The sequence below is a fragment of the Evansella tamaricis genome (genome assembly GCF_019042215.1).
In the GTDB taxonomy this organism is placed as follows: domain Bacteria; phylum Bacillota; class Bacilli; order Bacillales; family Salisediminibacteriaceae; genus Evansella; species Evansella tamaricis.
Genome location: NZ_JAHQCS010000092.1, coordinates 1 through 57671 on the forward strand (window position 1 = coordinate 1; position 57671 = coordinate 57671).

Annotated in this window: 62 protein-coding genes and 1 riboswitch (1 of these 63 running past the window's edge); of the genes, 46 read left to right on the forward strand and 16 right to left on the reverse strand. The window is 38.1% G+C overall.

Annotated elements, in window-relative coordinates:
• Both KS419_RS09895 and deoC read left to right on the forward strand, forming a co-directional pair.
• A partial coding sequence (locus KS419_RS09895) for a hypothetical protein (protein ID WP_217066225.1) occupies positions 1 to 266 on the forward strand: 266 nt, incomplete at its 5' end.
• Between the two features lie 402 nt (positions 267 to 668).
• Positions 669 to 1343, forward strand: coding sequence for a deoxyribose-phosphate aldolase (deoC, locus tag KS419_RS09900; protein ID WP_217066227.1), 675 nt, complete (start codon positions 669 to 671; stop codon positions 1341 to 1343).
• Positions 1344 to 1491: 148 nt separating this feature from the next.
• Here the strand turns inward: deoC and KS419_RS09905 are convergent, their stop codons facing one another.
• A complete protein-coding gene (locus tag KS419_RS09905) occupies positions 1492 to 2412 on the reverse strand; it encodes a Na/Pi symporter (protein ID WP_217066228.1) in 921 nt (306 codons plus the stop codon).
• A 189-nt stretch (positions 2413 to 2601) separates the two neighbouring features.
• On the opposite strand from KS419_RS09905, the gene rpsU reads away from it, so the two are divergent.
• From rpsU to KS419_RS10035, 26 genes are all read left to right on the forward strand, one after another.
• Entirely contained in the window at positions 2602 to 2775 is a 174-nt protein-coding gene (rpsU, locus tag KS419_RS09910) for a 30S ribosomal protein S21 (protein ID WP_078597226.1), read from the forward strand.
• A gap of 17 nt (positions 2776 to 2792) precedes the next feature.
• A complete protein-coding gene (locus tag KS419_RS09915) occupies positions 2793 to 3236 on the forward strand; it encodes a GatB/YqeY domain-containing protein (protein WP_217066230.1) in 444 nt (147 codons plus the stop codon).
• A gap of 345 nt (positions 3237 to 3581) precedes the next feature.
• Positions 3582 to 4907 (forward strand): NfeD family protein, encoded by a 1326-nt coding sequence (locus tag KS419_RS09920; RefSeq protein ID WP_217066232.1) that lies wholly within the window; start codon positions 3582 to 3584, stop codon positions 4905 to 4907.
• A gap of 26 nt (positions 4908 to 4933) precedes the next feature.
• A complete protein-coding gene (gene floA, locus KS419_RS09925) occupies positions 4934 to 5929 on the forward strand; it encodes a flotillin-like protein FloA (protein WP_380085946.1) in 996 nt (331 codons plus the stop codon).
• Between the two features lie 44 nt (positions 5930 to 5973).
• Complete coding sequence (locus KS419_RS09930; protein ID WP_217066235.1) at positions 5974 to 6495, forward strand: hypothetical protein; 522 nt, start codon at positions 5974 to 5976, stop codon at positions 6493 to 6495.
• Between the two features lie 238 nt (positions 6496 to 6733).
• Positions 6734 to 7030: a sporulation protein YqfC gene (yqfC, locus tag KS419_RS09935; RefSeq protein ID WP_217066237.1), complete on the forward strand. Its 297-nt coding sequence runs from the start codon at positions 6734 to 6736 to the stop codon at positions 7028 to 7030.
• Positions 7031 to 7037: 7 nt separating this feature from the next.
• Positions 7038 to 8225: a sporulation protein YqfD gene (gene yqfD / locus KS419_RS09940; RefSeq protein WP_217066239.1), complete on the forward strand. Its 1188-nt coding sequence runs from the start codon at positions 7038 to 7040 to the stop codon at positions 8223 to 8225.
• Positions 8226 to 8239: 14 nt separating this feature from the next.
• Complete coding sequence (locus tag KS419_RS09945; RefSeq protein WP_380086056.1) at positions 8240 to 9202, forward strand: PhoH family protein; 963 nt, start codon at positions 8240 to 8242, stop codon at positions 9200 to 9202.
• Between the two features lie 47 nt (positions 9203 to 9249).
• Positions 9250 to 11541, forward strand: coding sequence for an HD family phosphohydrolase (locus KS419_RS09950; protein ID WP_217066244.1), 2292 nt, complete (start codon positions 9250 to 9252; stop codon positions 11539 to 11541).
• On the forward strand, positions 11538 to 12005 hold the full coding sequence (ybeY, locus tag KS419_RS09955; protein WP_217066245.1) for an rRNA maturation RNase YbeY: 468 nt from the start codon (positions 11538 to 11540) through the stop codon (positions 12003 to 12005). Before KS419_RS09950 ends, ybeY begins: the two co-directional genes overlap by 4 nt.
• Positions 11989 to 12378, forward strand: coding sequence for a diacylglycerol kinase family protein (locus KS419_RS09960; RefSeq protein WP_217066294.1), 390 nt, complete (start codon positions 11989 to 11991; stop codon positions 12376 to 12378). Before ybeY ends, KS419_RS09960 begins: the two co-directional genes overlap by 17 nt.
• Positions 12379 to 12414: 36 nt before the next feature.
• Positions 12415 to 12816 (forward strand): cytidine deaminase, encoded by a 402-nt coding sequence (locus KS419_RS09965; protein ID WP_217066246.1) that lies wholly within the window; start codon positions 12415 to 12417, stop codon positions 12814 to 12816.
• Entirely contained in the window at positions 12806 to 13714 is a 909-nt protein-coding gene (gene era, locus KS419_RS09970) for a GTPase Era (protein WP_217066247.1), read from the forward strand. The genes KS419_RS09965 and era overlap by 11 nt, the downstream gene beginning before the upstream one ends.
• A gap of 319 nt (positions 13715 to 14033) precedes the next feature.
• Positions 14034 to 14180, forward strand: a complete 147-nt coding sequence (locus KS419_RS09975) for a YqzL family protein (RefSeq protein ID WP_217066248.1) — start codon at positions 14034 to 14036, stop codon at positions 14178 to 14180.
• A 42-nt stretch (positions 14181 to 14222) separates the two neighbouring features.
• Positions 14223 to 14972, forward strand: a complete 750-nt coding sequence (recO, locus tag KS419_RS09980) for a DNA repair protein RecO (protein WP_217066249.1) — start codon at positions 14223 to 14225, stop codon at positions 14970 to 14972.
• Between the two features lie 291 nt (positions 14973 to 15263).
• Complete coding sequence (glyQ, locus tag KS419_RS09985; protein ID WP_217066250.1) at positions 15264 to 16154, forward strand: glycine--tRNA ligase subunit alpha; 891 nt, start codon at positions 15264 to 15266, stop codon at positions 16152 to 16154.
• Complete coding sequence (gene glyS / locus KS419_RS09990; RefSeq protein ID WP_217066252.1) at positions 16147 to 18243, forward strand: glycine--tRNA ligase subunit beta; 2097 nt, start codon at positions 16147 to 16149, stop codon at positions 18241 to 18243. Before glyQ ends, glyS begins: the two co-directional genes overlap by 8 nt.
• A gap of 80 nt (positions 18244 to 18323) precedes the next feature.
• Positions 18324 to 18971: a transcriptional regulator CcpN gene (ccpN, locus tag KS419_RS09995; protein ID WP_281419786.1), complete on the forward strand. Its 648-nt coding sequence runs from the start codon at positions 18324 to 18326 to the stop codon at positions 18969 to 18971.
• Positions 18972 to 18993: 22 nt separating this feature from the next.
• Positions 18994 to 19818: a pyruvate, water dikinase regulatory protein gene (locus tag KS419_RS10000; protein WP_217066253.1), complete on the forward strand. Its 825-nt coding sequence runs from the start codon at positions 18994 to 18996 to the stop codon at positions 19816 to 19818.
• Positions 19819 to 20131: 313 nt separating this feature from the next.
• Positions 20132 to 20587 carry a YaiI/YqxD family protein gene (locus KS419_RS10005; protein WP_217066255.1) on the forward strand — a complete coding sequence of 152 codons (456 nt, stop codon included), beginning with the start codon at positions 20132 to 20134 and terminating at the stop codon, positions 20585 to 20587.
• Positions 20588 to 20832: 245 nt separating this feature from the next.
• Positions 20833 to 22641 (forward strand): DNA primase, encoded by a 1809-nt coding sequence (dnaG, locus tag KS419_RS10010; RefSeq protein ID WP_217066257.1) that lies wholly within the window; start codon positions 20833 to 20835, stop codon positions 22639 to 22641.
• Positions 22642 to 22688: 47 nt separating this feature from the next.
• Positions 22689 to 23807, forward strand: coding sequence for an RNA polymerase sigma factor RpoD (rpoD, locus tag KS419_RS10015; RefSeq protein WP_217066259.1), 1119 nt, complete (start codon positions 22689 to 22691; stop codon positions 23805 to 23807).
• 432 nt (positions 23808 to 24239) lie between these two features.
• Positions 24240 to 24974 carry a glycerophosphodiester phosphodiesterase family protein gene (locus KS419_RS10020; RefSeq protein WP_217066261.1) on the forward strand — a complete coding sequence of 245 codons (735 nt, stop codon included), beginning with the start codon at positions 24240 to 24242 and terminating at the stop codon, positions 24972 to 24974.
• 150 nt (positions 24975 to 25124) lie between these two features.
• Entirely contained in the window at positions 25125 to 25490 is a 366-nt protein-coding gene (locus KS419_RS10025; protein WP_217066263.1) for a c-type cytochrome, read from the forward strand.
• A gap of 136 nt (positions 25491 to 25626) precedes the next feature.
• Complete coding sequence (locus KS419_RS10030) at positions 25627 to 26337, forward strand: tRNA (adenine(22)-N(1))-methyltransferase (RefSeq protein ID WP_217066265.1); 711 nt, start codon at positions 25627 to 25629, stop codon at positions 26335 to 26337.
• Positions 26331 to 27452 carry a Nif3-like dinuclear metal center hexameric protein gene (locus KS419_RS10035; RefSeq protein ID WP_380086058.1) on the forward strand — a complete coding sequence of 374 codons (1122 nt, stop codon included), beginning with the start codon at positions 26331 to 26333 and terminating at the stop codon, positions 27450 to 27452. Before KS419_RS10030 ends, KS419_RS10035 begins: the two co-directional genes overlap by 7 nt.
• A 266-nt stretch (positions 27453 to 27718) precedes the next feature.
• Here KS419_RS10035 and KS419_RS10040 read toward each other — a convergent pair whose 3' ends face one another.
• The 3 genes from KS419_RS10040 to KS419_RS10050 all read right to left on the reverse strand — a co-directional run bounded on the left by KS419_RS10040 (position 27719) and on the right by KS419_RS10050 (position 30218).
• Positions 27719 to 28666, reverse strand: coding sequence for a 4-hydroxy-3-methylbut-2-enyl diphosphate reductase (locus KS419_RS10040; protein WP_217066268.1), 948 nt, complete (start codon positions 28664 to 28666; stop codon positions 27719 to 27721).
• Positions 28667 to 28814: 148 nt separating this feature from the next.
• The gene (locus tag KS419_RS10045; protein WP_217066269.1) at positions 28815 to 29312 is read right to left on the reverse strand and encodes a CarD family transcriptional regulator; all 498 of its coding nucleotides are present in this window, start codon (positions 29310 to 29312) and stop codon (positions 28815 to 28817) included.
• Positions 29313 to 29450: 138 nt separating this feature from the next.
• Positions 29451 to 30218, reverse strand: a complete 768-nt coding sequence (locus KS419_RS10050) for a YqfQ family protein (protein ID WP_217066270.1) — start codon at positions 30216 to 30218, stop codon at positions 29451 to 29453.
• 217 nt (positions 30219 to 30435) lie between these two features.
• Between KS419_RS10050 and KS419_RS10055 the strand changes: the two genes are divergently transcribed.
• Together KS419_RS10055 and KS419_RS10060 are read left to right on the forward strand one after the other, a co-directional pair.
• The gene (locus tag KS419_RS10055; RefSeq protein WP_217066271.1) at positions 30436 to 31734 is read left to right on the forward strand and encodes a DEAD/DEAH box helicase; all 1299 of its coding nucleotides are present in this window, start codon (positions 30436 to 30438) and stop codon (positions 31732 to 31734) included.
• A 30-nt stretch (positions 31735 to 31764) separates the two neighbouring features.
• Positions 31765 to 32661 carry a deoxyribonuclease IV gene (locus KS419_RS10060; RefSeq protein WP_217066272.1) on the forward strand — a complete coding sequence of 299 codons (897 nt, stop codon included), beginning with the start codon at positions 31765 to 31767 and terminating at the stop codon, positions 32659 to 32661.
• An 83-nt stretch (positions 32662 to 32744) separates the two neighbouring features.
• Here KS419_RS10060 and KS419_RS10065 read toward each other — a convergent pair whose 3' ends face one another.
• Positions 32745 to 33020, reverse strand: coding sequence for a DUF2624 family protein (locus KS419_RS10065; protein WP_217066273.1), 276 nt, complete (start codon positions 33018 to 33020; stop codon positions 32745 to 32747).
• Positions 33021 to 33140: 120 nt separating this feature from the next.
• On the opposite strand from KS419_RS10065, the gene KS419_RS10070 reads away from it, so the two are divergent.
• The 4 genes from KS419_RS10070 to KS419_RS10085 all read left to right on the forward strand — a co-directional run bounded on the left by KS419_RS10070 (position 33141) and on the right by KS419_RS10085 (position 37413).
• Entirely contained in the window at positions 33141 to 34484 is a 1344-nt protein-coding gene (locus KS419_RS10070) for a two-component system sensor histidine kinase NtrB (RefSeq protein WP_217066274.1), read from the forward strand.
• A 248-nt stretch (positions 34485 to 34732) separates the two neighbouring features.
• Positions 34733 to 35491 carry a metal ABC transporter ATP-binding protein gene (locus KS419_RS10075; protein WP_246593764.1) on the forward strand — a complete coding sequence of 253 codons (759 nt, stop codon included), beginning with the start codon at positions 34733 to 34735 and terminating at the stop codon, positions 35489 to 35491.
• On the forward strand, positions 35488 to 36354 hold the full coding sequence (locus KS419_RS10080; RefSeq protein ID WP_246593765.1) for a metal ABC transporter permease: 867 nt from the start codon (positions 35488 to 35490) through the stop codon (positions 36352 to 36354). The genes KS419_RS10075 and KS419_RS10080 overlap by 4 nt, the downstream gene beginning before the upstream one ends.
• A gap of 336 nt (positions 36355 to 36690) precedes the next feature.
• Positions 36691 to 37413, forward strand: a complete 723-nt coding sequence (locus KS419_RS10085) for a transglycosylase SLT domain-containing protein (protein WP_246593766.1) — start codon at positions 36691 to 36693, stop codon at positions 37411 to 37413.
• 54 nt (positions 37414 to 37467) lie between these two features.
• Here the strand turns inward: KS419_RS10085 and KS419_RS10090 are convergent, their stop codons facing one another.
• Together KS419_RS10090 and ppx are read right to left on the reverse strand one after the other, a co-directional pair.
• Entirely contained in the window at positions 37468 to 39588 is a 2121-nt protein-coding gene (locus KS419_RS10090; protein ID WP_217066275.1) for an RNA degradosome polyphosphate kinase, read from the reverse strand.
• Positions 39589 to 39615: 27 nt separating this feature from the next.
• Positions 39616 to 41157 carry an exopolyphosphatase gene (ppx, locus tag KS419_RS10095; protein ID WP_217066276.1) on the reverse strand — a complete coding sequence of 514 codons (1542 nt, stop codon included), beginning with the start codon at positions 41155 to 41157 and terminating at the stop codon, positions 39616 to 39618.
• A 267-nt stretch (positions 41158 to 41424) separates the two neighbouring features.
• Between ppx and KS419_RS10100 the strand changes: the two genes are divergently transcribed.
• Genes KS419_RS10100 through KS419_RS10115 form a run of 4 tightly spaced genes read left to right on the forward strand, consistent with a single transcriptional unit; the run spans position 41425 to position 44421 of the window.
• Positions 41425 to 42240 carry a metal ABC transporter ATP-binding protein gene (locus KS419_RS10100; RefSeq protein WP_246593767.1) on the forward strand — a complete coding sequence of 272 codons (816 nt, stop codon included), beginning with the start codon at positions 41425 to 41427 and terminating at the stop codon, positions 42238 to 42240.
• Positions 42240 to 43070 carry a metal ABC transporter permease gene (locus KS419_RS10105; RefSeq protein WP_217066277.1) on the forward strand — a complete coding sequence of 277 codons (831 nt, stop codon included), beginning with the start codon at positions 42240 to 42242 and terminating at the stop codon, positions 43068 to 43070. The genes KS419_RS10100 and KS419_RS10105 overlap by 1 nt, the downstream gene beginning before the upstream one ends.
• 17 nt (positions 43071 to 43087) lie before the next feature.
• Positions 43088 to 43945 (forward strand): metal ABC transporter permease, encoded by an 858-nt coding sequence (locus KS419_RS10110; RefSeq protein WP_217066278.1) that lies wholly within the window; start codon positions 43088 to 43090, stop codon positions 43943 to 43945.
• 53 nt (positions 43946 to 43998) lie between these two features.
• Positions 43999 to 44421, forward strand: a complete 423-nt coding sequence (locus tag KS419_RS10115; protein ID WP_217066279.1) for a Fur family transcriptional regulator — start codon at positions 43999 to 44001, stop codon at positions 44419 to 44421.
• Between the two features lie 66 nt (positions 44422 to 44487).
• Here KS419_RS10115 and KS419_RS10120 read toward each other — a convergent pair whose 3' ends face one another.
• The 4 genes from KS419_RS10120 to KS419_RS10135 form a co-directional block, all read right to left on the reverse strand.
• On the reverse strand, positions 44488 to 44742 hold the full coding sequence (locus KS419_RS10120; RefSeq protein ID WP_217066280.1) for a hypothetical protein: 255 nt from the start codon (positions 44740 to 44742) through the stop codon (positions 44488 to 44490).
• A 65-nt stretch (positions 44743 to 44807) separates the two neighbouring features.
• Entirely contained in the window at positions 44808 to 45047 is a 240-nt protein-coding gene (locus KS419_RS10125) for a hypothetical protein (RefSeq protein ID WP_217066281.1), read from the reverse strand.
• Positions 45048 to 45203: 156 nt separating this feature from the next.
• Positions 45204 to 45458 carry a hypothetical protein gene (locus tag KS419_RS10130; protein WP_217066282.1) on the reverse strand — a complete coding sequence of 85 codons (255 nt, stop codon included), beginning with the start codon at positions 45456 to 45458 and terminating at the stop codon, positions 45204 to 45206.
• A gap of 399 nt (positions 45459 to 45857) precedes the next feature.
• On the reverse strand, positions 45858 to 46424 hold the full coding sequence (locus KS419_RS10135) for a hypothetical protein (RefSeq protein ID WP_217066283.1): 567 nt from the start codon (positions 46422 to 46424) through the stop codon (positions 45858 to 45860).
• Between the two features lie 103 nt (positions 46425 to 46527).
• Here KS419_RS10135 and KS419_RS10140 point away from each other — a divergent pair, with 103 nt between their 5' ends.
• Positions 46528 to 46956, forward strand: a complete 429-nt coding sequence (locus tag KS419_RS10140) for a DUF4190 domain-containing protein (RefSeq protein WP_217066284.1) — start codon at positions 46528 to 46530, stop codon at positions 46954 to 46956.
• 305 nt (positions 46957 to 47261) lie between these two features.
• On the opposite strand, the gene ispG is transcribed toward KS419_RS10140, so the two are convergent.
• Both ispG and KS419_RS10150 read right to left on the reverse strand, forming a co-directional pair.
• The gene (ispG, locus tag KS419_RS10145) at positions 47262 to 48371 is read right to left on the reverse strand and encodes a flavodoxin-dependent (E)-4-hydroxy-3-methylbut-2-enyl-diphosphate synthase (protein WP_380085960.1); all 1110 of its coding nucleotides are present in this window, start codon (positions 48369 to 48371) and stop codon (positions 47262 to 47264) included.
• Between the two features lie 135 nt (positions 48372 to 48506).
• Entirely contained in the window at positions 48507 to 48863 is a 357-nt protein-coding gene (locus KS419_RS10150; RefSeq protein ID WP_217066285.1) for a hypothetical protein, read from the reverse strand.
• Between the two features lie 916 nt (positions 48864 to 49779).
• Here KS419_RS10150 and KS419_RS10155 point away from each other — a divergent pair.
• The 3 genes from KS419_RS10155 to KS419_RS10165 all read left to right on the forward strand — a co-directional run bounded on the left by KS419_RS10155 (position 49780) and on the right by KS419_RS10165 (position 52460).
• On the forward strand, positions 49780 to 50718 hold the full coding sequence (locus KS419_RS10155) for a DUF1002 domain-containing protein (RefSeq protein WP_217066286.1): 939 nt from the start codon (positions 49780 to 49782) through the stop codon (positions 50716 to 50718).
• Positions 50719 to 50922: 204 nt separating this feature from the next.
• Complete coding sequence (locus tag KS419_RS10160) at positions 50923 to 51552, forward strand: NfeD family protein (RefSeq protein ID WP_217066287.1); 630 nt, start codon at positions 50923 to 50925, stop codon at positions 51550 to 51552.
• 634 nt (positions 51553 to 52186) lie between these two features.
• A riboswitch (cyclic di-GMP riboswitch) is annotated at positions 52187 to 52294 on the forward strand.
• A gap of 31 nt (positions 52295 to 52325) precedes the next feature.
• Positions 52326 to 52460 (forward strand): anti-repressor SinI family protein, encoded by a 135-nt coding sequence (locus tag KS419_RS10165; protein ID WP_217066288.1) that lies wholly within the window; start codon positions 52326 to 52328, stop codon positions 52458 to 52460.
• An 85-nt stretch (positions 52461 to 52545) separates the two neighbouring features.
• Here KS419_RS10165 and KS419_RS10170 read toward each other — a convergent pair whose 3' ends face one another.
• Positions 52546 to 52785, reverse strand: a complete 240-nt coding sequence (locus tag KS419_RS10170) for a helix-turn-helix domain-containing protein (RefSeq protein WP_217066289.1) — start codon at positions 52783 to 52785, stop codon at positions 52546 to 52548.
• Between the two features lie 889 nt (positions 52786 to 53674).
• Between KS419_RS10170 and KS419_RS10175 the strand changes: the two genes are divergently transcribed.
• The 4 genes from KS419_RS10175 (at position 53675) to KS419_RS10190 (ending at position 56660) form a co-directional block, all read left to right on the forward strand.
• Positions 53675 to 54358 carry a TasA family protein gene (locus tag KS419_RS10175; RefSeq protein ID WP_217066290.1) on the forward strand — a complete coding sequence of 228 codons (684 nt, stop codon included), beginning with the start codon at positions 53675 to 53677 and terminating at the stop codon, positions 54356 to 54358.
• A 117-nt stretch (positions 54359 to 54475) separates the two neighbouring features.
• A complete protein-coding gene (tapA, locus tag KS419_RS10180) occupies positions 54476 to 55303 on the forward strand; it encodes an amyloid fiber anchoring/assembly protein TapA (RefSeq protein WP_217066291.1) in 828 nt (275 codons plus the stop codon).
• Positions 55290 to 55904 (forward strand): signal peptidase I SipW, encoded by a 615-nt coding sequence (gene sipW, locus KS419_RS10185; protein WP_246593768.1) that lies wholly within the window; start codon positions 55290 to 55292, stop codon positions 55902 to 55904. The genes tapA and sipW overlap by 14 nt, the downstream gene beginning before the upstream one ends.
• A 42-nt stretch (positions 55905 to 55946) precedes the next feature.
• On the forward strand, positions 55947 to 56660 hold the full coding sequence (locus KS419_RS10190; RefSeq protein WP_217066302.1) for a TasA family protein: 714 nt from the start codon (positions 55947 to 55949) through the stop codon (positions 56658 to 56660).
• Positions 56661 to 56782: 122 nt separating this feature from the next.
• On the opposite strand, the gene KS419_RS10195 is transcribed toward KS419_RS10190, so the two are convergent.
• Positions 56783 to 57115, reverse strand: coding sequence for a helix-turn-helix domain-containing protein (locus KS419_RS10195; RefSeq protein ID WP_217066292.1), 333 nt, complete (start codon positions 57113 to 57115; stop codon positions 56783 to 56785).
• Between the two features lie 288 nt (positions 57116 to 57403).
• On the reverse strand, positions 57404 to 57671 hold the 3' end of the coding sequence (locus KS419_RS10200) for a DUF1189 domain-containing protein (RefSeq protein ID WP_217066293.1). It continues 524 nt past the right edge of the window; 268 of the gene's 792 nt are visible here — the last part of the coding sequence; its start codon lies beyond the right edge, outside the window — the gene reads right to left on this strand; its stop codon occupies positions 57404 to 57406.

The window sequence follows — 57671 nt, forward strand, 5'->3', positions numbered from 1 at the left end:
CGGTAAGAAGTTGGAGGAAGTTGTTCCCGAACGAGCGGTTGGAGAAGGATTTCGGTAAGAAGTTGTCTCAAGTTGTTCCCGAACGGGCGGTTGGAAAAGGATTTCGGTCGGAAGATGTCTCAAGTTGTTCCCGAACGGGATGTTCGAGAAGGATTTCGGTAAGAAGTTGTCTCAAGTTGTTCCCGAACGAGCGGTTGGAGAAGGATTTCGGTAAGAAGTTGGAGCAAATTGTTCCCGAACGAGTGGTTGGAGAAGGATTTCGGTAAGAAGTTGGAGCAAATTGTTCCCGAACAAGCGGATGGAGAAGGATTTCGGTCGGAAGATGGCTCAAGTTGTTCCCGAACGGGATGTTCGAGGAGGATTTCGGTAAGAAGTTGGAGCTTATAAAGATAAACATCTAGAAGTTTCGGAAGCAACGAGCCTTGTCTAGCCCCATCGCCTACTCGCTGCGGGGGACTTCGGAAATGACAACTGAAGTCAAAGAGCGGACTTCTGTTGTCATTCCTCCACTGCCCTACGCTCGTGTTCATAGGCGATTGCGCTTTTCTTACAAAATGAAAAATTAAAATTTTTGTGAACGTCCTCGCCAATGTAGAGAAAAAATGATATGCTTCCATTTGGCAGTACATACTAGAATTATATGTTTATGAGTGAGAGGATGATTAGAAGTGAGTATTGAATATGGTAAAATGATCGACCATACATTGTTAAAACCGGACGCTACAAAAGATCAGATAGTGCAATTATGCAATGAAGCAAAGGAATATAAATTCGCATCCGTCTGTGTGAATCCAACTTGGGTAAATACAGCGTATGAAATATTACAAGATATACCAGAAGTACAAGTCTGTACGGTTATCGGGTTTCCACTAGGTGCAACCACCCCTGAAGTGAAGGCTTTTGAAACGAAAAACGCAATTGAAAATGGAGCTACTGAAATAGATATGGTAATTAATGTGGGAGCTTTAAAGGACAATAATGATGATCTTGTTTTAAGAGACATTCAGGCAGTTGTGGACGCAGCAAAAGGTCATGCCTTGACTAAAGTAATTATTGAAACCTCATTGCTCTCAGAAGAAGAAAAAGTTCGTGCTTGTGAATTGTCTGTTCAAGCTGGAGCGGATTATGTGAAAACTTCCACAGGTTTCTCAGGTGGTGGAGCAACAGTAGAGGACATCAAACTGATGAGAAAAATAGTTGGTCCTGAACTTGGTGTTAAAGCATCAGGGGGAGTTCGTGACCGCGAATCTGCAATGGACATGGTGGAAGCAGGGGCTACCCGCATTGGTGCCAGTGCGGGTATTGCGATTGTTCAAGGTGAACAGGGACATGGAGACTATTAAAAAAACTTTATAACCAACAACTAATTAAAAGCACTTCCACCCAAAATGGAAGTGCTTATTTAAGGAAATTTTTAGGTTTTTGGAACCTTCGGGCATGTTGAACTATTAAGGTGATATCTAAGTTTTCTTATTGACTTCAGATCATCTGTTAACGGTGAATCCATTGAATAAATTTCGCAAATTTATCGATAAATGCCAAAATAATAAATGAACTTAAAAGATTAAAGATCATTGCTGAATGAGCCAGCTGTACCGATGGGACGGTGGCTATATAATTAATCCATACTGCAAAATAATGGATAAAAGGAAAAAATAAGATGACACCCAGCAAATTAAGCCAAATATGTGCATAAGCAGTAAGCTTAGATTCTTTACTCCCTCCTACACTTGCTAACCAGGCTGTCATGCAAGTTCCAATATTAGCCCCAAGCATAATCGCAATACCTGATGGCAAGTTCAGAAACTCTTCGTTCATGAAGCTCATGGCAATTGCTGTAACAGCAGAACTTGATTGAATTATGGCACTCATGATAATACCAACAGAAACAGCTAACAGTTTACTTTCATTTGTTGAAAGGAGCCAATCGTAGATCAACGATAGAGATGAGAGCGGATATGCTAATGTTTCAAATCCATGGATGGCAATTAATATACTGCTAAATCCAAATAGTAAACACCCTACGCAAAATAGTAATTGGCTCCTTGTAAAAAGAAGAGGAATGCCAATGATTAATAATGGAAAAATTAGCCACGTTAAATCAAAGGCAATAATTTCCAAAGTGACAACAGTACCAATATTTGCTCCTAAAATAATGCCGATAGAATGCCGAAATGGAATTATTCCTGCTGCAACAAGTCCAACAGTCATAATCATTACAGCTGAACTACTTTGAAGAACGGCTGTAACTGCTGTTCCCATTATCAGACTTTTGAAAGGACTATCAACGGCGTTTTTTAACCAATTGGACATTTTTTTTTCTTGTAAATGAAGGAGGCCTTGGCGCATTACCGTCATTCCAAAGAGAAAAAGTGCGATATAAATGGCAAATAAAGAAAAAATATGATTCATTCGTTCGTCCCCCCTCATGATATATGTATGGGACAAAGTGTACATGGATGACAAGCATTTCATTTTCTTTGTTTAAAAACGAAAAAAATAGGGAACTAAGTTGACCATCGCACCGCATTCGTTTATAATCAACAAAGACATGCATTTTTGTGTGTCTTTTGATTGGTTGTTTGGAGGGAGGGATACAGAATGGCAGAAACACGTGTACGAAAAAATGAATCCATCGATGCTGCTCTTCGTCGCTTCAAGAGAACCATGTCTAAAGAAGGTACGATGGCAGAAGTTCGCAAGCGTAAGCACTATGAAAAGCCTAGCATTAAGCGTAAGAAAAAGTCGGAAGCGGCTCGTAAGCGTAAGTTCTAAGGAGAGGGTGCATTTCCTTGAAACTTCTTGATCAATTAAATCAAGATATGAAAGATGCGATGAGAAACAAAGAGAAACAACGTCTGTCAGTCATACGTTCCATCAAGTCGGAATTACAAAATGAGTCCATTAAACTTGGAAAAGAAGTAACTGATGAAGACGCCCTTACTGTTCTTAATCGTGAAATGAAACAAAGAAAAGAATCCCTCCGAGAATTTGAGCAAGCCAATCGAGAAGATCTTGTTGCTAAAACCAAGGAAGAAATTGACATATTGAATGTATATATGCCGTCCCAATTATCTGACGAAGAGTTGCAACAAATCATTCTGGATACGATTGAAGAGGTCGGTGCTACTTCGAAAGCAGATATGGGGAAAGTGATGGGAGCTATTATGCCCAAAGTAAAAGGGAAAGCAGATGGCTCAAAAGTTAATCAATTGGTTATAAAATCATTATCTTGATATCAAACGCCTTGTTTCTATAAACAAGGCGTTTTTTACGTATATCACCCGCTATATATTGGAATAACACCATAATAAAGATAGCTCCTTTCCTGAGGCTTGAGTCGTATTTCCCATTAATAATTAACTACCGATATCAGAAACTGTTATGTAATTCTCTGAAAGGTTAAAATTAATAGAAAGCTCATATATGTATGCACCTTAAGAGTTTCACTTGATCAAAAATATAAGTATAATTAAATTGAGAATATTTTATTCCATTTGAAACTTTTTTTCCTGCAATCCGTATGTTAAATTAGCTCCAATGGAACCATTTATTTGATAGGAAAGGAGGACTGAAACTTCATGAAACGCCTTAGATTAATTTTATTTACATCGATGATTCTATTTAGTTTCTTACTTTCCCTAATTCCATCTGCTGAAGGGACAGGTGATGGGAAACTGGTCTATTATATTCCAGTTGAACAAGCTGTGGAACGTGGGTTAGGTGCTTTTCTTGAACGCTCCATTAATACAGCACTAGATGAAGGGGCAGATCACTTAGTATTCGAGATTAATACACCTGGAGGGTTCGTTGATGCTGCAGGAGAGATAGCAGGATTAATTCGAAACTCCCCAATTCCCACCACTGCTTTTATCATAGATGAGGCAATGTCCGCAGGGGCTTATATTTCCCTTAATGCAGATCAGATTGTGATGATGCCAGGTGCGAGTATGGGAGCAGCACAAGTAATAGACGGATCTGGTACGGCAGCAGAAGATAAAGCCCATTCTGCATGGCTTGCCAGAATGAGAAACGCTGCGGAACTGAATGATCGTGATCCTATCTATGCTTTAGCGATGGCTGATCCGGAAATTGATATCCCTTTAGCACCTAGTAAAGAACTGCTAACATTAACTTCTTCCGAAGCACTGGAAGTGGGATATGCCGAAGCAGTAGTAAATAATCGTGCAGAACTTCTTGAGTTCCTTGGATTACAAAATGCAGAAGAACGGGAAATGGAAGTCAGTTTTGCTGAAAAAATAGCCCGTTTTGTTACACACCCAATCGTTATTCCAATTCTACTTTCCATTGGAAGTATGGGGTTAGTGCTGGAACTATATTCACCTGGATTTGGAATCCCAGGAATAATGGGATTGTCCGCATTGTTTCTCTACTTTTTTGGACACATGGTTGCAGGTTTTGCGGGAATGGAAACCTTCATTTTGTTCGGTGTGGGTATTGTCCTGCTTATTATAGAAGTTTTTGTGCCGGGGTTTGGGATCTTCGGGGCAATAGGAATAGGGGCAATAATAGGAAGTATGGTACTTGCATCCTATTCCACCTTTCATATTTTAATATCCCTATCAATAGCAACAGTTTTAACGATTATTGTATCCATCCTGTTTTTTAAATACGTTGGTTATCGTGGCCCGCTAAAAAGGGTAATTCATACAGACGCTACAAAAACTGAGGAAGGATATGTGTCCAATGTTACACGTCAGGAAATTATAGGAAAAACAGGAATGACGTTAACGGTACTTCGCCCGTCAGGTACTGCATTATTTACTGATGAACGACTTGACGTGGTTTCTGAAGGAGGATATATTGGACAGGGAAGGAAAGTGAAAGTGGTTTCAACTGCAGGGTCCCGGATTGTTGTTCGGGAAGTACATGAATCTAAAGAGTGAGTAAGATTTAAGAGGAGGAAGTAATGATGACGGAAATTGGGATTATTATTGTTTTAGGATTAATTATTGTAGCATTTGCTATCCTGTTTACATTTGTACCAGTAGCACTTTGGATTTCAGCATGGGCAGCAGGTGTGAAGGTTGGTATTTTCACTTTAGTAGGGATGCGCTTACGTCGAGTAATTCCGGCACGTGTTGTTAACCCACTAATTAAGGCAGTAAAAGCAGGTTTGGATATTAATATTAATAAACTTGAGGGTCATTACCTTGCAGGGGGTAATGTGGACAGAGTAGTTAATGCATTGATTGCAGCACAACGTGCAAACATCGAGTTGACTTTCGAACGTGCAGCAGCTATTGACCTTGCTGGACGTGATGTATTAGAAGCCGTTCAAATGAGTGTTAACCCTAAAGTAATTGAGACACCGTTTATTGCCGGTGTAGCCATGGATGGTATTGAAGTGAAAGCCAAAGCAAGAATTACAGTTCGAGCGAACATCGACCGCCTCGTTGGGGGTGCTGGTGAAGATACAGTTATCGCCCGTGTTGGGGAAGGGATTGTTTCCACCATCGGTTCTGCACAAAATCATAAAGAAGTGTTAGAAAACCCGGATCGTATTTCTCAAACCGTTTTATCAAAGGGTCTAGACTCCGGTACTGCATTCGAAATCCTATCCATTGATATTGCAGATATTGATATTGGTAAAAATATTGGTGCAGTTTTACAAACAGACCAAGCAGAAGCAGATAAGAAAATCGCACAGGCGAAAGCGGAAGAGCGTCGTGCAATGGCCGTTGCCCAAGAGCAAGAGATGAAAGCGAGAGTTGAGGAAATGCGTGCGAAGGTTGTGGAAGCAGAAGCAGAAGTTCCACTTGCAATGGCAGAAGCTTTCCGCTCAGGAAACATGGGTGTTATGGATTATATGAACATGAAAAATGTCATGGCAGATACAGATATGCGTGAATCTATCGGAAAAGCGACTGATGACGGACAAGATGACAATAATAACCGACGCAAATAAGCCAAAGGCTAACAGTTATCCTTTTGTAGGAAAGGAGAAGATAGATGATGCAAGGGTTATTTGATTTATTTGGGAATAACCCGCTCATTCTCTTTTTTGTCATTGCAGCGATTCTAAGCTTACTCCAAGGTCGTGGGGGGAAGAAAGATACAACTAATACAAGTAGTCCAAGACGTCAAACGACTACGACAACGCAGCGGCAAGATGAAGTGGACTGGCGGGAAATTTTCCGGCAAGAACAAGATCCGTCTGATCAACGAAATCAACAGGAATCTACAGCTCCAAATACGATACATTCTTATGAATTAGATTCTAGTTTAGAGAGTGAAGTTGAAAAATCAAACAGAGAACTAAATGAACGGTATGAACAAGTTAAAAAAAGAAAAGAGCGGGCGTTAGAACAGGCGAAAACTTTGGAAAACTCACCGATACTTAATGGTGATATCAGCAATGATTCCATTTCCAATGTCCGGTTGGATTTCAGCAAAATTTCCCGTGAAGAAGCAGTGAAAGGGATTATTTGGTCAGAGATATTAGGGAAACCAAAGTCCAGAAAATCAAGATAAATAATGAATGACATAAAGACCTTGGCGTCGGGAATTATTCCCGGCGTTTTTTGTATTTAAAAAAAATTTAACTTCACTAAAGGATTAGAAAAACTAAGGCTTTCACCATTAGGACTTGGCGACAAGCCAAGTTTTCCTAATATTTTTATTACCCTATTTTTTCAACAGTTAATTTCAATACTTTTATGTGATAGGAAAGGGAGTAGAATCATACATATTAGTGGAAAGGAGGTTCATCATGAAGCAATTAAAGAAAAGAATGAGACAGTGGATGACAGAGCAAATGGATCTTCCAGCTGATGTCATGATGGACTTACCGAGAGTGACCTTAATTGGTAACTTTCATATATACATTGAAAATCATAAAGGAGTTATTCGATTTACAAAAGAAGAACTCCGGCTCCGTTTGACAGAGGGGGAACTACTTGTTGTCGGGAGTAATTTTGTCATTAAGAATATCCTTCCAGAAGAAATGCTGTTGGAAGGGGTTATTCAAGATATCCGTTTTATAAAAGAGGGGAGTTCAGGTAGGTGATGCGGAAATGAAAAATCAATGGCTGCATAAAGTAACAGGATATGTTCGGATAAAAATAACAGGGGCATATCCAGAGATGTTTATTAATCGCTGTATTGATCAAAAGTTGATGATTTGGAATATTAATCATGTAGGCAAGGATGTCCTTGTCTGTTCCGTTTTGTTGGACGAGGTTAAGTATTTAAGGCAACTTGCTAGAGTATCAGATTGCAAAATTAATTTCATTGAGCGAAGGGGATTCCCTTTTTTTATCCGAAAATTGTGGAAACGTAACGGATTGTTATTTGGTGGTGTGGGATTTCTATTTTTGTTATATATGCTATCAAATATGGTCTGGGGAGTGGAAATAGAAGGGGCATCGCCTCAAGTGGAACATGAGTTAAGACAAGCCGTAACAGAATTGGGAATTAGAAATGGTGCTTTTCAGTTTCGAATTCCACCGCCAGAAGAAATTCAATCAATTGTTACAGATGAAATAATGAATGCCACCTGGATTGGTGTCACGAGAAAAGGTACAACCTATCACTTTCAGGTCGTTGAAAAAGAATTAGCAGAAAGGGAACCAGAGGAAGCCCCTGGACATTTAGTGGCAACAAGGAAGGCTGTTATATACGATTTATTTGTTGAGGAAGGCAGGGCAAATGTGGAACGAAATCAAGTTGTGGAAAAAGGGGACTTGCTCGTTTCAGGGTTGATCGGAAAAGAGGGGGAAGAACTAAAGGTTTCTGCAAAGGGAACGGTCTTAGGTGAAATTTGGTTTGAGGCTGGTGTCACAGTTCCATTATCTCAGACTCTTTATGCAGCTACTGGAGAGAGATACCGAACTCATTATCTTCATATTGGAAATGTAAAATTGCCATTTTGGGGATGGAACCCACCGGAATATGTAAATAATAAAAAAGAAATATTTGAGTCATCCTGGTCCATATTTGGTCTGCAGTTGCCTTTTTACTACGGATATAGGGATCTCCTTGAAACATACGAAATAGAGGTAGAAGAGGCGATTGAAGAAGCCATTGAAATTGGGAAGAAAACAGGGAAAGATAAATTAAGCAAAGAGTTTTCGGAGGATGCGGAAATAACTGGAGAAAAAGTTTTGCACCACGAGGTTGAGGATGGTAAAGTTAAGGTAATCATCCATTATCGAATCGTGGATGAAATTGCTGAGAAACAACCGATAATTCAAGGAGACTGAGACGATTGACAGAAATGAAACAGACTATACAGTTAGCCATACAAAATGCGAATGAAGTACAAGCTTTATTTGGGCCCCATGACGGTCATTTAAAGAGACTGGAAGAAGCTTATAAGACAACCATTTTAACTAGGGGAGAAGAAGTAACGATCTATGGTACAGAAGAGCAAATAAAACAGATCGAAGAGATTCTTTTTACTATTCTTCAATTGATCCGTAAGGGAATTACTGTTCAGGAGCGGGATATTGTCTATGCCGCACAGTTGGCAGAACGTGGGATGCTTTCGGAACTCCCTGATTTATATGATGACAAGATTACTGTTAGTGCAAAGGGGAAACCAATACTTGCGAAAACGTTAGGTCAGAGACATTATGTTTCAGCGATCCGAAAACATGATATTGTATTTGGGATAGGTCCTGCGGGAACTGGAAAAACCTATATTGCTGTTGTTATGGCAGTACACGCCCTAAAAGAGGGACACATTAAACGAATTGTGTTAACAAGACCTGCCGTGGAGGCAGGAGAAAGTCTAGGTTTTTTGCCTGGTGATTTAAAGGAAAAGGTGGACCCTTATTTGAGGCCTTTGTATGACGCATTACATGATGTATTGGGAACAGAACAAACAACTCGTTTAATGGAACGGGGAACAATTGAAGTTGCACCGCTAGCTTATATGCGGGGAAGGACACTAGATGATTCCTTTGTTATTTTAGATGAAGCTCAAAATACAACGGCTGAACAAATTAAAATGTTTTTAACCCGTTTAGGATTCGGTTCCAAAATGGTAGTTACTGGGGACATGACACAAATAGACTTGCCTAGGGGGAAAAACTCCGGGTTAAGGGTAGCATTAAACATATTGAAGAACGTAAAGGGAATTTCTTTTATCCACTTAGAGTCTCAAGATGTCGTTAGACATACGCTAGTAAAACGAATTATTGATGCGTATGAAAAGTTAGACCAAAAAGAGGAGTAGAAAATAGAAGTCGTCCGATTTCTAATTCTCGACCGAGGTGAAGAAAAGTGGGGAAACGTACATCAATTGATCACCTGAAATGGTGGCAAAAAATGAAAAACCATCGTTATATAAGAATTTTTTTATTTGTTGTACTAGGTATTATTACGTATTCGTTAACGGTTACGAATGTCATACCAGAAACGTTAGAAATAGATCCGGGAACAGTCGCTGAACAGGATATTAGATCCCCCATTACAATTGAAAATAAAGAAGAAACTGATAGACTGAAACAGGATGCATATGAAAGTGTAGAACCGATTTACTCTACGAAAACAAGATATGCACAAAACCAGATCGAAAGAATAAATGATATTTTTCAAACGATAAAGCAAGTACAGAGGGAAGCAAGAGAACGGGAAGAGGAAATCACTGCTATAGAACGTGAAATTGAACTGTTGTTGGAGAGGGCAGAAGAAGAGGAAGAGCAAGTGATGGAGGAAGAAGATACGGAAGAGTTAATTGAAACACTTACAGCAAGTATTCCTTTACCAATCACTATAGATGAGCAGCTAGAGAAAGTTCGCAATATCATACATGAGCACACTGCTCAGGATCTCTCCGATGAAACATTAGTTACATTGATCCAAACTTCGGAAGAAGATTTAGAGATTGCTCAGGAAACCACTACGAGTGCAATTTATGCTGTAATGAGTGATGACATTCAGGTTGATGAGGTGGAAGAAGCTCGAACAAGAGCGGAAAGACTGGTTATAAATTCCACTGATGATCCAAGCTTGCATCGTGCTCGGGCCATGATTGAGATGGCCCGATTTGGCATTATTGCAAATTACCTCTTAGACGAGGAAGCAACTGAAGAGGCCAGAGAACAAGCGGTAGAAGCAATTGACTCTGTTATGATAAGGGAAGGACAATTGATCGTAGAAGAAGGGCAAATGATTACTTCTGAGATTTACAATCGATTAGCCCTGGTGGGGCTATTAGATGATTATTCTATCATTTACCCGTATGTTGGCCTAGGAATTCTAGTCATTATATTAATTAGTATGCTAGCTTACTATTTAAATGACGCCAATACGTCAATAAAAACAAATAATACACATTTACTAATGTATGTTATCATCTATTTCGTCACATTAGCTCTTATAAAACTTGTGAGTCTAACTCATTTAATTGAAGTAAATGGTATTACTTATATCGTGCCTGTTGCCATGGGGACAATGTTGATTACTACTTTAATAAATTCACGGATTGCCCTTTTTACAAGCATGGTATTAGCTATTGTATCAAGTATTATATTTAATGATCAGTCTTCAGGTATTTTAGATTACTCCCATGGGGTTTATGTATTTTTCAGTTCGATAGCTGGTGTTTTTTTCCTAAATAAATCAAATAAAATTATGAGAATTCTACAATCAGGAATTTTTGTGGGCTTATTAAATGTATTTGTTATTCTAGCTTTGATCATGCTAAGAAATGGACAATATGGCATGATTGAAATTGGAACTCATATGGGGTTTGCTGCTATGTCAGGGTTCCTTGCAGCTGTATTAACCCTAGGTTTACTTCCGTTTTTTGAAGCGGGGTTTGGGGTGTTATCAACAACGAAACTCATTGAACTTTCAAATCCAAACCACCCTTTATTAAGAAAAATATTATTAGATGCGCCTGGAACATATCATCATAGTGTAATGGTTGCTAATCTATCGGAAGGGGCTTGTGAATCTGTTGGTGCAAATGGATTATTAGCAAGAGTAGGTGCCTATTATCATGATCTAGGTAAAACGAAAAGACCACACTTTTTCATTGAAAATCAAATGAAAATCGATAACCCCCATGATAAAATTTCGCCGCAATTAAGTAAGACAATTATTATTGCACATCCGTATGATGGGGCAGAATTATTACGTGAACATAAAATGCCAAAGGAAATCATTGGTATTGCGGAGCAGCATCACGGAACGACATTATTAAAGTATTTTTATCACAAGGCAAAACAAGAAACAGATAAAGAAGTACCAGAAGAAGAGTTCCGCTATCCAGGTCCTAAAGCCCAAACGAAGGAATCTGCCATTGTTGGGATTGCAGATTGTGTGGAAGCGGCAGTCCGTTCCATGAATAAACCAACACCGGATAAAATTGAAACACTTGTGAGAAAAATAATTACAGACAGGCTAGAAGATGGTCAATTCGATGAATGTGACCTTACATTAAAGGAATTAAGTATTATTGCCACTTCCATTTGTGAAACATTGCATGGGACTTTCCATACTAGAATTGAATATCCGGAAGATATTTCTCGAAAAGGGGAAGATAAAATAAAGGGTGATGATAAATGATCGAATTAAACCAAATTGGCTTTCATGATGAAACAAGTAAAGTATCAGAGGAAATGATAAAATTAATTGGAGATGTAATGAGTACGGCAATAAAAATGGAGAAGGTTGCTGAGAATGTGGAAATTTCTCTAACCTTTGTGGATGACAAAAGAATCCAAGAAATTAATCGTGATTATCGTGGGATTGATAAACCGACAGATGTTCTTTCCTTTGCATTAAATGAAGGGGACGAAACGGAGTTTGAGCAAGGTATACCAGAATTATTAGGTGATATTATTATCTCGGTTCCAAGGGCTGAAGAGCAGGCGAAGGATTATGGACATAGCTTAGAACGGGAATTTTGTTTTTTGGCTGTCCACGGTTTCCTCCATTTAGTTGGTTATGATCATGACAAAGAAGAAACTGAAAAGCAAATGTTTTCTAGACAAGAGGAAATTCTTGAAAAACATGGCATCAAAAAATGACCGGAAGTTTGTCTCGTGGAGGAGACTTTTAAAAAGTTTTAAGTACGCATCAATTGGAATTGGACATACTTGGAGGAATGAGCAAAATTTTAGAGTACACTTAATCGTTGCATTTCTTGTACTGATTTTATCTCAAATCCTCCGTGTCCCTCTCCTAGAACAGGCTGTTCTAGCTATTGTAATTGGAGGGGTATTGGCACTTGAACTGATAAATACAGCGTTGGAACACACGGTTGATTTAATTATTGAAACGTATGATGAAAGGGCAAAAATTATCAAAGATGCTGCTGCAGGTGCTGTTTTTATCTTTTCATTAACTGCAGTTATTGTAGGCATAGTGATTCTTGTTCCGAAAATGATAGCTTTTTTTTAAAAATAGATTATACATAGAAGAAGTGAAGGTGAAACGATGGATACAAGTTTATTAATTATGGAAGCTAAAAAAGCCCGTGAAAAGGCGTATGTACCTTATTCCAAATTTCAGGTGGGTGCTGCACTGCTAGCAACAGACGGCACTGTTTATCATGGGTGTAACATAGAAAATGCTGCCTACAGTATGTGTAATTGTGCAGAGCGGACAGCTATATTTAAAGCTGTCTCTGAAGGTGTTCGTACATTTCAATCAATGGCCGTGGTAGCAGATACGGATGGTCCAGTCTCTCCATGTGGTGCATGTCGTCAAGTGATATCAGAACTTCTGCAGAGAGATACTAAAATCATTTTGACAAATTTAAAAGGGGACGTGGCCGAATGGACAGTGGAAGAGTTGTTGCCAGGTGCCTTTTCACCGGAGGATTTAAATGAGCAATAAGGAATTAAAATCAGGATTCGTTGCTATTATTGGCAGACCTAATGTTGGAAAATCCACTTTGCTAAATCAGATGCTTGGGCAAAAAATAGCTATCATGAGTGACAAAGCACAAACGACGAGGAATCGGATACAAGGGGTTTATACGGAAGAACGTGGACAAATTGTCTTTATTGATACCCCTGGTATCCACAAACCAAAACATCGTCTAGGTGACTTTATGACGAAAATTGCCACAACTACTTTAAGGGAAGTGGATGCGGTTCTTTTTTTGGTGGATGCGAAAGAAGGCAGAGGCCGTGGCGATGACTTCATCATGGAACGGTTAAAAAATGTAGATACCCCAGTGTTTCTTGTCATCAATAAAATCGATGAAGTACACCCGGAAGAATTGCTGAAAATTATTGAAAATTATCGTCATGAATTGGAGTTTACAGAAGTGGTTCCCATATCTGCTTTACATGGAAATAATGTAACCACATTGATAGATCAAGTTTTTAAGTATTTGGATGAAGGACCACAATATTATCCGGCAGACCAAGTTACCGATCATCCGGAACGATTTTTAATGGGAGAATTGATCCGGGAAAAGGTATTGCACTTAACCCATGAAGAGATTCCCCACTCTATTGCTGTTGAAATTGAGCAAATTAAGCGTAGGGAAGACAGCAATGCTGTTTTCGTGGGAGCTGTCATTGTTGTGGAGAGGAGTTCCCAAAAGGGGATTGTTATTGGTAAGCAGGGGAAAATGCTGAAGGAAGTTGGTCGTCTTGCGAGGGAAGATATACAGGCATTACTGGGATCAAAAGTTTTTCTGGAATTATGGGTAAAGGTGGAAAAAGATTGGCGTAATAAACCAAAATATTTAAACGAATTTGGTTATCGTGATGATGAATACTAAAGGTAAACAAATTCTCTAGTTAGTGCAATCGTGGAAAATGAAGTATTTTACTTCAATCTCTTTGATTGCACCTTTTAATATGTTAAAATAATATGTTTTGCATATTAATTGAAGGTTTAAAAAATTTCGAAAAGTACAAGTGGACCCATTGTTTTTTGAAATAAGAACGACTATGATTAGTTTAAGAACATTATACTGAAAATCAATTGTTAATATTTCCATAACATGAAATGGGCAATAGAGGTCAACCTAAACGTAGAGGTCAAGATAACAAGTTACACCCTTAAAACTAAGTCTGTTTTTGAAAGGTGGAGTTATCATGATGGACTTAACTTGGAAAGTCTTTTCTATGACTGGTAACATCGATTCGTATTTGTTATTTAAGGAAGTGGAACGGGACGGAACATTTCCTGAGTATGAAGAAGAAGAGCCTGACATAAAGGGGGTAGACTCTTCCACACATTAACGGCCTCTAAATCCCGCCAATCCTATTTGGTGGTGAACTGATGTGATTAACAAAGTTGAAGGTATTATCATTCGAACGAATGATTACGGTGAAACGAATAAAATACTGACTTTATTTACAAGGGAAAATGGAAAAGTAGCATTAATGGCACGGGGGGCGAAACGGCCAAAAAGTCGTTTTGCTTCCAGTGCTCAACTTTTTATTTATGGAATATTTGTTTATCAAAGAACCTCTGGTATTGGAACACTAAATTCGGCAGATATCATCGATTCCTTTAAAGATGTAAGAAGTGATTTGAAATTAACTGCCCATGGAGCATATATGGTGGAATTGCTTGATAAATTAACGGATGATCATGAAAGAAATCCATATTTATTTGAGCTCATTTTTCAAATGCTTCATTTTCTTGATGAAGAAATTGATCCAGACATTCTCACTAGAATATTTGAAACTAAAATGCTTCAAGTTGCTGGTGTTACTCCGGTATTAGACAAATGCTCACTCTGTGGATTTTCTTATGAACCCTTTGTATTCTCTGTTAAAAATGCGGGTGTCCTCTGTCAACGATGTAAAGGGGAAGATCCCCATTACATCGTCCTTCTTCCATCTGTACATAAACTCTTACTCCTTTTTCAACAGATAGATGTAAAACGTATTGGAAATATACGGGTAAAGGCTGAAACGAAAAAACAACTGAAAGATATATTAGGTTTTTATTATGATGATTACGTTGGGGTCCGTTTAAAATCAAAACGTTTTTTAGATCAGGTGGACAGATTGTATGATTCCTAAGGTTGACATGTGGAATGTTTTTAAGTAATATTTGATTTAAATTAATGTTTGGTACTGTGAAGGAAAAGAGTACTTATAATACTCTGTACAAGAGCGAACCTGGGGTGGTGGAAGCCGGGGGTACGGACTATAAGGAAAGGCATTCCTGAGTACATACTTGAAAGAGGCTATTTCCTAGGGAACTAGCAATTAGGGTGGAACCGCGGGTAAACTCTCGTCCCTATGTCTAATGACATAGAGGCGGGAGTTTTTTAATACTGTAAAAAGTAATTATACATTGGAGGGAAAGAAATGAATCTTCAGGAAATGATTTTAACATTACAGAAGTTCTGGGCAGATCAAAATTGTTTAGTTTTACAGCCGTATGATGTGGAGAAGGGTGCAGGTACCATGAATCCCATGACATTCTTAAGGAGTATTGGTCCAGAACCTTGGAACGTGGCATATGTGGAACCTTCCCGTCGTCCCGCAGACGGAAGGTACGGAGAAAATCCAAACAGGCTATATCAGCATCACCAATTTCAGGTTATTATGAAGCCGTCCCCAGACAATATTCAGGAATTGTATTTGGAAAGTTTAAAAGAATTAGGGATTAATGCAGAAGAACACGATATTCGTTTTGTGGAAGATAACTGGGAAGCACCTACCCTTGCTGCTTGGGGATTAGGCTGGGAAGTCTGGCTCGACGGAATGGAAATCACTCAATTTACTTATTTTCAACAAGTTGGAGGATTGGATGCTAACCCGGTGGCGGTAGAAATTACATATGGATTAGAACGGCTTGCATCTTACATTCAGGAGAAAGAAAATGTCTATGATTTAGAATGGGTCAATGGCTTTACTTATGGGGATGTCTTCTTGCAAAACGAGTTTGAGCAATCTAAATACTCTTTCGAAGTTGCAGACAGTAAAATGCTCTTTAACTTATTTGCAACGTATGAACAGGAAGCAAAACGGACGTTACAAGAAAACTTAGTTATACCAGCTTATGACTATGTATTAAAATGTTCCCACGTGTTTAATCTTTTAGATGCTCAAGGAGCCATTTCTGTTACAGAACGTACTTCCTATATCGGAAGGGTTAGAAATTTAGCCAGACAATGTGCAAAAGAGTATTACAATGTAAGAGAAAACTTAGGCTTTCCTATGCTAAAAAACAAAGTAGGTGAGACGAATGAATAAAAAGAATTTTTTGTTAGAAATAGGGTTAGAAGAAATGCCAGCACGGTTTGTTACTAATGCCATGAATCACTTAGCAGAAAATATGGAAGCCTGGTTAAAGGAGAACCGTATCGCCTTTGAATCTGTTGTAAAATACTCTACACCGAGACGCTTAGCCTTATTTATAAACGGATTAGACGAATGTCAACCTGACTTGGAAGAAGAGGCTAAAGGTCCCTCAAAAAAAATTGCATTAGACGGGGAAGGAAACTGGACAAAAGCGGCCATAGGATTTTCGAAGGGACAAGGCGCTTCTGTAGATGACCTTTACTTTAAGGAAATAAAGAATGAGGAATATGTTTTTGTGAAAAAACATATGAAAGGAAAAAACACTCAAGAATTATTAACTTCTGACTTAAAAGAAGTTATTACAAGCTTATCTTTTCCAAAAAATATGAAATGGGGGTCCAACTCCCTTCGTTATGTACGTCCGATTAAATGGTTAGTAGCTCTTTATGGAACGGAGATTATTCCTTTTGAAATAACGAATGTAAAAACTGGAAAAGAATCACTTGGACATCGTTTTCTTGGGAAAAAGATAACAATTGACCAACCGGAAAGTTACAGAGAACTCCTGTTAGGTGAATTTGTTATCGTTGATCCAAAGGAGAGAAAAGACGCCATTCGAATGCAGATAGAGCGGATTGCAGAAACGGAAGGCTGGGAAATACCTATTGATGAAGGTTTATTAGAGGAAGTCACAAATTTAGTGGAATACCCTACAGCCTTATATGGCACATTTGATGAACGATTTTTGACTATCCCTGATGATGTTTTGATTACTTCTATGAGGGAACATCAACGTTACTTTCCGGTGAAAAATAAAGAGAAGGAACTGCTCCCTTATTTTGTAACTGTCAGAAATGGGGATCATCGTCACTTAGAGAATGTCCAAAAAGGAAATGAAAAAGTGTTAAGGGCTCGTCTAGCCGATGCTGAATTCTTTTATAATGAAGATTTAAAGCATCCTTTGGAGAATGGGTTAAAAAGACTTGAATCCATTGTGTATCATGAGGAATTAGGATCCATGGGAGATAAAGTTAGAAGAATAAAGGAACTTGGTGTAACGTTAGGCAGAATGGCTCAAATGGATGTAAACAGACAGAAAAAGGTGGAACGGGCTGCTTATTTAAGCAAGGCAGATTTAGTAACACACATGGTAGGAGAATTTCCTGAACTGGAAGGCCGAATGGGAGAGGAATATGCTCTTAAATCCGGAGAAGACAAAGAAGTGGCAAAAGCAATATATGAACATTATTTACCGAAGCAATCGGGTGATTCGCCACCTGAGACTGATATAGGAGCAGTAATTAGTGTAGCCGATAAAGTGGATACTGTTGTAACCAGCTTTGGGATCGGTTTAATACCAACGGGATCACAAGATCCACATGGCTTAAGAAGAAACACTGCTGGGGTCATCCAAACCTTTTTAGCACAAGGTTGGAGCTTCGACATTTTGGACATTTTTACAGAATCGCTTCTGTTAGCGGACAAACGGGGACTTTTGAAAAGACCGGTAGAGACGGTGAAAGAAGATTTGGTGGAGTTTATTACTCTTAGGGTTAAATTTTTGCTTCAAGATCAAGGTGTCCGCTACGATGTAGTAGACTCCGTTACGAAATCTGATATTGGTCAGATTCAACTTGTATTTTCTAAAGCAAGATTTTTAATGGATGAAATCACTAGTACCGACTTTAAAAAGGTTGTGGAAGCCTTCAGCCGTGTTACTAATATTGCCAAAAAGGATTCCGAAGAGAAAAAAGATATTGATGAAACCCTTTTTGAATCGGATAAAGAAAAACAATTATACCAACTGACAAAAGAAGTGAAAGTGAAATGTTCAGCTTTACTGAAAGCTGGGAAAGTGCAAGATGTTTATAATGAGTTAAAGGAATTAGAACCAGCAATACACGCTTATTTTGATAATATTATGGTAATGACCGAAGATACGGTGATTAAACAAAATCGTCTTGCTCAAATGAAAGAGACTTCTAGTTTAATTTCTATTTTTGCAGACTTTCAGTCAATTGTCTTCCATGGTGAAGAATAAAGCTAACTACTAATCGTTTTTCAGTGCTTTCATATTCAAGTATGATATAAATGAACAATTGCCTTTGGCAGAGGGCGGTGATGATAATCGAACTGAATCAAAGACAAGAAACGATTTTACAGATTGTAAAGGACAATGGGCCCATAACTGGAGAGCAAATTGCTGAAAAGTTATCGTTAACAAGGGCAACGCTACGGCCTGATTTAGCAATTCTGTCTATGGCAGGATTTTTAGATGCAAGACCGAGGGTCGGTTATTTTTATACTGGTAAAACAGGTGCCCAGTTACTGACGGAGCGGGTTAAAAAACTGACGGTAAAACAATATCAGTCTGTCCCGGTTGTGGTAAATGAATCTGCTTCCGTCTACGATGCCATCTGTACAATATACCTCGAAGATGTTGGCACATTATTTGTTATTAATGGTGATTCCCACCTTGTTGGAGTCTTGTCTAGGAAAGATCTCTTAAGGGCGAGTATGGGAAAACAGAACTTGGAATCAGTCCCTGTAAGTATCATTATGACGAGGATGCCGAATATTACAATGTGTCATGAAGGAGATCTGCTATTTGAGGCGGCTAATAAATTAATTAATAAACAGATTGATGGATTGCCAGTGGTTCGAGATGTGGAAATAAACGGTAACATAAAATACGAAGTAATTGGAAGAATTACTAAAACGAATATGACGAAAGCACTTGTCCAGATTGCTCTAGATGATTTTCATTAGTGAGAGGAGGACTTCAATTTAAATGAGTGACACACACGAAATTGTATATGTTGTTTCAGATTCTGTAGGGGAAACGGCTGAAATGGTGGTGAAAGCTGCTGCGAGTCAATTCATCCATTCAAATATAAAAATTAGACGTATTCCCTATGTTGAAGATACAGGTACTGTAGAAGAAGTCATTTTGCAAGCGAAAGAAAACGGTGGTTTAATTGCCTTTACATTGGTAGTACCTGAGGTGAGGGAATACTTAATTAAGGAAGCGGAGAAAGCTAATATTCCCATGTGTGATATTTTAAGCCCGATGATGAATCTTCTTCAAACGAAGTGTAGTGGAACACCAAGAAATGAACCTGGACTGATGCACACTTTGGACGAAGACTACTTCAGAAAAGTAGAGGCAATAGAATTCGCAGTAAAATATGATGATGGTCGAGATCCGAGAGGTGTATTAAGGGCTGATGTTGTACTTGTAGGGGTTTCACGTACATCAAAAACCCCATTATCTCAATACTTAGCCCATAAACGCTTAAAAGTTGCTAATATTCCACTTGTACCTGAAGTGGAACCTCCCGAGGAATTATATACCATTTCAAAGGAGAAGGTCATTGGTTTAAGTATAAGTCCAGAAAAGTTAAACTCCATTCGTACAGAACGATTAAAGTCACTTGGACTGAAAGCCGAAGCGATTTACGCCAACTTTAACCGAATCAAGGAGGAATTAGAATATTCCACGAAAATAATGGAGAAGATTGGGTGTCAAGTGATTGATGTCTCTAATAAAGCAGTGGAGGAAACAGCCAATTTAATTCATCACATGATTCAAAAAAATAATGAGAAAAAACTTTAGTTCTTCTCGAAAGTACAGATTCATGGGAATCTGTACTTTTTTTCTTCAAAAAGTTCGATATTCTTTTTTTTTTGGAAATATGTATAATTTATGGTGCAAATGTCTAGCGTAATTTTTGTTGATACTATATAATGAAATATTGTGATTTCTTATAATATTTCATAATAAATAAGCATAAAACAAAAAAAGAACAAATAAATTGTAAATGTCAAGACTTTTTCTATTTATTTTGGTAAAGATAGTAAATGGGATAAATTCTAGGGGAAACGAATTTGAAAGAAGGAATCTTTAAAAGGATGTAGAATACAGAACTATGCAAAAGAAAATAGGAAAGATATTTGTCGATGGAGATGCATGTCCTGTAGTAAAAGAAATATTGGAAGTTGCAAAAAAAAATGATGCTCAAGTAATGTTTGTATCTTCTTATGCTCATATGAGAAAAGAAGAGTTTCCATCACTAGTGACCCATATTATGGTGGATCAGGACCGAGAAGCCGCAGACTTAAAAATAGTTAATCTAATTAAAAAAGGTGATCTGGCTATTACGGATGATCTTGGGCTATCGAGTTTACTACTTGCAAAAGGGGTTTTAATTCTTACATCCAGAGGAAATTGGATTACTGATCAAAAGATCGATTACTTGTTGGATTCAAGGCATCTTGCTGCAAAAAAACGACGTGCTGGGGGGAAAACTAAAGGGCCAAAAAAGCTTACACAGCAAGATCGTGATTACTTTCTGTATGAATTAGAAAAAATAATGTCTATTTAGCAGGAATTTTGGCGGAGAAGGCGAAATTATATACGCCATCCCTTTTTTAAAGAGCAAGATAAAAAAATGTTTTATTTATATCGACTACTACATCAATTGTGGCAGAAGATATCAGGCGCTTGCGCTTTTCTTAAAAGGTAAGCAAGTATAAGTTTTTGCACCTTCGGGCAAGTTGTCTAGTTCCACTGCCCTAGCTTGTGACCAAAGGCGCTTGCGCTTTTCTTAAGTAAAGGTTGGTGAAAGAGTTGAGTCCACGAATTTCGGAGGAGAAAGTTGATGAGATTAGAAAATCCGTTGACATTGTGGACGTTGTTAGTGAATATGTTCAATTAAAAAAACAAGGAAGAAATCTCACTGGATTATGTCCTTTTCACGGAGAAAAGACACCTTCTTTCTCCGTATCCGCAGAAAAGCAATTGTACCATTGTTTTGGCTGTGGGGCTGGGGGAAATGTTTTCTCCTTTATCATGGAAATGGAGGGACTATCTTTTGTAGAAGCAGCAGCCAAAATTGCTTCTAAAGGAAATGTTTCATTACCTGATGTTGACCTCGATGTGAAACCAAAGGACGAAAAAAGTGCGTTAACCCATTGGTATAAAGGGCACCTACTTGCTGCAAAACTTTTCCATCATGTATTAATATCTACAGATGAAGGGAAAGATGCAAGGGAATATCTTAGACAGCGGGGTTTTACAAAAGAAGCTATTGATCACTTTCAAATTGGGTATGCTCCAAATTCTTGGGATTTTCTGACTAATTTTTTAAACAAACGGGAACTTCCAATGTCTGAAATGGTGGAATGTGGATTACTTGCAGTGAGGGAATTTGACAAAAAACCGTTTGATCGATTCCGTGACCGTATCATGTTCCCCATCTGGAATAAACAAGGGGAAATCATTGCATTTGGGGGAAGAATACTCAAGGATGGTAATCCGAAATATTTAAATAGTCCAGAATCTGATGTATTTAATAAAAGCCAAATTCTTTATTATATACATGAGGCAAGGAAAGTCATACGGAAAAAGAGCGAGGCTGTTTTGTTTGAAGGATATGTGGATGTTATTGCTGCATGGAGAGCGGGTATAGATAATGGAGTAGCCACATTGGGTACAGCGTTAACGGAAGGGCAAGTTAAATTACTGCATCGAAATACTGATAAAGTGATTCTTTGTTATGATTCAGATAATGCAGGACAAAATGCTACTTTCAAAAATGCAAAAATACTGGAACAGTCAGGCATTTCTGTTAGAGTGGCAAGACTTCCTGATGGTATGGACCCAGATGATTATATTCAAAAATTTGGTGGTGAACGGTTTTCTCAGGATGTAATAGGTCAAAGCTTAACATTAATGGGGTTTAAATTCCAATTCTTTCGAAGAGGTAAAAATCTCCAAGATGAAGGACAACGACTGGAATATATCCAAAGCATACTACATGAAATTAGTAAGTTAAAACATGCTGTAGAGAGAGATCATTATTTGCGACAACTGGCAGATGAGTTTTCGATCTCTTTAGAAGCTTTAAAACAAGAGCAGTTTCAAATTTATAAATCCCAGTCCAAACAACAGAGGCGTGAAACCCATTCAAAACAGATACCAAAGCTTACAGTAACTCCAAAACGGATTTTACCTGCACATGAGGTTGCGGAAAGAAAGCTTTTGGCATATATGTTACAAAATAAAAGTGTTGCCTTTCAAGTGGAAGACCGTATTGGGGGAGCATTTAACATAGATCAATACCAAGCGATTGCTGCCCACCTATACAGTTTTTATAGTGAAGGTTACGGGTCCAATATATCGCTTTTTATAGAACAACTACCTGACGAACATTTAAAACGAATAACGACTGAACTTGCGATGATGACACTTCCGGAAGATTTGTCTGAGCAAGAGCTAGACGATTATATTAGGCAAGTGGAAAAGTATCCTCAAAAGTTAGAGATTGAAAAATTAAAACTAGCCAGGAAACAAGCAGAAGATGCAAAAGATTACCATAAAGCAGCCACCATTGGTATGGATATCATAAAAATGGAGCAAGCATTGAAGAACACATAATATAGGTGATGCGGATACTGTCTTGAATTATAGGAAGGAGGGGTCGCATGGCTGAGAAACCGTTACGCCCAATGGCGGAAGGTGATTTATCCATCGATCAGGTTAAGGAACAATTATTAGAACTAGGAAAAAAGCAAGGAAATTTATCTTATGCAGAAATTACTGAACGTTTAGCAGCATTTGAACAAGATTCCGATCAAATGGATGAATTCTTTGAATTTCTAGGTGAGCAAGGAGTAGAGATTCTGAACGAAACTGAGGGTGTTCCAAGCCTTCAGCAGGTTGAAAAGGAAGAAGCGGAATTTGATTTAACCGATTTAAGTGTTCCACCGGGAATTAAAATAAATGACCCAGTAAGAATGTATTTGAAAGAAATTGGTCGTGTTCCTTTATTATCTGCTGTAGAAGAAATTGACTTAGCGAAGAAGATTGAAAATGGTGATGAAGAAGCGAAGCGCCGGCTTGCAGAAGCAAACTTGCGTCTAGTTGTAAGTATTGCTAAGCGATATGTTGGAAGAGGAATGTTATTCCTGGATTTAATTCAAGAAGGAAATATGGGTCTTATTAAAGCCGTAGAGAAGTTCGACTATAATAAGGGTTATAAATTTAGTACTTATGCCACTTGGTGGATTAGACAGGCAATTACAAGGGCAATTGCTGACCAGGCAAGAACGATTAGGATTCCGGTTCATATGGTCGAAACAATCAACAAATTAATTAGGGTTCAGCGGCAACTTCTTCAAGATCTAGGACGAGAGCCAACACCAGAGGAAGTGTCAAAGGAAATGGACTTAACTCCTGAGAAGGTTCGTGAAATCCTTAAGATTGCACAAGAACCAGTTTCCCTCGAAACTCCAATTGGAGAAGAGGACGATTCCCATCTAGGTGATTTTATTGAAGACCAAGAGGCACTAGCCCCATCAGATGCTGCTGCCTACGAATTACTTAAAGAGCAACTAGAGGATGTATTAGATACGTTAACAGATCGGGAAGAGAACGTCCTGCGCTTACGATTTGGTTTAGATGATGGAAGAACACGAACTCTTGAAGAAGTTGGAAAAGTTTTTGGTGTTACAAGAGAGAGAATTCGTCAAATTGAAGCGAAGGCACTTCGAAAACTCCGTCATCCAAGCCGCAGTAAACGTTTAAAAGACTTTCTCGAATAGTTTATGATCAGCCTGACATTTTGTGTCAGGCTTTTTCAAAAGATAGAATGTATAATTTTGGCACCTTCGGGCAAGTTGTCTAGTTCCAGCGCAGAGCGTTTACTTCGCGTATATGCTTCGAGTTGCCGCGGGACGGATATACTTCAAAGCGATGCTTGTAGAGGAAGAGCCACTACCCTGGACCGTATTCCAAGGTCCTTATGCTTCTCCTCTTGATTGGTGAGTATCTCAAACTAAAAATGTTAGCGTTATCAATTCTTTCTGTTGCTTTATATTTTACTTAGTTTTTTGTCCTAATGCAAATACATCCTAATTTTTACTAACAAGAATAAAATCCTGATAAGCTCTTATGAAATCCTAATTGGAATTTTAACTTCCTAACCATAAATGATATGATAAGAATATAATTAAAATAAGAGGTGTCAAATCTGTATGGAAATTATTGCACATCGTGGTAATAAGCGATATACACCAGAAAATACAATGGCATCATTTTATTCTGCTATGACATATCCAATCGATGGGATAGAATTGGATGTCCAATTCACAAAGGATGGAATTCCAGTTGTTATTCACGATGATAAGATCGATCGAACCACTAATGGGCGGGGGTATGTACGATCTTTTTCCTTCCAGGAAATTCGTCAATTTGATGCGGGGACATGGTTCCATGAACGGTTTCGCGGTGAAAAGATACCATCTCTTAAGGAAGTATTCCAGTGGGCCAGCGATAAACAAGTATCCTTGCATGTGGAATTAAAAAAGCAAAAAAGAAATTCAACTGAGTATTTAACTCAGTGTTTAAAACTGATTACGAATTTACATCTGGAAGACCGTGTAATTATTTCCACTTTTTACTTCCCGTACTTAAAATTTTTCAAAGAGAGACAACCTAAGATTGAGACAGCGTTAATTACGAAAAACCCAATTCTTCGTTCCTATCATTATTTAAATCATATAGGAGCAGATGCTATCCACATTAGAAACACGTATCATGCTACACAGTTTTATAAGTATTGGTCTATGAAGGGAATACCTGTACGCCCTTATAATGTTCATAAAATAAAGGACGCATTAAAATGTCAGCGATTAGATGTACAAGGGATTATTACAAATGACCCAAAGCAAATGGCGGATATTTTCCGAAGTGAATGTAAAACATCATAAGTTAAAGAAAAATGTTAATTTAGTATCGAGGTTCATTTAAATACTTTTCTAATAATAATTTTTAAAGTACAATAAGTGATAGCTTTGCATTTTGCACAAGCATTGGTTATAGTTCAAATATAAGATTTTATATCAAGGAGGTACATAACTATGAGAGGGAAACCCCTTTTTCCGTTTGCCATCACAGCTATATTAGGAATTGGCTTAATCACTATTTTATCCTTTGTTGGATTATATCAAGGTGGAGACGTGGCACAAGAAAACGGTGAGGAGCAATTTGAGACATCCTATGAGTTAGGGGAGCATGTTTACATTGGAAACTGTTCTGGTTGCCATGGTGGAGATCTAGGTGGGGTTGGATCTAATCCAGCATTAAATGCGTTGGAAGGTAATTATTCAGAAGATGAAATAGCCACTATTATCACAGAGGGTAGAGGTGCGATGCCTGCATTTGGCCGTTTGTCCAATGAAGAAGTGGATGCAGTCATTGAGTTCTTACTTACTGAATCAGAATAAATGTTAGAAGAAAGAAGGATATTCATATCCTTCTTTTTTTACAAGACTAAATCGTAGACTGTAACGATAAATAACACAACGCTTTATGTTCACTACAGCCTTTTCAAAATAAAGTTAGTAAAAATAGGTGAATGATATGAATGATATTTCTTTGTCAAAAAGATTAAAGACAGTGGCTTCTTTTGTCCAAAAAGGGGCAAGGGTAGCCGATATTGGATCGGATCACGCTTATTTACCGGTTTATTTAATCAAAAATGGAACGGCACAATTTGCTGTTGCCGGAGAAGTGAATAAAGGGCCATTCCAAGCTGCATTAAAACAAATTAGTAAATTTGGATTTGAGCATGCTATCCAACCAAAACTAGGAAACGGACTGTCTGTTATGGAAGGTGAATCAATAGATACGGTAACGATTGCTGGTATGGGGGGACCTTTGATTGCTGATATTTTAGATGAAGGTAAAGAACGACTGACGACTGTAAAACGTTTAATTTTACAGCCGAATATTGCTGCAGATCGAATTAGACGGTGGTTGATAGAGGATAGTTGGGAACTACTCGATGAAGTCATTTTAAAGGAAGACGGACATATTTATGAAGTGTTAGTAGCTGAAAAAGGAAATCCAAAAACTCTTTACGGAAGTTCAGATGTGGAGAAAGAGATTTGGCTCGGACCAAAACTACTTCGAGAAAAAAGTCACATATTTATGGAAAAATGGAAAAGAGAACTTGTGCAGTTAGAAAAGATTCAGCAGCAGTTATATGTGGCTTCAGAATCAGAGAATATGGAAGCGAGGAAAAGGGAGATTGATCAAAAAATTACATGGCTAAAGGAGGTACTATTATGAAGTTTGCCCATGGACAAACGATAATTCAGGAGTTTGAAGTATTTTCTCCAAAGAAATACGCTATGGAAGGGGATAAGATCGGACTTCAAATTGGTACACTTAATAAACATGTAAAGAAAATTATGATTGCTTTAGATGTACTGGAGTCTGTGGTGGATGAAGCTATTGAATTAGGGGTTGATTTAATTATTGCGCATCACCCGATTATATTTCGGCCCATAAAGGCCCTTCGTACAGATCAAGCATACGGAAGAACTATTGAAAAACTTATAAAAAATGATATTACAGTTTATGCTGCACATACCAATTTAGATGTTGCAGACGGCGGAGTAAACGATTTAATGGCTGAAGCCATTGGTCTAGAAAATACAGAGGTTCTTGTAGAAACGATGGAAGATCCTTTAAAGAAAGTGATAGTGTTTGTTCCTGAAGAACAGGCTCCTGCAGTTAGGGAAGCCATAGGGAATGCAGGAGCAGGTCACATTGGTAATTACAGCCATTGTACTTTTAATACAGCAGGTACTGGCACCTTTAAACCTGGCGAAGGAACGAACCCTTATATAGGAGAACAGGGAAAAATGGAGTATGTGTCAGAAGTGAAAGTAGAAAGCGTATTCCATGCCTCTATTGAAAAAAAGATAATTCGTGCCATGCTAAAAGCTCATCCATACGAAGAACCTGCCTACGATATATATGACATGGGTAATTCTGGAAAAACATTAGGTCTTGGTCGACTTGGTGAACTACCAGATGAGATGACACTTGAAAAATTTGCAAATCATGTCAAAAAAGTTTTTGATGTAAAAGGTGTCCGAGTGGTTGGCGATTTAACTCGTCCCGTAAAGAAAGTTGCTGTTCTTGGGGGAGATGGTAATAAATATGTGTCAACGGCTTTATTTAAAGGGGCCGATGTTTTTGTTACAGGTGACTTATATTATCATGTGGTACATGATGCTATGATGGAGGGCTTAGCGATGGTGGATCCAGGGCATAATGTGGAAAAAATCATGAAAGATGCTGTGAAGGAACGCCTTTTATCTTTCATTAAGGCTAAGGGATATGATACAGAAGTCATTTCATCAGAGGTACATACGGATCCATTCCAGTTTATATAGAACATTAACAGAATACTATTTGAATTAATATGTGAGAAAAAAGGGAACGAAACTAGAAAAGTTTCGCTCTTTTTTCTCCTTTAAAAGGTCATATTTGCAGTTTTTAAAGAAATTATAAGTTTTCATATCTCTGTCTAGCTCCAGCGACGAGCTTTATATCGGTGACATCCACAGGAGTGATGCTAACAGAGGAAGAGGCACTGCCCTAATGTCGTGTTCATAGAATCTTGCACTTTGCATTTGAAAATAGTAAATGTTCCTTTAACTTAGCTCGTTTTCTTTTTTACCTTTGGAAGAATTCTCGTTAATTTAACAGTACTTGTCGTGTCCCAAGTATGTGGATCATCTTCATCAAATGCTTCAATAAACGATATAACTTCCTTGGTTATTGGAGTAGGAGTACTTGCACCTGATGTAACAGCCACTTTCTTTATCCCCTGCAGCCATTCGAGGTTTAATTCATTAATATTTGCAATACGATAAGCTGGGGTGCCGGCAATTTCATGAGACACCTGTGCAAGGCGATTTGAATTATTACTCTTAGGATCCCCAACCACAATTAATAAATCAGCTTCCTTCGCTTGTTCGGCAACAGCTTCTTGGCGGACTTGAGTTGCCAGGCAGATTTCGTTATGAACTTCAGCATGGGGATATTTTTTTAACGAAGCATTGATCAGATGCCCCACATCCCATTGACTCATTGTCGTTTGGTTAGTAATCAATATATTTGGAGATTGGATATCTAATTGATTAACATCATCAATGTTCTCCACGAGATGAACTATATCAGGAGCGACTCCCAAAGCACCTTCCGGCTCAGGGTGCCCCTTTTTGCCAATATAGATAATCTCATAGTTTTCATCTTTTTTCTCACGAATTAAATCATGAGTTTTTGTAACATCTGGACATGTAGCATCAACCGTAGTCAGACCTTTCTCTTTTGCGAGTCGTCTCACTTCTGGGGAAACCCCGTGTGCCGTAAAAATAACCGTACCTTTTTCCACCTTCTTTAAAATCTCCAGTCGGTTTGGTCCGTCTAAAGTGATGATCCCTTCTTCAGTAAATGCATCGGTAACATGTTTATTATGAACAATCATTCCTAATATATAGATTGGTCTAGGTAAATCCAGATTTTCAACCGCTTGTCTGGCTAACACCATGGCATCAACAACACCGTAACAATAGCCTCGCGGAGAAATTTTGATGACCTCCATCATGATTCCTCCTCTAGTATAAAATAAGTTCTAGTTAACATTATAAAGGGTATAAGCGTAAAATGAAAATAAATGATAAATGATTGTTTGTTCTTGATGATTTTTTAGTAAAAAAGCCCTTCGCTTTTATGCGAAAGGCTAAATGTATTTATGCTCCTTTGGAATTATCTGTAATAAATTGATACGCTTCTTCTTCTGATAAGTCGTTAACAAGCATTAATTCACTGACAATAAATTGTTTTGCACGATCTAAATTTTTACGGTCCTCCATGTGTAGGCCGTTTGTACGTTCCCCTTCTTTAGAAGTAAGGTTCGAAATAACGGCTGCCGCATCCATGATACAACCGGTTTTTAAAAGTGTTTCATTCTCTTTTGAGTAAGGGCGTGCCGCATCCTTTTTGGAGGTGGTGGATAATTCAGTCGGCTTCAATGCTGTAGCCAACTCATCTATTTCTTTCGGTTGGATAACTTTTCTTAATCCAGATTCTTTCACACGGTTTTCAGGTAACATCAGTGTAACGTGGTTTAATGGGAAAAACACCACATAATAGTTTAATTTCTCTCCCAATATATCCTTTTCTTCAATATCCTGAATGGTTCCTGCTCCATGGTATGGATAAACTACGTGATCACCGACTTTAAACATGTGCATTCCTCCAATACAATAGTAACTACTATTGTAACACATATGGAATCAAATTTAAAATTTTACTATGGAAATGTTATTAAGTCAATGGAAAAATAAGAAAAATCCAGTCAAATGGTTAAAGTTTGACTGGATTTTCTAAATGTACAGTTTTGGTTGTGGTAAACCAGATTTTTGATCGGAATCATTCGGTTTTTTCTGTTGTCTCGTTTTAGGGTGTTTTTTTTGCTTTTTCCTCTCTTTACTCCGTTTGGTAGGGGAGGGAGGTGTTTTCTTTTTTTTATTCTTCTCTTTATTGGAATTGTTATCACTAGAAGGATTTTCCGAATCATTATTCTCTTCCTGTTTTTCATCTCCTGATTCTTCCATTTCTGTTTCAGGTTCTGAGGTATCGTTATTGCTGTCATCTGTTTCTTCTTCCTCATTATCATCGTCATCGTTGGAATTTAACATTTCCATGAGTTGCGGGAGTGATTTTACTAAAGGACCATATTGCTGTACCATTGGTCCAACTTGTTGGAAGGTTTCAATGGCTTTCTGGGCGTTCTCCATGAATCCTAATATACTTTCTAAAGTCCCACCTGAAGAAACTGTAGATGCAGCATTGCCTAGTGCACTACTTCCAGCAGCACCAGCCGTATTCGCTGCAGTGTTCATTACTCCAGTAGCTCCACCAGCCGCATTAGTTGCACCAGCGGCACTTGCCATACTCCTGCCGCCACCGAATAATCTGGACAGAAGGCCACCACCGCCTCGTGCTGCCTGCTGCATTGGCACATTAGACAATTGTTGAACTCCCTGTTGTAATCCTTGTTGTGGAAAAGCTGCTCCTGCTCCCCGCGAAAAAAGTCCGCCACCGAATGGCGAGGTAGGATTTCCAGGAGGAAAAGGGCGTGGTCCAAACATTCTGACCATCCTTTCAAATACATGATCTCTCTTCTTAGGTATATGCAATAAGAAGAAATATGGTATAGGCACAGACTGTAATTGCAGAAAATAAAAACAGAACAAAATGAAAAATACTTTTTTTAAATAAGTGGACAAAACTGGTAAGTACTTCTATAGTCATGATAAAATGTATAGTTAGTGTCAGGACTTAAGCAATTAAAGGAAGGATAAAACAATGGAACATAACTTTGAACGATTTCAATTAAAACATTTTTTAATTGAAGCACTGAAAGCTCAACATATTGATTTGCCTACGGAGATTCAAGAAAGGTTAATCCCAGCCATACGCAATGGGTTAGATGTCATTGGACAATCACAGACTGGAACCGGAAAAACATATGCTTTTTTATTGCCAATCGTGGACCGTTTGGATATAGAAATTCAAGAGACTCAAGCTGTGATTACTGCTCCAACGAGAGAACTGGCAAGCCAGTTATATGATGAATTAAAGAAGTTAACTGATTTTTCCGAAAAAATTCATTCGCAGTTAGTGGTAGGTGGAACAGACCGTCTCCGAATGATGGATAAGTTAAAACATCGCCCTCATATCGTTGTAGGTACTCCTGGTCGTGTCTCAGACATGATTGATAAGCAGGCATTAGATGTTCGCCATGTGAAAATGTTTGTGGTTGATGAGGCAGACCAAATGCTTGATATGGGATTCATAGAAGATGTGGATAAGGCTGCTAGCCGGATGGGAGAAGACTTGCAAATGATGGTGTTCTCAGCAACCATTCCTGTAAAACTGCAACCGTTTTTAAGGAAATACTTAAAGAATCCAAGACATGTGGAAGTACAACCGAAAGATGTTGCACCAAGAAACATTGAACATTGGCTTGTACCGGATCGTGATCGTGACCGGAAAGAGATGGTTGCACAAATAGCAAAATCATTAAATCCTTATTTGGCAGTCATCTTTACGAATACGAAAGAGGCAGCAGACGAGGTGTTTGAAGCAATACAGACAGCGGGTTTAAACGGGGACCTGTTGCATGGGGGAATAAGCCCTAGACAACGGAAAAAAGTCATGAAACGATTACAGGACGCTGAAGTACAATATCTCGTTGCAAGTGATCTTGTAGCTCGAGGAATTGATGTTAAGGGAATCACTCATATTATAAATTACGAAATTCCTAAGGAGTTAGAGTATTATATCCATCGGGTTGGTCGTACTGCACGTGCAGGATGGGATGGAATTGCTGTTACCCTTTTTGGAAGACATGATCAAGAGAGTATTGAGAAACTAGAAAAACAAGGGATATCCTTTATCCATCGAGAGTTGAAGAACGGAGAATGGGTCACCATTGAAAAACGAGCTCGTCCAGCGAAGAAACAAACTGATCGACCTGGTCCTACCCGTGCTATTTCCAAAAAAGTGAACAAAGTAAAACCAGGCTATAAAAAGAAAGCCCGATACAAGCGGGAAAAAGAGGAAAAGAGACAGCGTAAGATTGAAAGTAGAAGAAAAAAATAAAGATAGAATCATTGGGAGAGGATGAATAAAATGTTATTAGGCTCGCATGTTTCCATGAGCGGAAAAAAGATGTTACTGGCTGCCAGTGAAGAGGCTGCATCCTACGGGGCAACCACTTTTATGGTTTACACAGGGGCACCTCAAAATACAAGAAGGAAAAAAATCGAAGACTTGAATATTGAACTTGGAAAAGAACATATGGATGCGAATGGTATTTCAAACATCGTTGTCCACGCCCCTTATATCATTAATATTGGCAATTCAGAAAAGAAAGAAACTTTTCAATTGGGAGTTGATTTTTTAAGGAGTGAAATAGAAAGGACAGAAGCATTAGGATCAAAACAAATCGTACTTCATCCTGGTGCTCATATTGGTGCAGGTGCAGATAAGGGAATAGCAAAAATTATTGAAGGATTAAACGAAGTTTTAGATAAAAACCAGCATGTGCAAATTGCATTGGAAACAATGGCTGGAAAAGGATCTGAATGTGGAAGGTCCTTTGATGAGATTGCCAAAATTATCGACGGGGTTACACATAATGAGAAGTTATCCGTCTGTTTTGATACGTGTCACGTTCATGATGCAGGGTATGACATCGTTGATCATTTGGAAGATGTTTTAAAGGAGTTTGATCAGATTGTGGGACTTGATCGAATCAAAGTCCTTCACGTTAATGACAGTAAAAATGAGCGTGGAGCAAGGAAAGACAGACATGAAAACATCGGCTTTGGCCATATTGGCTTCGAGGCACTGGAACGGATTCTATATCACGATGCCTTTGTAAATGTGCCGAAAATTCTCGAGACACCTTATGTTGGAGAGGATAAAAAGGATAAGAAAGCACCATATAAATTAGAGATTGACATGATTAAAGCAAAGCTATTCGATGAAAGACTGAAGGAAAAATTGGTGGGTGCTTCCGTTTAAATGAAATAAAAAAAAGAGTAATAACATTGGGAAAAGGCCCTGTTATTACTCTTTTTTGTCTTTAAGATTTGCTTAAGTTTTTGTTATTCAATGGAATAGTCCAAATATTGCTCATAAGGTTTAAGTAAAGATTTTGCTTTCTTATAAAGACTTGGATCTAATTTTTTCAGTTTGTTGTTCACTTCTTGAACGAGTTGTTTGTTTCCGATATCAAAAGGTTTTTCGTGTAAGATAGATAGAATTTCTTTTGCCTGTTTTACCGTGATGGAAATGTTGTTTTCCCGGCCTAAACGAATTAATTCTTTTGCTGTTAATCCACGTATTTTTTGATTAACCATTTGTTGAATAACAGGATTCAAAACAAATGCCTCCTTTGTATTATTAAGTATACTATTTTATGATTATGGATTTATAAGAAAAATGTTCCAAAATAATGTATAATGTGAAATATAATGGATTTATGATTGGGGAGCTCGACATTGAAAAATAGTAAAGACTATCTCAATAATACCTATCTAAAAGAAATGATCGGGCTCACGGACGACTGGAAATTTATTTTCTCTACAGATTTTACATTAATTGACGCGTTCGTGAAAGATTTGGAAGTGCAAGAAATAATTAGAAATAATTTTCACGATTGTTTTCCTGATAAAGAAAAGGATCGTTTTTTTGACTTTTTTCAGAAGATTAAGACGTCTTCTGAAGGGGTAATGGAAAGTCTTCGCATGAAGATCTTGGATGATGAATTTGACTTAAAAATGACCGGAGTTCTTTATGAAGATAAAGTCCTTATAAGTGGAGAAGTTATGGAGAATGATCTTGAAGATTTATCTGAACTATTGGAGGGACTGCTTTCCCCTGCGTTGGTTTTATCAAAGGGTGGGAAGGTTATCCATAGTAATACTTATTTTGGAAAACTCTTGTCCGATTATGGATATGAAAAGAAAATTGACTTATCAGAAACGGATAATCCAATTTTACGAACCATTAACGAACTTTATAGAACATGGAATCTAACTGGAAGATCTCCCCTAGGAGAAAGGATATATCAAGAGCATGGCATAAGATTAGTCATTAAAGGTTCCAACTATAAGGATTGTTTGTTCGTTTCTGTAAAAGATGAAAGTTTTCAAGAACGGTTTGAAGAATTACTGAAAAATCAGCAACAAATGGAAGTGGTGTCCCAAGTGGCAGCAGGCGTTGCTCATGAATTGAGAAACCCCCTTTCTGTTATTAAAGGATTCCTTCAATTATCGCGATTATCTAATAATATTGATAAATATTATGACACTATTTTTACGGAGATGGAAAGAATGAATACAATTATTGAAGACTTCCTTTCTGTGTCTCGAAAAAAAATACATAAACAATACATTAAACCTAAGAAACTGATGGAATCATTATTAATGATTTTTAAATCGGAATGTATTCTTCACGATATTGAATTCACAAATTCCATAGTAGATTATCCAGCTAATCTGCATGTGAATGAACAAATGATTAAGCAAGTGCTATTAAATATTCTTCGTAATTCTGTGGAGGCTTATGAAGGACAAAAACTGGACCGTATTTTTAAGTTGGAGTCAAAAGTAGAATCCAATTGGCTTCGTATTGATTTGACGGATCACGGACCAGGAATACCTCCTAAGATCATAGAGCGGATTGATGAACCGTTTTTTACGACAAAGGAAAAGGGAACAGGCATTGGAATTCCCTTATGTAAACATATTATTGAAGAACATCAAGGGAAATTTAACGTCTTTAGTAAGATGGGAAAGGGAACGATGGTTTCCATATTTTTACCTTTACATGAGGATAATTGAACATTTTCGAAAAAACTCCCATTATGGGGAGTTTTTTTCATATTTGGTGCAGGAAAGGATTGCAAAAATCAAAGTTGGGGTTTATAATAACCTTAAATAAAAAGTTTACTTAGGGCAACTTTTTGAATCATGGTCAAAAAAGTCGATATCAATCACAAACGTTGCGTGCGCGACATATAATCCAATATATGAGCATAACTGGGCAGAGGTATTATATATGTTTGAGGTCTGAGAAGAGGAGGATGAATATGAAAAAGAAGGATATGGTTGTTGTAAACAGACTGTCGGTTCACTACCACGGAAATCTGGCCTTAAAAGATGTTAGTTTTTCCGTAAATAGGGGTTCTATAGTTGGAGTAATCGGTCCTAATGGAGCTGGGAAATCCACATTGATGAAAGCGATGCTCGGTTTAGAGCGGAGTAAAGGGACAGTTTCTTTTTTCGATCAGCCTATAAAAGAAATACGTAAAAATATTGCTTATGTTCCCCAACGTAATACCATAGATTGGGATTTTCCAGTTAGAGTACTAGATGTGGTACTTATGGGAAGATATATGCATATACCTTGGTTTATGTTTACAAGGAAAGCAGATAAATTAAGGGCAATGGTGGCATTAAAAAAGGTTGGAATGGAGGAGTTTGCAAATCGTCAAATAGGTGAACTGTCCGGGGGGCAACAACAACGTGTATTTATAGCGCGGGCTCTTTCTCAGGATTCCGACCTCTTCTTCTTAGATGAGCCATTTGTGGGAATCGATGTAAAGTCAGAAGAGATAATAGTGAACTTATTACATGAACTTCGCAATCAAGGGAAAACCATTTTTGTTATACATCATGATTTAAGTAAAGTGGAGAAATACTTTGATCAACTCGTGCTCTTAAATCAGGAATTGATCCATGCAGGGAACGTGAAGGATGTCTATAGTGCGGAAAACTTAAAACGGGCTTATCAGGGAAGTGCTGCTCTTATGAAAGAAGGTAAAGAATTGGTGGTGGTGAATCCATGATCGGTCAAATCAGTTCTTTTATAGATCAACTCGTTCGATATCAATATTTGCAAAATGCCATGCTTGCAGCGATCCTCGTTGGTATTATATGTGGTGTCATAGGGTGTTTCATTATATTAAGGGGGATGGCACTGATGGGGGACGCTATATCCCATGCTGTCTTACCAGGGGTAGTTATCGCATACATGCTTGGTGCCAGCTTCTTCATTGGTGCTGTGATAACAGGTGTATTAACCGCATTATCCATTGGCTACATTTCACAAAATAGCCGAATAAAAGAAGATTCGGCAATAGGGATAATGTTTACAGCAATGTTTGCTCTTGGTATTGTGATGATTACTGGTTTACAAGGAACAAGTGTTGATCTGTGGCATATTTTATTTGGGAATGTATTAGCAGTATCAAAGGTTGACCTCTGGATTACAGTAGGAATAGGGGCATTTGTTTTACTTGCAGTAGTTCTCTTCTACCGCCCATTACTACTAAGCACTTTTGATGAGACTATGGCAAAGGCATCTGGTCTACCGGTAAAATTCATTCATTACATGTTAATGCTTTTATTATCATTAGTGACAGTAGCATCACTTCAAACGGTTGGAATTGTACTTGTTGTAGCTATGCTGATAACACCAGGGGCAACAGCTTACTTATTAACGGACCGATTTCCGGTCATGTTGCTTTTATCTGCGTTCTTTGGTGTCGTATCTGCTGTTGCAGGAATCTTTTTCTCGGTGATTTATGATGTATCATCCGGTGCATCCATCGTACTGGTGGCATCTATATTGTTTCTATTTGCACTTTTCTTTTCGCCAAAACAGGGAATTATCCCAAGGATGTTACGTACTCCAATACAGCAAGGCTAAATTTTGTAAAGAATACAGATTAAGGAAAGAGACGCGTTGAAAAAAGAGGTCACTGAAAAAGTATCTTACAACTTTTTCAGTGGCCTTTTATTTGTATGGCAATGGCGTCGCTCGCCTGATAGGAGAAAATCGCTCTTATCAGGCTTTTTAAAGATTGCGACGGCTATACTCATTGCGTGAAGGAACTGTAAAAGTGGAAAAGCATCCTTCATAAAATGTTTACCAGGACAAAACTGTGGTATTAATATAATGGGTTTTCGTTGCAGTTGTGGGAAAAATGGTATATGATACATAATTGTATATTCTGGGAGGAATGTACACTAAGGAGGTACACCTATGCATCTAAAAAAAGGACATGCTATTCTCGCAATGGCAACTGCTGTAATTATATTACTCATTGTTGGAACAGAACATATGAAACTGAAGGAACAAATTAGGGAAATGGAAGTTAGTTTAAATGCTCAGGAACAGGAATACAAACAAGCATTAAATGTAGAAAGGATAAAAGGATTCGTTGACTATTCGGAAAGGGAAGGCATATCGTCTAGTTATCTCTCATGGAAAGAAGCACATGAAATTGCTGAACACTTTTATGAAGACAGTGATGGGAGGTTTCAAAAGGAATGGGCCATATTCTTAGCCATGGAAACGGATGGGAAAGAGTTAGACCCGTTCCTTGTCTATGAGTTATTAAAAGTGGAAACTGGAGGAACTTTCGACCCTCATTTAATCGGACCAGAAACTCCATATGGACATGCTTATGGGTTAGCCCAATTTATGACAAATACCGGGCCGTGGATAGCTGAAATGGCAGGCATTCCATATGAACAGGATAAGTTATTTGATCCCATTTATTCCATTCAGCTGGCTATTGTCTATTTAGATTTTCTTTATCAACAATACGGAGATTGGAATCATGCGTTAACAGCATATCATCGAGGAATCTATGGGTTGGAACAGTACATTGAAGAAAATGGGCATGCCGAAAGCTGGTATGCAGTATTAATTCAAGAGAATGCAGAAGACAGTCAGTTGTTATCTTACGAGCAAGGAAATTAAATCTAACTATAGAAAGTAGGATGTCTCGTGTTCTGTTGAGACATCCTTTTAAAATCAATATTTTTCTTTTTTTGTTGACCGTGACATGTCATAGAGTATTTTCTGACTTTGAATAGGTTTGTCATCCTTTGTAAAATGAACATATTCATAAGTCCCATCGGGCTGTTGAATTCTTGCTTTCGTGTTGTCCTTTAACGAAATAAGAAGGATATCTTTGATCCTTTTTTTGATGGAAGGGCAGTGTATTGGGAAAAGTATTTCAATTCGTTTATCCATATTACGGGTCATCCAATCTGCTGAGGATAAATAAGTGCTTTCCTTTCCGTTCTGATAGAAATAAAAAATTCTGCTATGTTCTAAAAAGCGGTCAACTATACTTCGTACGGTGATATTCTCGCTAACTCCAATAACTCCTGGCCTTAAACAACAAGTGCCCCTGACAATTAGATCTATGTTTACACCGGCACAACTCGCTTCATAAAGCTTCAAGATAATGGGTTTGTCTGTTAAGGAATTCATCTTTGCAATAATATGACCATTTCCAGTCTTGTTTTTACAGTCTATTTCTAAATCGATTAATTCAAGAAATTTGTCTCTCATTTCAAGTGGTGCTGTGGAAATTTCATTCCATTCCGGTTTGACACTAAAACCACTGAGATGATTAAAAAAGTAGGTTGCATCTGTTCCAAATGATTCTTTGGAAGTTAGAAGCCCCATATCAGTATACAGCTTCGCTGTGGAGTCATTATAATTACCAGTTCCAAGATGAACAAAGCGTTGAATACTCCCTTTTTGCTGTCTAACAATTAATGTGATTTTACTGTGAGTTTTTAGCCCTGTAATTCCATAAATAACGTGAACACCTGCTTTTTCAAGCTTTTTTGCCCATTGAATATTTCTTTCTTCATCAAAACGAGCTTTCAGCTCCACAAGAACCGTTACTTGCTTGCCGCGGTTTGCTGCTTGTTCCAATGCATCTATAACTGGAGAATCACCGCTTACCCTGTAAAGTGTCTGTTTGATTGCCAGTACATTTGGATCTTCGGCGGCTTTAAACATGAGATCCACAAAGGGTTGAAACGATTCATAGGGATGATGCAGGAATATATCTTTTTTTAGAATGGCATCAAAAATATCACCTTCCCCAACTAAATCCTGAGGGTGTTGGGCGATAGCTGTCTCATGCAAAAGATGTTCATGATCCTTTGATATATCTGTGGCAAAGGCAGATAAAAAAGTATAATCAATTGGCCCGGATACTTCATAAAGATCATCTTCTTGTAATTCAAGAATAGTTGTTAAATACGTCAGGACATTTGGATCCATTTTCTTTTTTATATATTCAAGCCGTACGGCAGCACCCCATTTTCTTTTTTCTAACTCTTTTTCAATTTCTAATAAGAGGTCGCGGGCACCTTCTTCATGAATGGTCAAATCGGCGTTTCTTGTTATTCGGAAAGGAGATACTGATTCAACTATCATACCTGAAAATAATCTTTGTATAAAATAGCTGATGACATCTTCTAATAATACATAACAATGATCATCTTTATGGACGGGCGGTAAGTGGATAAACCGGTTTAACACAGATGGGACTTGGACAATGGCCATCTTCTTTTGGATATTCATAGGTTGCCCCTTTAAGGAGACAGCCAAATTTAAACTTTTACTTGTCAACATGGGGAAGGGATGTAACGAGTCGATGGCCATAGGTGTTAAAACTGGTAGAATGTATTCATTAAACCTCTGACTCAAATATTCGATGTGATCCGGTGTCATCTCTTCCATACTTAAAAGTTCAATTCCTTCGTCATGGAGCCTAGGTTTCAATGAACCATTGAACAAATCATCCTGTAGGGATATGAGATGATGTGTATAAGTGCTTATTTCCTTAAGTTGTTCTTTCGGTGTCATTCCAGCTTTGTTTTCTGGTTTATTAAATCCCGCTTTAACTTGATCTTTTAAGCCGGCCACACGGACCATAAAAAATTCATCTAAGTTAGAACTGAAAATTGCAATGAATTTTAATCGCTCTAAAAGGGGATTCCTCTCATCAATAGCTTCCTGAAGTACCCGCTTATTAAATGCCAGCCAGCTAAGTTCCCGATTATTATAATAAGTTGGGTGTTGTAATCTCCTCAGGTTAGGATCGTTCTTCACGTACACATGTTTCATCCTTTCATACCATACATTGATAGAAAATCAGAAAAGATTGTTTTTTTCAAACACAAACTCAATTTGTTTTCCAAGTGCTTTTTCCAAGTGTTTTTTGTGTTTTTTCCCGTACGTTTCTTCAAAAAATGGATCACCGGAATAACCAAAATGGAGCACGTAGGTGGAATCATCTTTACGTTCCAGTTTGACAGACAGGATCACACCGCGATGGGAATAATCTAACGCCCAGCAAAGTCTTAAGATAGCCCCCATGACTTCTAATTTCGAGGATTCCTCTTTTAATAGCCATCCGGGAAAGGGAGAGGCATATTGTTTCAGTTGGGAACGTGATTTAAATGAAGCCAGTAAAGCTAAGACGAACCGTTCCTTGTGAGTGAGCCCGTCAACGGACTGGTTAGTTAATAAATAAAACGTGTGTTGGCTTTTAGATTCTGGATGGATCGAAGCACCTATGTAAAAAATTCTTGCTGCCCACCTTAACAGTAATAAATCATATTTAGTCAAGGGAGATTCAAGATATGGATTCAGTTCTTTTGCCATAAATAATGCCAAGATTGAAATTTGTTTCTGGTGTTCATTATCCATGGAGTAATCAAGACTGAGCTGATAAAAACTCTCCTCTGCAACATTCGGAAATTGTGTTATACCAATCGGTTGTAGATACATTTCACTAAACAACCCATTCCGAAGACCTTTGTCACTGACGATAAATTTGTCGCTCCCGGAGAAACGGATCAATTCCTCTATCGCTTTAATGGCAGGTATAATAATATCTGCTCGGTCTTTTGACAGTCCTTCCACTTGTCTTCGTTCTTCCAAGTTCAATCGAAGGAGACCCTGACTGACAGAGTTTATGTCATCAATTGACATTTCATACTGGTGTAATCCTGCTAACGGATAGAGGATCTGGCGCTGATGAATTAATGCTAAATTACGTGCTGTTCCCCCAATACCAATGACAGGGAGTCCTTGATTTTTGACCCATGTGAGGCTGTTAAACTGTTCAAACAAAAACGAGGTTAATCTCTGCATTTCCTCCTCCGTAGGCTGATCAGTAGAAATAAACTGTTTTTTTAATGTAATGGCTCCAAATGGAAAACTGTGATAGTTCTTTAATTTCCGATGTTCAAATAAGGTTACCTCTGTACTGCCTCCCCCAATATCGATCGTAATTCCGTCTTCTATGTTCATGGAGTTTGTGACAGCCAGATACCCGTAATAGGCTTCTTCTTTTTCAGAAAGGACATCAATCGAAAAAATACTCTTTCCTTTGATTGCTTTAAGAATTTCCTTTTGGTTCGTTGCATTACGAATCGCTGCGGTGGCGACACAACGGACAGTTGTTAATGAATAATTCTTGGCAATGGTTTCAAAACGTTCTAAAACCTTTCCGATTTCTTTTATACCTGTCTTTGTCATCTCCCCATTCTTATTAATATGGGAACTTAGTCTAGCCACTACTTTTAAATTTTGGATCTCTTTTATTCCTCCGTGTTCATTGATGTCGTATATAACGAACCGGACAGAGTTAGACCCCATATCAATAATTCCGATTTGCTGCTTTTTCATTCAGACACTCCTTCGAGAAATAATAATCAGTACTTCTATTATAGTCGTTTCATAATCGAATGTGGAATATCCTTCATCAGAACTAGAGAGATACGGTTCGAATTGTTTACAAAAAAAGGGTGGTGAGGTATACTAACACATGAAAATAAATCGTAATCATTCTTACTGGTTCTATGTCAAAACACCGAGTGATGGTTCCCAGTCCCATGAAACGAATGGAATCAGGGTCTGTCTGAATGGTGTTATTTATAATTGGAGGTCTTATCAATGACCAAAGCATCCCGTTCAATGGCAATAGAGGTAGAAGGTTTATCCTTCACATATGGCCAAAGGAATGTATTAGAGGATATTCATTTACATATACCTGAAGGCTCTTTCCTTGGGCTAATGGGACCTAATGGATCGGGTAAATCCACATTGATTAAATGTATTTTAGGGTTACTTTCCCCAACTACTGGCACCATTAAACTCTTTGGTAAACCAATCCAGAGGTTTAATGATTGGAGTCAAGTTGGTTTCGTTTCCCAAAAGGCCAATAGTTTTAACAGTGGTTTTCCGGCAACCGTCTTTGAAGTGGTCTCTATGGGTCTATACGGAAAGGTTGGTCTATTACGCTTCTTAACAAAGAAGCATAAACAGAAGGTATTAGAATCGATTCAACAGGTGGGGATGCAGGATTATGTCCATCAAAATATTGGAGAACTGTCTGGAGGTCAACAGCAACGTGTTTTTATTGCAAGGGCTTTAGTAAGTGAACCAAAACTATTAATACTGGATGAACCAACAGTCGGAGTGGACGCTAAATCCGTACAAAACTTCTATACGATGCTTCAACGGCTAAATGTGGAGCGGGGCATGACATTAATACTAGTTACCCATGATATCGGAGCGATGACCGAGTATATAACAGATGTGGCTTGCTTGAATAAGTGTCTTCATTTCCACGGGAATAAACTTGAGTTTGAATCTCAGCATGACAGTATGATGACGTCATTATATGGACATGATGTCCGTGTCATTACCCATAACCATGATCATCACGACCATGACCATGACCATGATCACGATGGGAGCGGGCATTAATGATACAAATTTTTTTTCAGTTTGATTTTTTAAGGTATTCCCTTTATACTGGGATGCTGATTGGTTTATTGGCTCCGTTGCTTGGTGTCTTTTTAGTAGTGCGGCGCCTTGCGTTAATCTCAGATGCATTATCTCATATCACCTTGTCCGGGATAGCCTTTAGTCTGTTATTGGGAAGGCATTATAGTTACTTTGCAGGATTAAATCCCATGTATATGGGAATGGCATTTTCCGTTGGAGGCGCCATTTTCATTGAAAGACTAAGGAATGTTTACCGGTATTACAAAGAGCTGGCGATTCCTATTATTTTATCTGCCGGAATCGGAATCGGAGTCGTTTTTATTTCTTTAGCCAACGGATTTAATAATGATTTATTTCACTACTTATTTGGCAGTGTTGCTGCCATACGTCAATCTGATTTTCATATGATAGTAAGTATCACTTTATTTGTATTAGTAATGATGCTCCTTTTTTATAAAGAGTGGTTCTTCTTAAGTTTTGACGAAGACCAGGCTGTAATCTCGGGGATTCCTAAAAAAACACTGCATTTTCTTTTTATCATTATGGTTGCTCTAGTGATCTCAGCATCCATGCGAATTGTTGGAATTCTTCTCGTTTCTTCTTTAATGACACTTCCAGTTGCCTCTGCAATGAGATGGGCAAAGAGTTTTAAACAAACGTTTTTGTATGCCATTCTTTTTAGTGAAATTTCTGTTATTGTTGGCCTCTTTAGCGCATTTCATTTAGACATTGCCCCAGGTGGAACAATTGTCATGTTAAATGTTATTATATTATTAATCTCTCTCTTGTTAAAACGGAAAGGGATATGATAGGACAGGTGTAAAAAATGGAGTTACTGCAGCAACTAACGTTTTTGGAACGGGGCGTACTCGCAGGTTTAATCATCGGCTTTATTTGTCCGTTGCTTGGGGCATTTTTATTAGTGAGAAGAATAACAATTATCACAGAAGCACTATCCCATATCACATTAACTGGGATTACCGCAGGAGTGTTTCTTAGTCAATCCATCATGTGGTTAACGTTTATCAATCCGTTGTATACAGGACTATTATTTTCCCTCATGGGATCGATACTGATTGAGAAACTAAGGCATATTTATAAAGGATTTCAGGAACTTGCCGTCCCGATTATTTTATCATCCGGAATCGGTTTGAGTGCTATACTGATCGGTTTATCACAGGGCAGTACGGTAGAATGGTATAACTATCTTTTTGGAAGTATTGTCACGGTATCCTTATTTGATTTGCTTTTTATTCTCATCACCGGATCCATTGCCTTTCTGATATTAATTGGTTTTTACAAAGAGTGGCTTTCCATATCCTTTGACCAGGAGTTTGCAAAAACATCTGGTATCTCAGTTAGGAGATTAAATTTCTTTTTTTCATTATTAATTGCAATTGTGATCTCCATGTCCATGAAAGTCGTTGGAATACTACTTGTCGGTGCGATGGTAACTTTACCAGTGGCTGCAAGTATTCAAATTGCCAAAAGCTTCCGTCAGGTTGTTCTTCTTGGAATCCTGTTTGGAGAAGTTGCTATCATAAGTGGTATTGTTTCTTCTTATTATTTTAATATTGCCACTGGAGGAATGATCGTTGTCTCTGGAGTGATTTTATTACTCATTGCTAATCTTATTAAACGGGGGAAGCAATTTGTTTCAACTTTTGATGTGTTAACCAAATGATGTACTAATATTTTTATAGTGATTTTTCTAGTGTTAATGAAGGAGGTCTTGGTGTGAACGTACAGGAAGCGATGCAGCGTCTAAAGGAAAAAGGTTTTAAACACACAGATAAACGGGAAGATATGTTGGAGCTTTTTTCTAATGAAAAACGGTATCTGGCAGCGAAGGATGTATTAGAATCCATGCAAGACAAATACAAAGGATTAAGTTTTGATACAATCTACCGTAATTTATCAGTGTTTACAGAATTAGGCATTTTAGAATCGACAGAGCTAGATGGTGAAAAAAAGTTTCGTTTTACTTGTTCCACAGATCACCATCACCACCATCTTATTTGTTTAGATTGTGGAAAAACGAAACATATTGATGAATGCCCAATGGATTTATTTCCGGTTAAAAAAGAAGGCTTTCATATTGTAGGCCATAAATTTGAGGTATATGGATATTGCGAACAGTGTGAGGTACAAAGACCATAGAATGCTGTGGTCTTTAAAATACAAATGTTTTCTTCATTCAAAAAGGACCCACTTAAGAAAGTGGGTTTAGGTAAGAAACCGCCTCTTTGTTTTACTTATAAGATGAGCCACATCTCCAGTGCCAGCCTCTTCTTTACGTCCTGTATGTTTATCCAATTCCTTTATCATTTCGTCATATTTGTCTTTTTTCAATCGTCCATCTACAAATAAAAATGTAGCAAAGGCATAGGCGAGGGCAGTAGTATCTACAGTTACATTCACATCCACATCAGAGTTTCCGCTCTGATGAACGACGGCTTTTATTTCTCTTTTCCTAGGCATCTGAAATTCCTCCTAATTAAATTTAGCAAATGGGCGGGGTGCTATAAAAAGCACCCCCAAGTTTCTTAAAGGTCAAGGCCTGTTTGACGTTGACGTTGTCGCTGAAGCTGGCGAGCTTTTGCTACTGCCTCTGCATCCACGTATACATCAACATAAGAATTACCACTATCTGTTACTTCTGCAATGTTGAAATTGAAGTTTTTGTCTTTAATTGTGTTTTCGTTATCAAGTCTGTTAATGTTCTTGTTAATGTCGTCATCGGACAAGAAGCGAAATGCTGTTGTTGGTCGTTGTCTAGCTGGCATGATCACCCCTCCCTTCATGAGAAACTACTTTACAATATGAGGAAATTCTTGGTACGAGTGGACAAACTCCATAGTCATTCATTTGAAATCCTTTTTCTAAAGCAAAAAAGGCATATAGAGCAGGGAATTTACCACCCTTTAGTTGAGGCTCTTTCATTACTTACGATGCTTATGATCTACTTCGACACCCACTTGACGCTGTCGTTGGGTTTGTGCCTGATGTGCTTTAGCAAAAGCCTCTGCATCCACGTACACATCTACATAAGAGTTTCCGCTTTCTGTTACTTCCGCAATGTTAAAGTTAAAGTTCTTGTCTTTAATGAAATTTTCATTTTGTAGTTTATTGCGGTTGCGGTTAATGTCATCGGGTGACGCAACGCGTGTTACGAACCTTGGAGAATGATTAGTCATATTTATCCCCTCCTTTCTTTTCCAATTACTTTAATATATGGAAAAAAAGGAAGGGAGAGTGGACAAACTCCATAGTCATTAATTTGATATTGTAATAAATGAAGAAAAGAGGCATTTTACTTGTGGAAAAAATTGATGTGGAAAAAAATTCGGCTCGAGCTCCGGTTCGGTTTGGTCCCAAGAACGGGTAACTTCTACCCGAACCTCCGGACGAAGCTCCCGTTCAAGCATACAGGAACAATAGATACCAAAAGAAAGATAAAAAGGTGGGATATCCCACCTTATGGAAGAAAATAATTAAAGTAAACCACAAAAAGTGAAAAAGAATGAGGCAGCTCCTCTAAAGATCATAATTCAATGACCTACTAGGACACCACCTTCTTCACTAACAATTAACAATTAGTTAAATAACGTATCAACTGTTTCTTTTGCACGAATCCAGTTGTCAACTCGATAAACAAGAGTTGGAACTGATTCTCGGTTGTAAGGGGTGTCCATGAGGATCACTGGAATTTTACATTCCTCAGCAATGGCACAGGCATTGTCGTGTTTATCTTCAAAGAAAATATCAACTCCGTGTTTTTTAACAGCCTCTAACTTGTTATGGCTTCCAAGGAGTTCTATATGGTGAAAGGGTAATTCCTGGCGATTAAACCAGTCAGTAGTTATGTCATGATATTCCTTCGACCTTGCACTAATATAAAATAGTTCATGGAACATGTTCCAATCAGTTAAAATTCCTTTTGCATGTGCGGCTAAATTTGAGTTCGAATAAATGTGTTTTTCATGAACCAGCATCCATTTCCAAAATTCCTCCGGTGTGATACCCAACAGGCCAGAGAGTTCATATTCCTTTAGATCATCGAGTGTAAAGCTTTTGTTAAAATGTTCATTTAAATATGGTACAAATGTTGCTGGATCCGTTACCGTACCGTCAATATCAATGCCAAACCGTCTTTTTTTCATATAACTTCACTCCAATAATTAGATAAGAAATCATTTACAACCATAATTCAATAGCACCTTGGCATACTAAGTTTACACGCCTTGGCAAAGGAGGGTTTATAAGATGTCTCAATTTGATAACAATAACCGTCCAAGGGATTTACATGTGGTAAAAGATGAACGAAGTAATGATGTGAAATACGACCCTGAGCATGAGAAAGAATCCGATTATCGGGAAGAAACATCTGTTGAATACGCTCCGAACCCTGGTCTTCTAGGTGGAAGAGCGGAGACGGAAATTTCTTCTGATCGAACGAGGGAAGTGGAAAGGGAAGAAGATACAGAAGTAACAGAAGGGAAAGGTGTTGGAACATTGGCAGTTGCCTTGTCCATTGTTTCCCTATTCTTCTTACCCATCATTTTCGCCGCAGCGGGACTGATCCTTGGATTTATGACTGTTAACCGAGGCCATAAAGCTCTTGGTTACACGGCCATTGCAATCAGTGCGTTTACCATCATTATGGCTGTCTTTTTTGCACCATTTGTCACCTGACAAAATCGCCAGGGGTGATGTGAGTGGAAAGCTGTATTTTTTTGAAAACGCTCCTCACCTAATGTAAAAAAGAAAGTGGCGCACAATATTGTGCGCCCTTTTTTTAAAGATAAGAATTTACAAGTTTCGGCACCTTGGGAAAGTTATCTCAACGCCATAGTCGATTCCGCTTTTCATTGTCTAGCTCCATCGCCTACTCGCTGCGGGGCACTTCGGAAGTGACAACCGAAGTCAAAGAACGGACTTCTAGTTGTCATTCCTGCACTGCCCTACGCTCGTAACCATAGTCGATTCCGCTTTTCATATTACTTCGCTAATTCTTGTTCAGCTTTTTGCTTTTCTTCGTGTTCTTTTGCTAATTTATCAATTTCTTTCTTAAGTTCTTCTACCATTTCCGCTTCTGGTACTTTACGAATGGTCTTGCCTTTTCGGAATAAAAGACCTTCTCCACGGGCACCTGCAATACCAATATCCGCTTCTTTTGCTTCTCCAGGACCGTTAACGGCACATCCAAGAACAGAGATTTTAATCGGTGCATTGACCTTTTGAATGTATTCTTCCACTTCATTGGCGATGCTAATAAGATCAATTTCGATTCGCCCACATGTTGGGCAGGAAATCAATGTGGCCGCATTGGCCGCAAGACCAAAGGATTTCAATAGTTCTTTCGCTACTTTCACTTCCTCAACAGGATCTGCACTGAGGGAGATACGGATCGTGCTCCCGATTCCCTGGTGAAGCAAGATCCCTAATCCAGCAGCACTTTTGATGGTTCCAGAAAAAAGGGTTCCAGACTCCGTAATCCCAAGGTGTAACGGATAGTCAAATGTTTTCGATGCTTTTTCATAAGCTTCGATGGCTAATCGGACATCGGACGCTTTCATGGATACAATGATATCGTGGAAATCCAATTCTTCCAGAATTTTAATATGGTGTAGTGCACTTTCCACCATACCGTCTGCCGTTGGATAACCATATTTATCTAAAATCCGCTTCTCCAGTGAGCCGGCATTAACCCCAATACGGATTGGAATACCTTTTGCTTTGGCCGCATTAACAACGGCTTCCACTTTTTCCCGTCTTCCAATATTCCCAGGATTAATTCGGATTTTATCTGCCCCGCCCTCAATGGCTTTTAGGGCAAGTTTATAATCAAAATGAATGTCGACCACTAGGGGGATGTTAATCCTTTTTTTTATTTCCGAAATGGCTTCTGCTGCTCGCATGTCAGGACACGCCACTCGGACAATTTGACATCCAGCCTCTTCTAAACGGTTGATCTCAGCTACAGTTGCCTCCACATCGTGTGTCTTTGACATGGTCATACTTTGAATAATAACCTCATCGCTTCCACCGATGGTGATTGGTCCAACCTTCACCGGTCTCGTATTTTTTCGATGAATAATTTGGGTCACTCGTATCGCCCCTTTATGTTATCGATGTTTATAAACATTTTTAAAAGATTAGCCCATACATTAGATGAGCTTTTCTATTCCTTGTTCATTGTACCAACGACCTCACACTTGTGGCAAGAACTAAAACTCATCCAATCACTCAGAAGCATACAGGGGGAAACGGTAAATTTCCCCTACAAGGATTTTATGGGCTTCCACCTGGGGATTTAACGCCTCAAAGTCATCAACGACTTTATATGGGGGAATCGAAAAGCTGTCATCATGGAGCGCTCTCACAACACCATAAACCGTATGTCCTGATTCCACGATAACTTCCTGATAGGGTAAACTGACTTGATTAGAAGGTTCATCAGTCGTTTCCTCCATCTGCTCTAATTCCTCTATGTCGATCTCATTGTGACTGGACACCTGTGGAATCGTCCCGTTCCTTAAATCGTAATAGGCGCTTACACTAACAAGAATTGCTATGATTAACACAAGTAATGGGCGCATCTGCTCCATCTCCTTATTTCTTTTATATAGACTATGTTAAAGGCTAATGTTGATTTTTTAACAGGATGATTTTTAGCGAAATTTACGACTACTGTCTCTTCCTCTGCGAGCAAATGCTCCGAGGCGTATCCGTCGAGACAAATCGACGTATTTTCAGAGAAGTTGTGCTCTTTCCTGCGGGAAAAGCGAGTTCAGGGGAGACCCCGCAAGGTGTGAAGCACCGAGGAGGCTCCCGAACCGCCCGCGGAAAGGGAGTGAATTTCGCAAAAATCAACATTGAACGATAACAAAGCCTTTATATAAAATCTTTTACTCATATATATGGTATGTCTAGTGATTTTATTCCAGTTTACTAGAAAAAATAATAGAGAAAACTAGAATCTCACTAAAACCTGTTTAAATAAGAACTGCAGGGGACATAATAGTATAATAGAATACAGATTAAATAAATGAGTTTAGGGAAACAGGGATACTAGAGGAGTCATAGAAGGACAAGAATTCTCATAAAATGTAATCATACGTTGGGCTGGTCAAGCCAGGAATTCTTTTTTTGATGGGAGTGAAATATTTTTACGCACTTTTGCAACCTTTTTGTTCCTATGTACGTCTCAAAGGGTGAAAGGGGCATGGTTTTAGCTCTTACGGGATGATCCGCAAATAAAGGATGGCTTATGGGCCACGTTTTATAGCTGACATGGAATGGTGGATGTTCCTGTCTCCTTCGGCTTACTATATGCTGGTTGTCTTTAGGTAAACGGAACATTGACCCCTTTCACCAATAAGATAAAAATCTTATGTGGAAAGATGATATCTATCAAATTAGATGAAAGTTAGCACTTAAGTCCCTTTTCTTTTAAATGAAATTAGTGTTTTCTACTATTATGGGTTGAAGTTGCTACAGAGAGGATGAATTTAAATGAAAAACAAAATAACTAAAATATTAATATCCACCTTTGCCCTGTGGTTATTCGTATCGTCCATGGTATTTGCAGATGCCATTGCCGGGGAACAAATCGTAACGTTAGGGGAAAACTTATCTGAAACACAGAAACAGGAAATATTAGCAGAAATGGGTGTCACCGAAGAGGAAGCAGAAATTATTTATGTAACTAACGAAGAAGAGCATCATTATTTAGGAGATTATATAGCAGCAAACATTATTGGATCAAGAGCCCTATCCTCCTCCATAATTACCCTGTTACCGGAAGGGGAAGGAATCAATGTGGAGACGAACAAAATCACTTGGGTTTCAGAAGGTATGTATGCGAACGCTTTAGTTACAGCAGGTGTGAAAGACGCAGATATTTATGTGACAGCCCCATTTGATGTCTCTGGTACAGGTGCATTAACAGGACTGATTAAAGCGTACGAATTGACTACGGATGAAGTGATTCCTGAGGAACAGAAGCAAGTGGCAAATGAAGAACTTGTGAAGACAGCAGAGTTAGGCGAAAACTATGGTGTGGATCAGGCCACAGAGCTAATGGCAAGAATTAAGGAAGCCATTTCTAATGAAGATATTCAGACGGAAGAGGATTTACGTGCTTTAATCCAACGGATTGCAAATGAACTTGGTATGACGTTGACAGATACTGAGTTAGATGGATTAGTATCCTTGTTTAACCGAATGAGGGATTTAAACATCGATTGGGATCAAGTGCAAAATCAAATCTCAAAAGTTCGTGATAATTTATCGGATTTCCTTAGCAGTGACGAAGGACAAGGATTTATTCAGGCCATCCTAGATTTCTTCAGTTCAATGATTGATGCATTAAGAGGTTGGTTTAGCTCATCCATGGATATAGAACCGGACCAATTTGCCCAATCAGTAGGAAATAAACAAATAGGTAGTTAACACATAGACATAGGCAGCATCGGACGGCTTGAGACATTCTCAAGCCGTTTTTTACAGGGACCTGGTCCCGCACAATTTTGTGAACTTTTTTAACAAATGTTGAAACTTATTATTTTCTTTTTCGTACATAAACATAGGATCTAAAATCTGATAAAATAATATAAGAAATAAAAATAATTACGTCTTATGAGAGGGGGATTCAGGATGGAACTGTTAAATGTACCTTCCTTTGGCTTTTTTGTAGTCTTTATTGCCACCTTATTTATTTTTGGAGAGCTCATGGTAAGGGCGAAAGGGCTGTTCGCTGTTCTCGGCGTGGTAATCATGGCCATCTATTTTTCACACCATTTAACTGCTACTGCAAGTTTATGGGTTATTTTACTCTATCTAATTGGGTTAGCACTAATTATTTTTGACGGAAAGGTAACAACAGACGGTACAATTGCCCTGTTTGGTCTTTTGTTAATGGTTCTCGGCCTGGCATTGCCTGCACCGGGATTAGTTTACGGAACATTGGTGGCGATGGCTTTAATTTTAGCCGCTCCGGCAGCTTATTTATTTACAAAGGTTTTTCCTCCGCGAAATATGTGGTCAAAGATGACCTTAAAGGATAAATTGTCAAGTGACCTAGGATACAATTCCATGAATGAATCGTATAGAGAGCTCGTTGGAAAAACGGGAGTTACGAAAACGCCATTCCGTCCAACAGGTACGATCGAAGTGGATGGAAAGTTATATAGTGCAACAACGGATAATCAATGGATGCAGCCCAATGAAAAAATAAGAGTTATCTCCGTGGATGGAACAAGGATTGTCGTCGTCCCTGAAACATAAATAGTAATTAACAAAACAGCCTACCTATAGGCTGTTTTTTTGAAGGATAGGAAGAAAATATAGGTTTTCTTATCGCTGTCTAGCTCCAGCAACGAGTGTTTACTTTCAGTGGAAGCACGTGAGCGATGCTAGTAGAGGAAGAGGCATTGCCCTACGCTTGTGACCCAAGAGCAACCCTTCATGAATAAGCTATGATTTGTGTCGACGGACAGAACGTCCTAATATCGGGTATGCCAAGACGTGGCGCTTTCGCTTTCTTATGCTTTAAGAGTAAAGTTTTCTCCACCATTCACACTATTTTTGTTCGCCAAATAATGCACAGAAAGTTGATTTAAATTGCAAGTTTAAAAAATTTTAAAGTCAAAAATAGAATGGTGTTTTATGTCGAAAATAGTAGGAATGCATGTGTTGTGGAGTGAGAATAGACCTAATGTAAAGATGTTTGAAGATAAAATAACTATGAAATTAACATCGAAAAAAGTCGAACAATATCGAATCAATGGGGCGAAATACTTAATTTAAGGCATGTGACAAAATTCAGCACACTATTTAGAACAAACGGACTATACTCAAATTATCAAGAACAAATGTAAGTACAATTCTGAAAATTTAGCAAATTTAATGAGACGCCTCCCATGGATAATGGCAAAACTATTGAAAGATAGTGACGCAAAACTTTGGGTCTAAGGACAATACATAGTATCGTACTGTTGCATTTGTCTATGACTGCCGGGTTGCCTATCGGGTAGAGATGTGAAGGGGGATCCTGGAGGATGGTCAAAGAAGTGGATAGTCAACTTGACGTGGAGTGGGTCGAATTAATTAAAGAAGCATTACAGATGGGAATGTCAGAAGAGGAAATCAGAATTTTTCTTAAACGGAAGCAGGCAGCAGCAACAAGCGTCTAACCATAAAAACACTTTTAACAATACTGTTAAAAGTGTTTTTTATGTTGCCAGTTTTGGAAAGGGAACTATTAGTCAATACCCATGGTTATCGATAATAATTGTCAGAAACACTAGAACTAGTACTATTATCGTCTTGGGAAGTAAGGATAGTAATCGGTAAATTTAATGATTGAAATATTCGTTTAACTACATCTATAGAAGGATTTTTTTTCATCCCCCGCTCTAAATAGCTTAAGTAGGACTTTGAAACACCAGTCATCCTTGAAAGCTCAGATAGAGAAATGCCTTTTTCTTTTCGCTTTTGTCGTATCATATCTCCTATCATATAATAGCCTCCTTTCCCCAATATAAACACAAATTGTCATTACTGTTCATTATAACGTATATAACAAATTTGGAAAAACATCAAAAGAGGGAGTAAATAGGAGTAAAATCCCAAAAAACAAAGATAAGTGTTCGTTATAAAGAATTTATGAAGGAATTTATATTTTTTGTACTATTATCGTACGAACAAGTATGGATGTATCGCTTCAATGTGGGTGGCCTTCGACTACACCATAATCTCTCGAACCATTTGGCACAATTAACATATTCAAGGAAATTACCTTTTTGGGTATTGCTCCAATCAAACTCTGAATGGAAAACTTTAGGGCTTCCCCTTTTCCAACTGACCAACAACGTGTATGAATTTTTACAGCTTAACAATGAACATGTTTCAATCGCAACAGTCTACAGAATAAGCCCAAATAAATTAGTGTGAGATATGTTCAGATTAGTCAATAGTGCGATTTATTTCATTATCTCAGTTATCACAAGCTCTTTTATAATCTTAATAACGCCTCTTAACACCCATTATTTAACATAAACCCCATCAATTAACTCTATTCTTGTTCTTTATAAAGGAAAAATATTGTCTTTTTGAGAAAAAGAGAGATAATTGAAGAAAAACGTTCGTTATATTCGTAATAACGAACAAAATGACCGTTTATGAGGTTTTCTAATTCTATTTACGTGAGGTATACTGACGTTGTAAGTTGATTCGCTAAAACGAATTAAATAGTGGAATTATAAAATATACATATTTTTTTGTGAATTTAATTCGTTAAAACGAACAAAAAGGTGAGTGATGAATGGACAAACATTCATTCCTGGTTTACTTGTTAATCCTAAAGGGATTCAAGATAAAAAAGAAAAAGATTGAGGGAGGAAGTAGAATGAGCGTTAAGAAAAAGCTTAGCATGGGTATTATGTCGGCACTACTGGGTATTGCACTAATTGGGGGAGGAACATTTGCTTATTTCAGTGGAACTGCAGTGCAAACTAATACATTTGCATCTGGTACATTGTCATTAAGCTCTATTCCTGAAGTAAATGTGGAACTAGACAACATTAAGCCTGGGGATTGGACCTATGAAACATTTGAGTTATACAACGACGGAACTCTAGATATTCAATATGTAGACTTGTCCACGTCCTATAGCGTTAAACAAGATGGTGTACCTGTGGGATCTACTCTAGCAGACCAATATGCTGATTCAATCATTGTGGAATTCCTTCGTAATACTGGCGGTGACGAGCCTTACGATGTTATTTTGGAACTTACTCTATATCAGTTAGCGAACATGACTCAGGAAGATTTCGAAGATGTTCTAGATCAGATTGATCTGGAGTGGGAATGGGTTAATACTTGGCCATATTTAATACCTTGGATTGGTTACTGGAATGAGACTGAAGAGATCGTGTCCCCAATTTTAGAAGTTGGAGAAACTGCCTACATGGACGTACGATTCAAATTTGAGTATTTAGATGAAGACCAAAACCACCTTCAAAATCTAGACCTTGAACTTACTTGGACGTTTGAAGGATACCAAACTCCTGGAGAGTATATCCAAAATTAACTAATTTATGAAAGGTGAGAATTCTCTCACCTTTCTCCCTATTTATTATCATGAGTTTGAAAATTCATTTGCAAACTCATGATAATAAATAAATTCTTTAATGAAGGAGGAATGGATATGAGGAGTTCAAGGTTGTCCAAGTATCGTGAAAAGTATAAAGGCTTAAAATTTACTACGAAAATTTTAGCTATATGCTATGTCTTATTGATTTCTATTACTTTGATAACTGCTAGTACATTAGCGTATTTTAGCAATGGTACGGATATGAACATCTCTATTAGCTCAGCTGACTATTGGTGGGATAAAAGTGATCTAGAGTTTATAGGAAGTAATCAAAATATTAAAGCTTGTGCACCAATTGAGATAAGTGTTGAGCTAAAGAACAATGGATTCTCAATGACTGGAGAAACGGAGTATGAAGTATATTTTGTCGCAAATGGAAATCCAGAAAATGGAGATTTGGTAGCGGAAGGAACAGTGGGAATTATTAATGCCGATGAAACCGTTGAACTAACGTATGATGCAGAGAACGATGGGGTTTATAAATTTAAAGCCTATCAACGAGAAGGATATGGAGATAATTATGATGATAGAGAAGTCATTTGGAGTGAAAGAGTTCATGTTAATTGTAATGCAGCGGGACCAAGAACACAAAATGAAACAGAGGATTCAGACCTTGATGATCAGAAAGATGTAACTAGTGATAATGATGAAGATAAAGAATCTGCTGCATCCGAAGGAGATTCGGAAAAAGAAGCAGATAAGAAAAAAGATAATGACAAAGATAAGTCAAAAGACGATTCAGATAAAACGGATAAAGCAGTAGATGAAGAGAAAGAGAAAGACAATGAGAAAGAGAAAGAGAAAGCAAAAGACAAAGAGAAAGAAAATCTGGATAATTCCGATGTGGATGATACGGATGAAGCACAGGATGGTGATAATTAAAATGAAAGCTGCTAAATTGTGGGCTAATCGTATAATCAGTGGAATTCTATTTATCTCTCTTATTATTCTGACAGTACTTGTAATCTCTACAAAAGCATCTGGTGGCGAACCACAATTTTTCGGCTATCAGCTAAAAATGGTTTTATCTGGATCAATGGAACCGGAATTTAAAACGGGATCTATTATTGCTGTTAAACCTGGGGGAGATATGACAAGATTTCAACCTGGAGATATTATCACTTTTATGCACGAACGGGATCTCATAGTTACCCATAGAATCGAAGAGGTCATCCACAGTGGAGATCATGTGTTGTATCGTACCAAAGGGGACAGCAATGCCTCGCCAGACACGAATCCTGTTCTATCAGAGAATGTTTTAGCTGAATACACAGGTTTTACGATTCCTTATATCGGCTATGTTGCAAACTTTGCCCAGTCGAAAGAAGGGGGAGCCTTGCTACTAATAATACCTGGTTTGTTTATGCTATTTCATGCAGCTGCGACGATATCACAAGGTATTACTGAACTTGAAAAAGGAAAAAAGGAACAGGATCATTCCGAAAAGCAAAACGATATGGAAGACCCTTTAAAGAGTACCTAATAAAATGGTGGTTGGATTACCCATCAAAGGGAAGGTGATATTATGAAAAAAATCCATATGAAATCTATAATTTTAACCGGCAAGGTGTTTGTGGCTGCTCTTCTCGTTTTTTTGACAGTTCAATTTAATAGTCAGGCGTTAGCAGATACAAATCCAGTATCAATATCCACTACTCCAGATACAGTATTATTTGAACTGGAAAATTTGAAGCCTGGTGATTGGGCAGAACGGAATTTGACAATACAAAACAGAGGTACTGATTTCACTTATCAGATGAAAGTGGAAAACATAAACAGTCCAGATGCTGATCCGAGAAAACTGTTTAATATTCTTAAAATGGAAGTGAAAGATGGTAATGATGAACTCCTATATGAAGGGGATATAGCAGAGTTCACAGGTTTTGAACCTCGCTATCTAGAAGCTGGTTTTGAGGAGGACTTAACATTAGAGGTTAGGTTCCCAACTACTGGTGAAAACATGAACGAATACCAAGGCCTATCCGCATCATTCGAATTCCACTTTGTGGCGGAAGAAGTGCTCTCAGATGGCGAACCAGAACCACCAGTAGATGAAGAAGAGGAAAAACCAACAAGACCGATTGATAAAGATGATCTTGATAAAGATTCCAAGGACGGACAGATTCTTCCTGAAACAGCTACGAATTCCTTTAATTACTTGTTGATAGGTGTTCTAGTTCTTCTCATAGGAGCTACCATGTTTGTATATAGTCGTAGGAAAAAGCGAGTGGCAGAATAAATAATCAGACTTACGAAAATCAGCCTCGATTTAGGATCACTAATCCTTTTCGAGGCTTTTTATTTATAAGCAATACCTCCTCCTAAAAAAATAAATCAAGCCTCCCACATGCGGGAGGCTTGTTATTTTTGGTTAATTTTCCATTTGTTGTATTCGAGGAAGTCACGAAATTCTTCCTTAGAAACACCGGAGTTCATGGCTTCTAACACTAGTTTTCTCCATTCCGTATCGATGTCGTCACCAGCAGGTTCCATGTTATCCATGTCCTTTAAAAGGTGATCGATCGTTATGTTTAAAACAGCCGCTATTTTTTCAAGAAATTGAATCGAAGGATTCGTTTGAATATTGCGCTCTAACGCACTCAAATAAGATTTAGCGACACCAGCCCTGTCAGCTAACTCAGTGAGTGTTAATCCTGCCTCCTTACGATACTTTTTTACCCGTTCTCCTACCATGTTCATATCCCCTTTGCTAATGTAGTGCTACTATTCTTTCTATAGTCATTATTTCTTATATGTAATCTTCGGGTGTTTATTAACGTTTATGACCATTCTAGAATGATATATTAATTAATATATCATATTTCTCAAAAGCAAAACTAGAAAAACGGAAAAAATATACTACAATTATAATTTTTATTAGTGATGTTTATAGTATCAAGGAAAAATCTTCCTCTGTAGCAGTGAAAAATTTTCCATAAAAAAGAAGTTATTCCATGGAATAACTTCTTTTTCCAACAATTACTATTGGTTTACTAGTTCCTCAACCGGCTCCCTAGGTTGTGGAATGTTCGTAAATACGAGATACAACATTACAATGGCAATCACCCAGTACAATGTAAAAGAGAAAAATGGTATTTGTATACGCAATGCATCAAGTATTGCAAAAAGCACTGTCGGTAATGTTACAGTGTATGCTGACAAAACCCACACACTTTTGTAACTTAAGTTCGCAGCATTTTTACGTTTCAATAGTAATCCGATAAGGGACAATGTAAAGATTCCGAAAAAT

Excerpts from the sequence above, each read along its gene's own strand:
- ccpN (WP_281419786.1), top strand. The coding sequence starts at position 18,324 with ATGATAATCGAACTGAATCAAAGACAAGAAACGATTTTACAGATTGTA.
- KS419_RS10165 (WP_217066288.1), top strand. The coding sequence starts at position 52,326 with ATGGTCAAAGAAGTGGATAGTCAACTTGACGTGGAGTGGGTCGAATTA.
- KS419_RS10110 (WP_217066278.1), top strand. The coding sequence starts at position 43,088 with ATGGAGTTACTGCAGCAACTAACGTTTTTGGAACGGGGCGTACTCGCA.
- KS419_RS10130 (WP_217066282.1), bottom strand. The coding sequence starts at position 45,458 with ATGACTAATCATTCTCCAAGGTTCGTAACACGCGTTGCGTCACCCGAT.
- KS419_RS09945 (WP_380086056.1), top strand. The coding sequence starts at position 8,240 with ATGAAACAGACTATACAGTTAGCCATACAAAATGCGAATGAAGTACAA.
- KS419_RS10190 (WP_217066302.1), top strand. The coding sequence starts at position 55,947 with ATGAAAAAAATCCATATGAAATCTATAATTTTAACCGGCAAGGTGTTT.
- KS419_RS10050 (WP_217066270.1), bottom strand. The coding sequence starts at position 30,218 with ATGTTTGGACCACGCCCTTTTCCTCCTGGAAATCCTACCTCGCCATTC.
- KS419_RS10160 (WP_217066287.1), top strand. The coding sequence starts at position 50,923 with ATGGAACTGTTAAATGTACCTTCCTTTGGCTTTTTTGTAGTCTTTATT.
- KS419_RS10075 (WP_246593764.1), top strand. The coding sequence starts at position 34,733 with ATGAAAAAGAAGGATATGGTTGTTGTAAACAGACTGTCGGTTCACTAC.
- ybeY (WP_217066245.1), top strand. The coding sequence starts at position 11,538 with ATGATCGAATTAAACCAAATTGGCTTTCATGATGAAACAAGTAAAGTA.
- ppx (WP_217066276.1), bottom strand. The coding sequence starts at position 41,157 with ATGAAAAAGCAGCAAATCGGAATTATTGATATGGGGTCTAACTCTGTC.
- KS419_RS10140 (WP_217066284.1), top strand. The coding sequence starts at position 46,528 with ATGTCTCAATTTGATAACAATAACCGTCCAAGGGATTTACATGTGGTA.
- KS419_RS10105 (WP_217066277.1), top strand. The coding sequence starts at position 42,240 with ATGATACAAATTTTTTTTCAGTTTGATTTTTTAAGGTATTCCCTTTAT.
- rpoD (WP_217066259.1), top strand. The coding sequence starts at position 22,689 with ATGGCTGAGAAACCGTTACGCCCAATGGCGGAAGGTGATTTATCCATC.
- KS419_RS10170 (WP_217066289.1), bottom strand. The coding sequence starts at position 52,785 with ATGATAGGAGATATGATACGACAAAAGCGAAAAGAAAAAGGCATTTCT.
- KS419_RS09905 (WP_217066228.1), bottom strand. The coding sequence starts at position 2,412 with ATGAATCATATTTTTTCTTTATTTGCCATTTATATCGCACTTTTTCTC.
- KS419_RS10085 (WP_246593766.1), top strand. The coding sequence starts at position 36,691 with ATGCATCTAAAAAAAGGACATGCTATTCTCGCAATGGCAACTGCTGTA.
- KS419_RS10135 (WP_217066283.1), bottom strand. The coding sequence starts at position 46,424 with ATGAAAAAAAGACGGTTTGGCATTGATATTGACGGTACGGTAACGGAT.
- KS419_RS10125 (WP_217066281.1), bottom strand. The coding sequence starts at position 45,047 with ATGCCAGCTAGACAACGACCAACAACAGCATTTCGCTTCTTGTCCGAT.
- KS419_RS10030 (WP_217066265.1), top strand. The coding sequence starts at position 25,627 with ATGAATGATATTTCTTTGTCAAAAAGATTAAAGACAGTGGCTTCTTTT.
- KS419_RS09960 (WP_217066294.1), top strand. The coding sequence starts at position 11,989 with ATGGCATCAAAAAATGACCGGAAGTTTGTCTCGTGGAGGAGACTTTTA.
- glyQ (WP_217066250.1), top strand. The coding sequence starts at position 15,264 with ATGAATCTTCAGGAAATGATTTTAACATTACAGAAGTTCTGGGCAGAT.
- KS419_RS10120 (WP_217066280.1), bottom strand. The coding sequence starts at position 44,742 with ATGCCTAGGAAAAGAGAAATAAAAGCCGTCGTTCATCAGAGCGGAAAC.
- KS419_RS10155 (WP_217066286.1), top strand. The coding sequence starts at position 49,780 with ATGAAAAACAAAATAACTAAAATATTAATATCCACCTTTGCCCTGTGG.
- KS419_RS10195 (WP_217066292.1), bottom strand. The coding sequence starts at position 57,115 with ATGGTAGGAGAACGGGTAAAAAAGTATCGTAAGGAGGCAGGATTAACA.
- rpsU (WP_078597226.1), top strand. The coding sequence starts at position 2,602 with ATGGCAGAAACACGTGTACGAAAAAATGAATCCATCGATGCTGCTCTT.
- glyS (WP_217066252.1), top strand. The coding sequence starts at position 16,147 with ATGAATAAAAAGAATTTTTTGTTAGAAATAGGGTTAGAAGAAATGCCA.
- KS419_RS10040 (WP_217066268.1), bottom strand. The coding sequence starts at position 28,666 with ATGGAGGTCATCAAAATTTCTCCGCGAGGCTATTGTTACGGTGTTGTT.
- yqfC (WP_217066237.1), top strand. The coding sequence starts at position 6,734 with ATGAAGCAATTAAAGAAAAGAATGAGACAGTGGATGACAGAGCAAATG.
- KS419_RS10045 (WP_217066269.1), bottom strand. The coding sequence starts at position 29,312 with ATGTTTAAAGTCGGTGATCACGTAGTTTATCCATACCATGGAGCAGGA.
- yqfD (WP_217066239.1), top strand. The coding sequence starts at position 7,038 with ATGAAAAATCAATGGCTGCATAAAGTAACAGGATATGTTCGGATAAAA.
- KS419_RS10055 (WP_217066271.1), top strand. The coding sequence starts at position 30,436 with ATGGAACATAACTTTGAACGATTTCAATTAAAACATTTTTTAATTGAA.
- KS419_RS10020 (WP_217066261.1), top strand. The coding sequence starts at position 24,240 with ATGGAAATTATTGCACATCGTGGTAATAAGCGATATACACCAGAAAAT.
- KS419_RS10060 (WP_217066272.1), top strand. The coding sequence starts at position 31,765 with ATGTTATTAGGCTCGCATGTTTCCATGAGCGGAAAAAAGATGTTACTG.
- KS419_RS10090 (WP_217066275.1), bottom strand. The coding sequence starts at position 39,588 with ATGAAACATGTGTACGTGAAGAACGATCCTAACCTGAGGAGATTACAA.
- KS419_RS09920 (WP_217066232.1), top strand. The coding sequence starts at position 3,582 with ATGAAACGCCTTAGATTAATTTTATTTACATCGATGATTCTATTTAGT.
- KS419_RS10175 (WP_217066290.1), top strand. The coding sequence starts at position 53,675 with ATGAGCGTTAAGAAAAAGCTTAGCATGGGTATTATGTCGGCACTACTG.
- KS419_RS10150 (WP_217066285.1), bottom strand. The coding sequence starts at position 48,863 with ATGCGCCCATTACTTGTGTTAATCATAGCAATTCTTGTTAGTGTAAGC.
- KS419_RS09930 (WP_217066235.1), top strand. The coding sequence starts at position 5,974 with ATGATGCAAGGGTTATTTGATTTATTTGGGAATAACCCGCTCATTCTC.
- KS419_RS10025 (WP_217066263.1), top strand. The coding sequence starts at position 25,125 with ATGAGAGGGAAACCCCTTTTTCCGTTTGCCATCACAGCTATATTAGGA.
- KS419_RS10080 (WP_246593765.1), top strand. The coding sequence starts at position 35,488 with ATGATCGGTCAAATCAGTTCTTTTATAGATCAACTCGTTCGATATCAA.
- sipW (WP_246593768.1), top strand. The coding sequence starts at position 55,290 with ATGGTGATAATTAAAATGAAAGCTGCTAAATTGTGGGCTAATCGTATA.
- KS419_RS09965 (WP_217066246.1), top strand. The coding sequence starts at position 12,415 with ATGGATACAAGTTTATTAATTATGGAAGCTAAAAAAGCCCGTGAAAAG.
- tapA (WP_217066291.1), top strand. The coding sequence starts at position 54,476 with ATGAGGAGTTCAAGGTTGTCCAAGTATCGTGAAAAGTATAAAGGCTTA.
- KS419_RS10000 (WP_217066253.1), top strand. The coding sequence starts at position 18,994 with ATGAGTGACACACACGAAATTGTATATGTTGTTTCAGATTCTGTAGGG.
- KS419_RS10005 (WP_217066255.1), top strand. The coding sequence starts at position 20,132 with ATGCAAAAGAAAATAGGAAAGATATTTGTCGATGGAGATGCATGTCCT.
- era (WP_217066247.1), top strand. The coding sequence starts at position 12,806 with ATGAGCAATAAGGAATTAAAATCAGGATTCGTTGCTATTATTGGCAGA.
- KS419_RS10100 (WP_246593767.1), top strand. The coding sequence starts at position 41,425 with ATGACCAAAGCATCCCGTTCAATGGCAATAGAGGTAGAAGGTTTATCC.
- floA (WP_380085946.1), top strand. The coding sequence starts at position 4,934 with ATGACGGAAATTGGGATTATTATTGTTTTAGGATTAATTATTGTAGCA.
- KS419_RS09975 (WP_217066248.1), top strand. The coding sequence starts at position 14,034 with ATGATGGACTTAACTTGGAAAGTCTTTTCTATGACTGGTAACATCGAT.